The sequence below is a fragment of the Noviherbaspirillum sp. FW303-A3 genome (assembly GCF_058788695.1).
The window spans coordinates 3,907,682-3,962,842 of sequence record NZ_JBYTAZ010000001.1 but is presented as its reverse complement, the minus strand read 5'-3'; the positions used below and the strand labels follow the sequence as shown (position 1 = coordinate 3,962,842).

At 60.5% G+C, this 55,161-nt stretch carries 60 protein-coding genes (2 of these 60 only partly in view); 27 read left to right on the top strand and 33 right to left on the bottom strand.

From position 1 onward, the window contains the following. Both AC3WOY_RS19070 and msrA read right to left on the bottom strand, forming a co-directional pair. A protein-coding gene (locus AC3WOY_RS19070) for an HIT family protein (protein ID WP_492426590.1) crosses the window boundary here: on the bottom strand, nt 1-271 show its 5' portion. Its footprint begins 140 nt before the window's first position; the window shows 271 of its 411 coding nt (coding positions 1-271); its start codon is at nt 269-271; its stop codon lies off the left edge, out of view. Between the two features lie 2 nt (nt 272-273). Next, on the bottom strand, nt 274-810 hold the full coding sequence (gene msrA, locus AC3WOY_RS19065; protein ID WP_492426588.1) for a peptide-methionine (S)-S-oxide reductase MsrA: 537 nt from the start codon (nt 808-810) through the stop codon (nt 274-276). A gap of 180 nt (nt 811-990) precedes the next feature. On the opposite strand from msrA, the gene AC3WOY_RS19060 reads away from it, so the two are divergent. The 3 genes from AC3WOY_RS19060 to AC3WOY_RS19050 all read left to right on the top strand — a co-directional run bounded on the left by AC3WOY_RS19060 (nt 991) and on the right by AC3WOY_RS19050 (nt 3,546). Next, on the top strand, nt 991-1,758 hold the full coding sequence (locus tag AC3WOY_RS19060) for a helix-turn-helix domain-containing protein (RefSeq protein WP_492426586.1): 768 nt from the start codon (nt 991-993) through the stop codon (nt 1,756-1,758). Nucleotides 1,759-1,826: 68 nt separating this feature from the next. Further along, on the top strand, nt 1,827-2,339 hold the full coding sequence (locus tag AC3WOY_RS19055; RefSeq protein ID WP_492426584.1) for a flavin reductase family protein: 513 nt from the start codon (nt 1,827-1,829) through the stop codon (nt 2,337-2,339). A 22-nt stretch (nt 2,340-2,361) separates the two neighbouring features. Next, nucleotides 2,362-3,546, top strand: coding sequence for an acyl-CoA dehydrogenase (locus AC3WOY_RS19050; RefSeq protein ID WP_492426582.1), 1,185 nt, complete (start codon nt 2,362-2,364; stop codon nt 3,544-3,546). Between the two features lie 110 nt (nt 3,547-3,656). On the opposite strand, the gene AC3WOY_RS19045 is transcribed toward AC3WOY_RS19050, so the two are convergent. The 10 genes from AC3WOY_RS19045 to AC3WOY_RS19000 form a co-directional block, all read right to left on the bottom strand. Continuing rightward, nucleotides 3,657-4,694, bottom strand: a complete 1,038-nt coding sequence (locus AC3WOY_RS19045) for an SGNH/GDSL hydrolase family protein (RefSeq protein WP_492426580.1) — start codon at nt 4,692-4,694, stop codon at nt 3,657-3,659. A 138-nt stretch (nt 4,695-4,832) separates the two neighbouring features. Further along, nucleotides 4,833-5,858 carry an L-threonylcarbamoyladenylate synthase gene (locus tag AC3WOY_RS19040; protein ID WP_492426578.1) on the bottom strand — a complete coding sequence of 342 codons (1,026 nt, stop codon included), beginning with the start codon at nt 5,856-5,858 and terminating at the stop codon, nt 4,833-4,835. A 7-nt stretch (nt 5,859-5,865) separates the two neighbouring features. Beyond that, complete coding sequence (locus AC3WOY_RS19035; RefSeq protein ID WP_492426576.1) at nt 5,866-7,059, bottom strand: 5-(carboxyamino)imidazole ribonucleotide synthase; 1,194 nt, start codon at nt 7,057-7,059, stop codon at nt 5,866-5,868. Beyond that, nucleotides 7,056-7,556 (bottom strand): 5-(carboxyamino)imidazole ribonucleotide mutase, encoded by a 501-nt coding sequence (gene purE, locus AC3WOY_RS19030; RefSeq protein WP_492426574.1) that lies wholly within the window; start codon nt 7,554-7,556, stop codon nt 7,056-7,058. Before purE ends, AC3WOY_RS19035 begins: the two co-directional genes overlap by 4 nt. Before the next feature lies 1 nt (nt 7,557). Further along, nucleotides 7,558-8,454 (bottom strand): phosphoribosylaminoimidazolesuccinocarboxamide synthase, encoded by an 897-nt coding sequence (locus AC3WOY_RS19025; protein WP_492426572.1) that lies wholly within the window; start codon nt 8,452-8,454, stop codon nt 7,558-7,560. A 71-nt stretch (nt 8,455-8,525) separates the two neighbouring features. Continuing rightward, a complete protein-coding gene (gene fba / locus AC3WOY_RS19020) occupies nt 8,526-9,590 on the bottom strand; it encodes a class II fructose-bisphosphate aldolase (RefSeq protein ID WP_492426570.1) in 1,065 nt (354 codons plus the stop codon). 23 nt (nt 9,591-9,613) lie between these two features. Further along, nucleotides 9,614-11,047 (bottom strand): pyruvate kinase, encoded by a 1,434-nt coding sequence (gene pyk, locus AC3WOY_RS19015; RefSeq protein WP_492426568.1) that lies wholly within the window; start codon nt 11,045-11,047, stop codon nt 9,614-9,616. A 56-nt stretch (nt 11,048-11,103) separates the two neighbouring features. Next, entirely contained in the window at nt 11,104-12,294 is a 1,191-nt protein-coding gene (locus tag AC3WOY_RS19010; protein ID WP_492426566.1) for a phosphoglycerate kinase, read from the bottom strand. A 93-nt stretch (nt 12,295-12,387) separates the two neighbouring features. Continuing rightward, nucleotides 12,388-12,711, bottom strand: a complete 324-nt coding sequence (locus tag AC3WOY_RS19005; protein ID WP_492426564.1) for an AzlD domain-containing protein — start codon at nt 12,709-12,711, stop codon at nt 12,388-12,390. Continuing rightward, nucleotides 12,708-13,454 (bottom strand): AzlC family ABC transporter permease, encoded by a 747-nt coding sequence (locus AC3WOY_RS19000; protein ID WP_492426562.1) that lies wholly within the window; start codon nt 13,452-13,454, stop codon nt 12,708-12,710. The genes AC3WOY_RS19005 and AC3WOY_RS19000 overlap by 4 nt, the downstream gene beginning before the upstream one ends. A 190-nt stretch (nt 13,455-13,644) precedes the next feature. Here AC3WOY_RS19000 and AC3WOY_RS18995 point away from each other — a divergent pair, with 190 nt between their 5' ends. The 5 genes from AC3WOY_RS18995 (at nt 13,645) to AC3WOY_RS18975 (ending at nt 16,945) form a co-directional block, all read left to right on the top strand. Further along, nucleotides 13,645-14,565, top strand: coding sequence for a branched-chain amino acid transaminase (locus tag AC3WOY_RS18995; protein WP_492426560.1), 921 nt, complete (start codon nt 13,645-13,647; stop codon nt 14,563-14,565). Between the two features lie 17 nt (nt 14,566-14,582). Continuing rightward, the gene (locus tag AC3WOY_RS18990; protein WP_492426558.1) at nt 14,583-14,783 is read left to right on the top strand and encodes a zinc-finger domain-containing protein; all 201 of its coding nucleotides are present in this window, start codon (nt 14,583-14,585) and stop codon (nt 14,781-14,783) included. A 158-nt stretch (nt 14,784-14,941) separates the two neighbouring features. Continuing rightward, nucleotides 14,942-15,373 (top strand): YybH family protein, encoded by a 432-nt coding sequence (locus tag AC3WOY_RS18985; protein WP_492426556.1) that lies wholly within the window; start codon nt 14,942-14,944, stop codon nt 15,371-15,373. Nucleotides 15,374-15,379: 6 nt separating this feature from the next. Next, nucleotides 15,380-16,339, top strand: coding sequence for a YheT family hydrolase (locus AC3WOY_RS18980; protein WP_492426554.1), 960 nt, complete (start codon nt 15,380-15,382; stop codon nt 16,337-16,339). A 3-nt stretch (nt 16,340-16,342) separates the two neighbouring features. Next, nucleotides 16,343-16,945 (top strand): DUF2946 family protein, encoded by a 603-nt coding sequence (locus AC3WOY_RS18975; RefSeq protein WP_492426552.1) that lies wholly within the window; start codon nt 16,343-16,345, stop codon nt 16,943-16,945. A gap of 4 nt (nt 16,946-16,949) precedes the next feature. Here AC3WOY_RS18975 and AC3WOY_RS18970 read toward each other — a convergent pair whose 3' ends face one another. After that, entirely contained in the window at nt 16,950-18,437 is a 1,488-nt protein-coding gene (locus tag AC3WOY_RS18970; protein WP_492426550.1) for a beta-barrel assembly-enhancing protease, read from the bottom strand. A gap of 110 nt (nt 18,438-18,547) precedes the next feature. Here AC3WOY_RS18970 and moaC point away from each other — a divergent pair, with 110 nt between their 5' ends. Further along, the gene (gene moaC, locus AC3WOY_RS18965) at nt 18,548-19,057 is read left to right on the top strand and encodes a cyclic pyranopterin monophosphate synthase MoaC (RefSeq protein ID WP_492426548.1); all 510 of its coding nucleotides are present in this window, start codon (nt 18,548-18,550) and stop codon (nt 19,055-19,057) included. A 218-nt stretch (nt 19,058-19,275) separates the two neighbouring features. On the opposite strand, the gene AC3WOY_RS18960 is transcribed toward moaC, so the two are convergent. The 9 genes from AC3WOY_RS18960 to recA form a co-directional block, all read right to left on the bottom strand. Continuing rightward, nucleotides 19,276-19,716, bottom strand: coding sequence for a pilin (locus tag AC3WOY_RS18960; RefSeq protein WP_492426546.1), 441 nt, complete (start codon nt 19,714-19,716; stop codon nt 19,276-19,278). A gap of 225 nt (nt 19,717-19,941) precedes the next feature. Continuing rightward, on the bottom strand, nt 19,942-20,553 hold the full coding sequence (locus AC3WOY_RS18955; protein ID WP_492426544.1) for an FHA domain-containing protein: 612 nt from the start codon (nt 20,551-20,553) through the stop codon (nt 19,942-19,944). A gap of 30 nt (nt 20,554-20,583) precedes the next feature. Beyond that, nucleotides 20,584-21,408, bottom strand: coding sequence for a Stp1/IreP family PP2C-type Ser/Thr phosphatase (locus AC3WOY_RS18950; RefSeq protein ID WP_492426542.1), 825 nt, complete (start codon nt 21,406-21,408; stop codon nt 20,584-20,586). 68 nt (nt 21,409-21,476) lie between these two features. Continuing rightward, complete coding sequence (locus AC3WOY_RS18945) at nt 21,477-22,208, bottom strand: TerC family protein (RefSeq protein WP_492426540.1); 732 nt, start codon at nt 22,206-22,208, stop codon at nt 21,477-21,479. Nucleotides 22,209-22,292: 84 nt separating this feature from the next. Further along, on the bottom strand, nt 22,293-23,174 hold the full coding sequence (gene sucD / locus AC3WOY_RS18940; protein WP_492426538.1) for a succinate--CoA ligase subunit alpha: 882 nt from the start codon (nt 23,172-23,174) through the stop codon (nt 22,293-22,295). Nucleotides 23,175-23,191: 17 nt separating this feature from the next. Further along, nucleotides 23,192-24,355 carry an ADP-forming succinate--CoA ligase subunit beta gene (gene sucC / locus AC3WOY_RS18935; RefSeq protein WP_492426536.1) on the bottom strand — a complete coding sequence of 388 codons (1,164 nt, stop codon included), beginning with the start codon at nt 24,353-24,355 and terminating at the stop codon, nt 23,192-23,194. Nucleotides 24,356-24,402: 47 nt separating this feature from the next. Then, on the bottom strand, nt 24,403-24,984 hold the full coding sequence (locus AC3WOY_RS18930) for a DUF2889 domain-containing protein (RefSeq protein ID WP_492426534.1): 582 nt from the start codon (nt 24,982-24,984) through the stop codon (nt 24,403-24,405). A 249-nt stretch (nt 24,985-25,233) separates the two neighbouring features. Beyond that, nucleotides 25,234-25,689, bottom strand: a complete 456-nt coding sequence (recX, locus tag AC3WOY_RS18925) for a recombination regulator RecX (RefSeq protein WP_492426532.1) — start codon at nt 25,687-25,689, stop codon at nt 25,234-25,236. A 62-nt stretch (nt 25,690-25,751) separates the two neighbouring features. Beyond that, on the bottom strand, nt 25,752-26,795 hold the full coding sequence (gene recA, locus AC3WOY_RS18920) for a recombinase RecA (protein WP_492426530.1): 1,044 nt from the start codon (nt 26,793-26,795) through the stop codon (nt 25,752-25,754). A 245-nt stretch (nt 26,796-27,040) separates the two neighbouring features. Between recA and AC3WOY_RS18915 the strand changes: the two genes are divergently transcribed. The 8 genes from AC3WOY_RS18915 to AC3WOY_RS18880 all read left to right on the top strand — a co-directional run bounded on the left by AC3WOY_RS18915 (nt 27,041) and on the right by AC3WOY_RS18880 (nt 35,887). Further along, nucleotides 27,041-27,748, top strand: a complete 708-nt coding sequence (locus AC3WOY_RS18915; RefSeq protein WP_492426528.1) for a response regulator — start codon at nt 27,041-27,043, stop codon at nt 27,746-27,748. Nucleotides 27,749-27,757: 9 nt separating this feature from the next. Further along, nucleotides 27,758-29,314: a sensor histidine kinase gene (locus AC3WOY_RS18910; RefSeq protein WP_492426526.1), complete on the top strand. Its 1,557-nt coding sequence runs from the start codon at nt 27,758-27,760 to the stop codon at nt 29,312-29,314. Next, on the top strand, nt 29,314-29,586 hold the full coding sequence (locus AC3WOY_RS18905) for a DUF4212 domain-containing protein (RefSeq protein ID WP_492426524.1): 273 nt from the start codon (nt 29,314-29,316) through the stop codon (nt 29,584-29,586). Before AC3WOY_RS18910 ends, AC3WOY_RS18905 begins: the two co-directional genes overlap by 1 nt. After that, nucleotides 29,576-31,612 (top strand): sodium:solute symporter family protein, encoded by a 2,037-nt coding sequence (locus tag AC3WOY_RS18900; protein WP_492426522.1) that lies wholly within the window; start codon nt 29,576-29,578, stop codon nt 31,610-31,612. Before AC3WOY_RS18905 ends, AC3WOY_RS18900 begins: the two co-directional genes overlap by 11 nt. A gap of 100 nt (nt 31,613-31,712) precedes the next feature. Continuing rightward, entirely contained in the window at nt 31,713-33,125 is a 1,413-nt protein-coding gene (locus AC3WOY_RS18895; RefSeq protein ID WP_492426520.1) for a circularly permuted type 2 ATP-grasp protein, read from the top strand. Between the two features lies 1 nt (nt 33,126). Then, on the top strand, nt 33,127-34,089 hold the full coding sequence (locus AC3WOY_RS18890; RefSeq protein ID WP_492426518.1) for an alpha-E domain-containing protein: 963 nt from the start codon (nt 33,127-33,129) through the stop codon (nt 34,087-34,089). 2 nt (nt 34,090-34,091) lie between these two features. Then, the gene (locus tag AC3WOY_RS18885) at nt 34,092-34,898 is read left to right on the top strand and encodes a transglutaminase family protein (RefSeq protein WP_492426516.1); all 807 of its coding nucleotides are present in this window, start codon (nt 34,092-34,094) and stop codon (nt 34,896-34,898) included. Nucleotides 34,899-35,008: 110 nt separating this feature from the next. Further along, complete coding sequence (locus AC3WOY_RS18880) at nt 35,009-35,887, top strand: proteasome-type protease (protein WP_492426514.1); 879 nt, start codon at nt 35,009-35,011, stop codon at nt 35,885-35,887. Nucleotides 35,888-35,949: 62 nt separating this feature from the next. Here the strand turns inward: AC3WOY_RS18880 and purM are convergent, their stop codons facing one another. After that, a complete protein-coding gene (gene purM, locus AC3WOY_RS18875) occupies nt 35,950-36,993 on the bottom strand; it encodes a phosphoribosylformylglycinamidine cyclo-ligase (RefSeq protein ID WP_492426512.1) in 1,044 nt (347 codons plus the stop codon). A 122-nt stretch (nt 36,994-37,115) separates the two neighbouring features. Here purM and AC3WOY_RS18870 point away from each other — a divergent pair, with 122 nt between their 5' ends. Genes AC3WOY_RS18870 through panB form a run of 8 tightly spaced genes read left to right on the top strand, consistent with a single transcriptional unit; the run spans nt 37,116 to nt 43,222 of the window. Then, nucleotides 37,116-38,201, top strand: a complete 1,086-nt coding sequence (locus tag AC3WOY_RS18870; RefSeq protein ID WP_492426510.1) for an AI-2E family transporter — start codon at nt 37,116-37,118, stop codon at nt 38,199-38,201. Continuing rightward, nucleotides 38,198-38,884, top strand: coding sequence for a DnaA regulatory inactivator Hda (gene hda / locus AC3WOY_RS18865; protein ID WP_492426508.1), 687 nt, complete (start codon nt 38,198-38,200; stop codon nt 38,882-38,884). Before AC3WOY_RS18870 ends, hda begins: the two co-directional genes overlap by 4 nt. Beyond that, entirely contained in the window at nt 38,881-39,552 is a 672-nt protein-coding gene (locus tag AC3WOY_RS18860; RefSeq protein ID WP_492426506.1) for a histidinol-phosphatase, read from the top strand. The genes hda and AC3WOY_RS18860 overlap by 4 nt, the downstream gene beginning before the upstream one ends. After that, nucleotides 39,545-40,909: a polynucleotide adenylyltransferase PcnB gene (pcnB, locus tag AC3WOY_RS18855; protein WP_492426504.1), complete on the top strand. Its 1,365-nt coding sequence runs from the start codon at nt 39,545-39,547 to the stop codon at nt 40,907-40,909. Before AC3WOY_RS18860 ends, pcnB begins: the two co-directional genes overlap by 8 nt. Then, nucleotides 40,906-41,391 (top strand): 2-amino-4-hydroxy-6-hydroxymethyldihydropteridine diphosphokinase, encoded by a 486-nt coding sequence (gene folK / locus AC3WOY_RS18850; RefSeq protein WP_492426502.1) that lies wholly within the window; start codon nt 40,906-40,908, stop codon nt 41,389-41,391. The genes pcnB and folK overlap by 4 nt, the downstream gene beginning before the upstream one ends. Nucleotides 41,392-41,394: 3 nt before the next feature. After that, the gene (locus AC3WOY_RS18845) at nt 41,395-41,742 is read left to right on the top strand and encodes a DMT family protein (protein ID WP_492426500.1); all 348 of its coding nucleotides are present in this window, start codon (nt 41,395-41,397) and stop codon (nt 41,740-41,742) included. Beyond that, nucleotides 41,739-42,380, top strand: coding sequence for a deoxynucleoside kinase (locus tag AC3WOY_RS18840; RefSeq protein WP_492426498.1), 642 nt, complete (start codon nt 41,739-41,741; stop codon nt 42,378-42,380). The genes AC3WOY_RS18845 and AC3WOY_RS18840 overlap by 4 nt, the downstream gene beginning before the upstream one ends. A 2-nt stretch (nt 42,381-42,382) precedes the next feature. Next, nucleotides 42,383-43,222 carry a 3-methyl-2-oxobutanoate hydroxymethyltransferase gene (panB, locus tag AC3WOY_RS18835; protein ID WP_492426496.1) on the top strand — a complete coding sequence of 280 codons (840 nt, stop codon included), beginning with the start codon at nt 42,383-42,385 and terminating at the stop codon, nt 43,220-43,222. Here the strand turns inward: panB and can are convergent. The 8 genes from can to AC3WOY_RS18795 all read right to left on the bottom strand — a co-directional run bounded on the left by can (nt 43,219) and on the right by AC3WOY_RS18795 (nt 52,797). Further along, nucleotides 43,219-43,893 carry a carbonate dehydratase gene (can, locus tag AC3WOY_RS18830; protein ID WP_492426494.1) on the bottom strand — a complete coding sequence of 225 codons (675 nt, stop codon included), beginning with the start codon at nt 43,891-43,893 and terminating at the stop codon, nt 43,219-43,221. The two genes, panB and can, sit on opposite strands and share 4 nt — an antisense overlap. Before the next feature lie 197 nt (nt 43,894-44,090). Beyond that, on the bottom strand, nt 44,091-44,717 hold the full coding sequence (locus tag AC3WOY_RS18825; RefSeq protein WP_492426492.1) for a chalcone isomerase family protein: 627 nt from the start codon (nt 44,715-44,717) through the stop codon (nt 44,091-44,093). Between the two features lie 148 nt (nt 44,718-44,865). Further along, entirely contained in the window at nt 44,866-46,008 is a 1,143-nt protein-coding gene (dnaJ, locus tag AC3WOY_RS18820; protein WP_492426490.1) for a molecular chaperone DnaJ, read from the bottom strand. Nucleotides 46,009-46,119: 111 nt separating this feature from the next. Continuing rightward, nucleotides 46,120-48,069 carry a molecular chaperone DnaK gene (gene dnaK, locus AC3WOY_RS18815; RefSeq protein ID WP_492426488.1) on the bottom strand — a complete coding sequence of 650 codons (1,950 nt, stop codon included), beginning with the start codon at nt 48,067-48,069 and terminating at the stop codon, nt 46,120-46,122. Between the two features lie 94 nt (nt 48,070-48,163). Continuing rightward, nucleotides 48,164-48,712, bottom strand: coding sequence for a nucleotide exchange factor GrpE (gene grpE, locus AC3WOY_RS18810; RefSeq protein ID WP_492426486.1), 549 nt, complete (start codon nt 48,710-48,712; stop codon nt 48,164-48,166). 350 nt (nt 48,713-49,062) lie between these two features. Then, nucleotides 49,063-50,169, bottom strand: coding sequence for a ferrochelatase (gene hemH / locus AC3WOY_RS18805; RefSeq protein WP_492426484.1), 1,107 nt, complete (start codon nt 50,167-50,169; stop codon nt 49,063-49,065). Nucleotides 50,170-50,196: 27 nt separating this feature from the next. Next, nucleotides 50,197-51,846 carry a DNA repair protein RecN gene (recN, locus tag AC3WOY_RS18800; RefSeq protein ID WP_492426482.1) on the bottom strand — a complete coding sequence of 550 codons (1,650 nt, stop codon included), beginning with the start codon at nt 51,844-51,846 and terminating at the stop codon, nt 50,197-50,199. A gap of 33 nt (nt 51,847-51,879) precedes the next feature. Beyond that, a complete protein-coding gene (locus AC3WOY_RS18795; RefSeq protein WP_492426480.1) occupies nt 51,880-52,797 on the bottom strand; it encodes an NAD kinase in 918 nt (305 codons plus the stop codon). Nucleotides 52,798-52,862: 65 nt separating this feature from the next. Between AC3WOY_RS18795 and AC3WOY_RS18790 the strand changes: the two genes are divergently transcribed. Together AC3WOY_RS18790 and hrcA are read left to right on the top strand one after the other, a co-directional pair. Beyond that, nucleotides 52,863-53,561, top strand: coding sequence for an HAD family hydrolase (locus AC3WOY_RS18790; protein ID WP_492426478.1), 699 nt, complete (start codon nt 52,863-52,865; stop codon nt 53,559-53,561). A gap of 83 nt (nt 53,562-53,644) precedes the next feature. After that, entirely contained in the window at nt 53,645-54,667 is a 1,023-nt protein-coding gene (hrcA, locus tag AC3WOY_RS18785; protein ID WP_492426476.1) for a heat-inducible transcriptional repressor HrcA, read from the top strand. A 24-nt stretch (nt 54,668-54,691) separates the two neighbouring features. On the opposite strand, the gene AC3WOY_RS18780 is transcribed toward hrcA, so the two are convergent. Both AC3WOY_RS18780 and fur read right to left on the bottom strand, forming a co-directional pair. Next, nucleotides 54,692-55,021 carry a PilZ domain-containing protein gene (locus tag AC3WOY_RS18780; RefSeq protein ID WP_492426474.1) on the bottom strand — a complete coding sequence of 110 codons (330 nt, stop codon included), beginning with the start codon at nt 55,019-55,021 and terminating at the stop codon, nt 54,692-54,694. A gap of 108 nt (nt 55,022-55,129) precedes the next feature. After that, nucleotides 55,130-55,161 carry the 3' end of a ferric iron uptake transcriptional regulator gene (gene fur / locus AC3WOY_RS18775; protein ID WP_492429360.1) on the bottom strand. 400 nt of this gene lie beyond the right edge of the window, so 32 of the gene's 432 nt are visible here — the last part of the coding sequence; its start codon lies off the right edge, out of view; the stop codon is at nt 55,130-55,132.

Genomic DNA, 55,161 nt, shown 5'->3' with positions numbered 1-55,161 from the left:
ATCCCGCGGGTTTGTTTGCCTGCAGGATGGTGATGCCGTCCGGCTGGAAGGCCGCCTGCACTGCCCGGGCAATGCGACGCGCGGCGCGCATCATCGCGGCGGCCGATTCCTCGTCCGCGTCCATCAGGGTGACGAAGGGCTCGCGGGTCGCCACCAGCACATGGCCGGGATTGACCTGTCCGGCATCCATGAATGCAAAGACGTATTCGTCCTCATACACCTTGGCGCTCGGAATTTCGCCGCTGAGAATCTTTTCGAATACCGTGCTCATTGTCATGCCTCGGACTTGGCCCGGTCGGCAAACATTTTCCGGAACTTCGCGACCTTCGGCGCGACGACGAAGGCGCAATAGCCTTGCAGCGGATGCTGCCTGAAATAATCCTGGTGATAGTCTTCCGCCTTGTAGTAATCCGGCAAGGGAGCCAGTTCGGTCACGATCGGCGCATCCCATACGCTGGCCATGCAGGCGATCACCTGGCGCGCGATCTCGTGCTGCTCGGGCGAATGGTAGAAGATTACCGACCGGTACTGGGTGCCGACATCGTTACCCTGACGGTTGAGTGTGGTCGGATCGTGGATGGTGAAGAAGATTTCGAGGATCTCGCGATAGCTCACGATGGAAGGATCGAACGCGATGCGCACGACTTCCGCATGTCCGGTATTGCCGTCGCATACCTGCTCATAGCTCGGGTTGAGTACGTGTCCTCCTGCATAGCCGTTCTCCACATGCAGGATGCCCTTGAGTTCCTGATATACCGCCTCCAGACACCAGAAGCACCCTCCGCCCAGTGTTGCGATTTCCGACGCCATGATCCACTCCATGTGTGTATGTATTGACTTTAGCGCAAAGATGCGGGGATGCCTATGTTGCAGCGTTGAATGCGGTCAATATTTTTCTTGCCGCTCCGCAGCGAACCGGCCCCCCTGTTGATCGAGCGGCCATTGCAGCTGGTGTATCATTTTCGCCACCTGTTGCCATTCATGAAAACCATGCTGCAAGCAAGCTCACTCGTCGATTCCCTCAAGCGCGAACTCAAGGCACGCGGCATTACCTACGCCGACCTGGCGAACCGGATCGATATGTCCGAAGCAAGCGTCAAGCGGATGTTCTCGCAAAAGAATTTCACGCTGCAGCGCCTGGATGAAATCCTGCAGGCGGCGCAGATCGACTTCCGCGACATCGCGCTTGCGGAACACGACGAATCGCGCCTGATTTCCGAACTCACGTACGCCCAGGAGAAGGAGATCATCGGCGATACGAAGCTGTTCATTGTCGCCGTCTCCGTCCTGAACCAGCTGTCGCTCGCACAGATTGTCCAGGTATACCGGATGACAGAAGCGGAAGTGGTGAAGTGTCTCGTCCGCCTGGACAAGATCGGGATCATCGCGCTGCAGCCGAACAACCGCGTCAAGCTGCTGGTCTCGCGCACCTTCCGCTGGATTCCCGACGGGCCGATACAGGCACATTTCCGCGAACAGGCATACAGCGACTACCTCGATTCACAATTCAACGGCGACCATGAACTGCTGCGCCTCGTGAATGTCATGCTGTCGAAGAAATCGATTGCTGTCCTCCTCGAGCGGTTAAAGCAGGTGGCACGCGAATTTGCGCTGCAGCACCAGGAAGATGCCCGGCTGCCGTTTGAAGAAAAGTATGCAATCAGCATGCTGCTGGCAGCCCGTCCGTGGATGCCTAAAACCTTCCAGACCATGTTGCGCGAAAAACCGGCGGCATCACGTGTAGTGCGACGCAAATAAGGGGCGAGCACTTGTTTCTCGTCAAGGCAGGTTTTTCGGCATAATGGATGAAATACACCGGATTTCAGATGTCACATCAATCTTCCAGCGCGGGACCGCCCGAGTTCGACTCCCGCCATTTCCGCACTGCCCTGTCACAGTTCGCCACCGGCGTGACCATCATCACCACGCGCCTGCCGGACGGCACCTTTCTCGGCCTGACCGCCAGCTCGTTCAACTCCGTTTCGCTCGATCCGCCGCTGGTGCTGTGGAGCCTCGCGCAGACGGCCACCAGCCTTCCGGTCTTCACGGGCAATACGCATTACGTGATCAACATCCTGTCAGGGAACCAGACGGCGCTGGCGGAGCGGTTCGCCAAGCGCATCGATAACCGCTTCGAGGGCGTGGAATTCGAACTGTCGCATACCGGCCTGCCGATCCTGAAAGGTGTGGCAGCCTGGTTCGAATGCCACAACCGCAGCCGCTATCCCGAAGGCGACCATGTCATCTTTGTCGGCGAAGTCGAACGCTGCGACGTCACGCCGCAACCGGCGCTCGTCTTCCACAACGGCAAATTCTCGGCCACGACGCCAACCAAATAAATAACGAGAAGAGGGACTCAACATGACGAAATCGAAAGCACAGTTTCAGTGGGACGATCCATTGCTGCTCGACCAGCAGCTCACCGGCGAAGAGCGCATGGTGCGTGATGCCGCACAGGCGTATTGCCGCGACAAGCTGCAGCCGCGTGTGCTGGAAGCCTTCCGCCATGAGAAGACCGATCCCGCGATTTTCCGCGAGATGGGCGAACTCGGGCTGCTCGGCCCGACCATCCCGGAGCAGTATGGCGGCCCCGGTCTGAACTATGTCAGCTACGGCCTGATCGCGCGCGAAGTGGAGCGCGTCGATTCCGGCTACCGTTCGATGATGAGCGTGCAGTCCTCGCTGGTCATGGTGCCGATCTTCGAATTCGGCACCGAGGCGCAAAAGCAGAAATACCTGCCGAAACTGGCGAAGGGAGAATGGATCGGCTGCTTCGGCCTGACCGAACCGAACCACGGCTCCGATCCCGGTTCGATGGTCACGCGCGCGAAGAAAGTCCCCGGCGGCTACAGCATTTCCGGCGCCAAGATGTGGATTTCGAATTCGCCGATCGCCGATGTGTTCGTGGTGTGGGCCAAGGACGATGAAGGCGATATCCGCGGCTTCATCCTCGACAAGGGCATGAAGGGCCTGTCCGCACCGGCCATCCACGGCAAGTTCGGCCTGCGCGCATCGATCACCGGCGAGATCGTGATGGATGAAGTGTTCTGCCCGGAGGAAAACGCGTTCCCCGACGTGCGCGGCCTGAAGGGACCGTTCACCTGCCTGAACTCGGCACGCTACGGCATTGCATGGGGCGCGCTGGGCGCGGCAGAGGATTGCTGGCACCGTGCGCGCCAGTACGTGCTCGACCGCAAGCAGTTCGGCAAGCCACTCGCGGCGAACCAGCTGATCCAGAAAAAACTGGCCGACATGCAGACCGAAATCACGCTCGGCCTGCAAGGCTGCCTGCGCCTTGGCCGCATGAAGGATGAAGGCACGGCATCGCCCGAGATCACTTCGATCATGAAGCGCAATTCCTGCGGCAAGGCGCTCGACGTGGCCCGCATGGCGCGCGACATGCTGGGCGGGAACGGCATTTCGGACGAGTTCGGCGTGATCCGCCATATGGTGAACCTGGAAGTGGTCAACACCTATGAAGGCACGCATGACATCCATGCGCTGATTCTCGGCCGCGCGCAGACCGGCATCCAGGCATTCCAGTAAACTTCGCCTGAAGTAAAAAACCCGTCCGTTACGCGCAACGGACGGGTTTTTTGCGCTGTTTATCCTCGTGATGAAACTGCGTTTCGGATAAAGGCGCCAGGCAGGGTAATTTACAGCCAGCCGCGCTTGCCCATTTCCAGGGAGACGAGGTCAGACAGCAGCTTGTAACCGAAGGGCGTCGGATGCACGGTGTCCGCATACTGGAAGGTATCCGTTGCCCCTGCGATCAGATTGTTCCTGGTGCAAACGAGCGAGGAACCGAGCGGGTTCTTCGCGGGCGTCAGGTCGCAAGCCGGCGTCGTCACGTTGGTCAAGCCATACTTCGACGGGTTGGCGATCTGGTCGCGGCCGGTGGTGTAGGCGTCCACCAGCAAGACGTCCGCGCCCGTCAGGCCCTGCTGCAACTGCGCGTTGAAGGTTGTCACCATCGTATTGATCAGCCCCTGCGTTTCCGCGCTCTGTGCGCGCGCGAACGGCGTCTGGCTGACGTCCGGCAGGTTGACGACGACGACATACTTGGCGCCCTTGCCCAACACGAGGTTCTTCACGTAGCCGCCGAGTTCCGCTCCGGCAGTGCCCATTGCCGTCACCGCGGCAGTCGGGCTTCCGCCTGCACCGACTGTGGCCAGGTTGATGAAGACGTCATTGCCTCCCGCCATCACGAACACGATCTCGGTGCCCGTGAATGTGCCGCCGCGCGAGGTGAGGTGGCTCTGGATCTGTGTCGCAACCGGAACGGTAAGCTGGCCGAGGACCGCGTTGGCGCCTCCAAGCGCCTTGTTGCCCGGTCCGACCGGATTGGTCACGCGCGCGCCGCCCTGTGCGTAGGCGGTGCAGTTGGTGAAGTTCGTCACGGGAACCGCGAAGCCTTGCGCGGGATCGCCCTCGAGGCCGGTTTGCGCCGGACACGGCATGGTGACGTTCAGCTTCGCGGCCATCAGTTCGATCCAGTTCTTGCTGGCCGGATCGTTGACGGTGTACTTGCCGCCGCCGAGCGCCTTGACCGTGCCGACCGAATAGGTACCGATGTCGCTCAGGCTGTCGCCAAACGAAACAACGCTGCTGAACTGAGGGGTCTTGTCGCCGCCGCCGCAGCCCGCCAGGATGGCGGCCGAAAGCAGCGCCGCAGTGAAATGGAAGTGACGCATCTGGTCTCCTGTTATGGGTGTTGTATTTGGGAAAGAAAAGCGAACGAGTGTGCCTTTCCGCGGCTAGTATGTCACCGATGCATGACCTTGCCTAGACGACCAGAATTGAATCCCGGCAGCAACTTTAGAGAGGATGCTCTAGCCCAAGAGGCGAGAAAGAATGCCTTGCGAATCGTGGGCTGCACGACGCAGGCGGTCATTGATGCCCTGCCATTCGTCTTCGGCTGGCAAGGACTCCACGAGAATGACGTCGGCTCCCGCAGCGTCCATTGCACGCAGAGCAGCGTACAGATCGTGCGCGTAGCCGACGGAGGACAAGGGCATCGCTGTCTGCGCCACTGCTGCCGCAGCAGGTTGTGTACGCCGAATAGCCGCAAACCGGCGTCCGGCGCTGGAAAGCCGTTCCATGGTGTCGGCAAGCTGCGCCGGCTGCACCAGGGCGACCGGCGTGCTCGGCGCATAATGCGCTTCCAGCGTTCCCGAAGCGCGAGGCGCAGCAGCATCCGGCATGCGGGGATGCGTTCCGATTACCTGCGCGATCTGTGTTGCGCTGATGTGCCCCGGACGAAGCAAGACCGGGCCATGCGTGGCCATGCGGCTCAGGTCGAGGATGGTGGACTCGATTCCCACCTCGCTCTGTCCGCCCTCAAGAATGCAGGCAAGGGGACTTTCCGAACCGGTACCGAACTCGTCGCGCACATGCTGTGCGGTGGTGGGACTGACATGGCCGAACTTGTTGGCGGAAGGCGCGGCAACGCCGCCCTTGCCCGACTTGAACTCACGCAGCAGCGCCTGTGCGACTGGATGCGAAGGACAGCGCAGCCCGACCGAGTCCTGTCCGCCCGACACTGCGTCGGGAATATGCGGTGCGCGCTTCAGGATGAGTGTCAACGGCCCCGGCCAGAAGGCATCGATCAGCTTGCGTGCCTCGGCGGGAATATCGACCGCCCAATAGCCGACATCGGCCTCGGGCGCGAGATGGACGATGACTGGATGATTGGCGGGACGTCCCTTCGCCGCATAGATTTTCGCCACTGCCTCGGGATTTTCGGCATCTGCGCCAAGACCGTAGACGGTTTCAGTGGGAAGAGCGACGAGTTCGCCCTCTTCCAGCTTACGTGCTGCCGCTCGAATCGCGGGCATGTCCAGAGTCTGTTCCGACATGTCCTGCTCAGCAAGGAATGCCCAGGATGCCGCAGGCCGCGCGCAGGTTTTGCTGCGCCAGTTCCAGTGTCGGATCGACGAAGGTCACATGTCCCATCTTCCGTCCGCGGCGTGGATCGTCCTTGCCGTAGAGATGCAGGTTCGCTCCGGGCAGGGCGAGAATCTTGTCCCATGCCGGTTCGCGCGGCGTGTCGCTGTCGCCTTCAAACCAGACGTCACCGAGGATATTGAGCATGACTGCCGGAGAATGCTGGCGCACGTCACCCAAAGGCAGATGCGCCATGGCGCGTGCCTGTTGCGCAAACTGGCTGGTGACGCAGGCATCGATCGTGTAGTGGCCGCTGTTATGCGGGCGCGGCGCCATTTCGTTGACGACGAGCGAACCGTCCTGCAGCACGAAGAATTCGATGCACAGCACGCCGACATAGCCGAGCTGGGCAATGATGGACAATGCTGCTGCCTGCGCCTTGGCGGCAGTTTCCTGACAGACATTGGGGCCGGGAACCGTGGTGGTGAAAAGGATGCCGTCGCGATGCACGTTCTCCGCGATCGGATACACCACCGATTCCCCGTCCGCGCCGCGCGCGGTCAGCACGGAAACCTCGTAGGCCAGCGGCAGCATCTTCTCCAGCACGCAAGCGACGCCGCCCATGCCGGCGAAGGCATTGCGCACGCCCTCTTTCGATTTCACGCGCACCTGCCCCTTGCCGTCGTAACCCATGCGCACCGTTTTCAGGATGCCGGGGAAAAGCGTCTCGGGAATGGCGTCGATATCGCCGTTGTTGAGGATGGCCTTGTACGGTGCGGGCAGCACACCGGAGCTTGGCGCGCATCCGGTAAAGAAGCGTTTTTCCTCGATGCGGTCCTGCGCCACGGAGACGCAGGCTGCGCCCGGCGCGACAAAGGTACGCTCGGCAAGGAATGCCAGGCTCTGCGCCGGTACATTTTCGAACTCGGTCGTCACGGCCGAACACTGCAAGGCGAGTTCCGCGAGCGCGGCCTCGTCATCGTATTTCGCGCAGATCAGGTGATCGGACGCGTGGCCCGCCGGGCAGTCTCGTGCAGGTTCGAGCACCGCAACCTTGAAGCCCATCATCTGCGCGGCGTGCACGAACATGCGGCCGAGCTGGCCGCCGCCCATCACGCCCAGCCAGGTCGGCGGCGTTGCGGAGGGTACAAAGGCTTGGAACTTGTCACTCATGCCGGAAGCGTCATTGCAAAGGCTGCCTGCGTCTGCTTGGCGCGGAATTCCTGCAGCCGGGCGGCCAGTTTGTCATCGGTCGTGGCGAGAATGGCGATCGCGGTCAGTGCAGCATTGGCTGCCCCCGCCTCGCCGATAGCGAAAGTCGAGACCGGAATGCCTTTCGGCATCTGCACGATCGACAGCAGCGAGTCCTCGCCGCGCAGGTACTTGGACGGAACAGGCACGCCAAGCACCGGCACGATGGTCTTTGCCGCGACCATGCCCGGCAGATGCGCGGCGCCGCCAGCGCCGGCGATGATCGCGCGCAAGCCGCGTTCACGCGCCGTCTCCGCGTATTCGAACATCTGGTCCGGCATGCGATGCGCAGACACCACTTTCGCTTCGTACGGAATGCCGAAATCCTTCAGCATCGCAACGGCATGCTGCATCACGTCCCAGTCGGACGAGGAACCCATGATGACGCCGACGATCGGCTTCTCGGTTTGTGCGCTCATGTCAGTCCTTCAGCTTTTCGCCGGTCAGGCGCTCGAGCGCCTCGCGGTATTTCGCGCCGGTCTTTTCGATCACGTCGGCGGGCAATGCCGGTGCCGGCGGGGTCTTCTTCCAGTCCTTCAGCGTTTCCAGGTAATCGCGCACGAACTGCTTGTCGAAGGACGGCGGCGACATGTCGGGCGCATACGAATCCGCCGGCCAGAAGCGGGAAGAATCGGCCGTCAGCACTTCGTCCATCAGATGCATCGTGCCGTTTTCGTCGAGGCCGAATTCAAACTTGGTGTCGGCGATGATGATGCCGCGCGTCGCTGCATAGTCGGCAGCGGCCTGGTACAGCCTGATGCTGACGTCGCGCATCTTCGCGGCCAGTTCCTTGCCGATGCGGTTTTCCATTTCGGCAAAGCTGATGTTCTCGTCGTGCTCGCCCAGGTCGGCCTTGGCTGCCGGCGTGAAGATCGGCGTCGCCAGCTTGTCCGCCTGGCGCAGGCCCTTCGGCAATTCGATGCCGCAGATCGACCCGTTCGCCTGGTAATCCTTCCAGCCCGAACCGATGATGTAGCCGCGCACCACAGCCTCGACCAGGATCGGCTTGAGACGCTTGGCAACCACTGCACGCCCCCGAACCTGTTCAACCTCGTCCGCAGCGACCACCGATTCCGGAGCAACGCCGGTCAGGTGGTTCGGAACGATGTCGCCCAGCTTCGTGAACCAGAAATCGGACATCTGGTTCAGCACCTTGCCCTTGCCGGGGATCGGTTCATTCATCACGACGTCGAACGCGGACAGGCGGTCGGTAGTCACGATGAGGATCTTGTCGTCGCCGACGGCGTAGTTGTCGCGCACTTTGCCGCGGCCGAGCAGCGGAAGGGACTTGATGGTGGACTGGTAGAGGCTGTTCATGGGGGTTTCCAAAAAAGCTAAACCGGCGGGTGCCGAACACGCCGCCGGTTGTTTGTTTCCGAAGCTGAATTTTACTGCACGATCTGGGCGAGTTCGCCTTTCTTGTACTTTTCTGCAATCTTCTCGAGGGTCAGCGGCTTGATCTTGCCGGCCTGGCCTTCGCAACCGAATGCGAGGAAGCGTGCCTTGCAGATCAGCTTGGCGGCTTCGCGCGCCGGCTTCAGGTATTCGCGCGGGTCGAACTTGGTCGGATTCTCGACGAAGAAGCGGCGGATCGCTGCGGTCATCGCCAGGCGGATGTCGGTGTCGATGTTGATCTTGCGGACGCCGTGCTTGATGCCTTCCTGGATTTCCTCGACCGGCACGCCGTAGGTTTCCTTCATGTCGCCGCCGAATTCGCGGATCTCGGCCAGCAGTTCCTGCGGCACGGAGGAGGAGCCGTGCATCACCAGGTGGGTGTTGGGGATGCGGGCGTGGATTTCCTTGATGCGCTGGATGGCGAGGATGTCGCCGGTGGGCTTGCGGGAGAACTTGTAGGCGCCGTGGGAGGTGCCGATGGCGATGGCCAGCGCGTCGCACTGGGTCTGCTTGACGAAGTCGGCAGCCTGGTTGACGTCGGTCAGCAGCTGTTCGCGGGTCATGGTGCCTTCCGCGCCGTGGCCGTCTTCCTTGTCGCCCTTCATGGTTTCGAGCGAACCGAGCACACCCAGTTCGGCTTCGACGGTGACGCCGATCGAGTGCGAGAACTCGACGACCTTGCGCGACACTTCGACGTTGTATTCGTAGCTGGCGACGGACTTGCCGTCTTCCATCAGCGAGCCGTCCATCATGACGGAGGTGAAACCGGACTTGATCGCGGCCATGCACACTGCCGGCGACTGGCCGTGGTCCTGGTGCATGACGACCGGAATGTGCGGATAGGCTTCGACGGCGGCTTCGATCAGGTGGCGCAGGAAGGCTTCGCCGGCGTACTTGCGCGCGCCTGCGGAGGCTTGCATGATGACCGGCGAATTCACTTCGTCGGCGGCCTGCATGATCGCGGTGACCTGTTCCAGGTTGTTGACGTTGAACGCCGGCAGGCCGTAACCGTTTTCAGCAGCATGGTCGAGCAGTTGACGCATGGATACGAGAGGCATGGTAATTCTCCAAAACAATAAAATTAGTATTCGCCGATCTTCATGATCTTCAGGGCGTTCGTGCCGCCAACCTGGCCCATCGGTTCGCCCCAGGTGACGACAATCATGTCACCTTTCTGCACCACTCCTTTGGCGAGGAGCAAATCCTGCGCCTCTTTCAGCACAGCTTCACGATCGCTGGAATGCGCCAGCTCAAAGGTCGTGACGTTCCGGTACAGCGCCGCCTTGCGTTGGGTGCCAAGGACGGGAGTGAGCGCAAAGATCGGAATGTCGATGTTGTGACGGCTCATCCACAGTGCCGTGGAACCCGACTCGGTCAGGGCCGCGATGGCTTTCACACGCAGGTGATACGCGGTGAACAGTGCGCCGTAGGCAATCGACTGATCGATGCGGGTGAACGTGGCGTTGAGGAAGTCGGCATCCAGCTTGATGACGTCGGACTTTTCAGCTTCGAGACAGATTGCTGCCATCGTCTCGACTGTCTCGACCGGATATTTGCCGGAAGCGGTTTCAGCGGACGTCATCACCGCATCGGTGCCGTCCAGCACCGCATTCGCGACGTCGCTCACTTCTGCACGCGTCGGCACCGCATTGACAATCATCGACTCCATCATCTGCGTGGCCGTGATCGCCAGCTTGTTGGAGGCGCGCGCCATCTTGATCATGCGCTTCTGCAACGCAGGCACGGCAGCATTGCCCACTTCGACGGCGAGGTCGCCGCGCGCCACCATGATGCCGTCGGAAGCGTCGAGGATTTCCTGCAATGCTGGAATGGCTTCCGCACGCTCGATCTTGGCGATCATCTGCGGCTTGTGGCGTTTCGCCTCGCCCGCGATGTTCGCCAGCTGGCGCGCCATGATCATATCGGTCGCGCTCTTCGGGAAGGAGACGGCGACATAATCTGCCTGGAAGCTCATCGCGGTCTTGATGTCTTCCATGTCCTTGGCCGTCAGTGCGGGCGCGGACAGGCCGCCGCCAAGGCGATTGATGCCCTTGTTGTTCGACAGTTCGCCCCCGATCTTGACGGTCGTGTGAATGGCGCTGCCGACCACCTTGTCGACGACCAGGACGATCAGGCCGTCGTTGAGCAACAAGACATCCTGCGGCTTGATATCGCGCGGCAGTTCCTTGTAATCGAGGCCGACCTGCGCCTGGTTGCCCAGCTCGCAATCGGCATCGAGCACGAACTTGCTGCCGTTTTCGAGGAAGATCTTGCCGTTCTCGAACTTGCCGATCCGGATTTTCGGTCCCTGCAGATCGGCCATGATGGCGACTTCGCGCCCGCATTCCGCTGCCGCCTTGCGCACCAGTTCCGCGCGGTCGATGTGGTCCTGCGCCTTGCCGTGGGAAAAATTCAACCGCACCACGTTGACACCGGCCTTGATCATCCGGGTCAGGGTGTCCGGATCGCTCGATGCGGGGCCGATGGTGGCAACGATTTTTGTGGCTCTGATCATATGAAAACCTTTGCAGTCTGCGGACGGTTTGCGGCGTCATTTTGCGCCGCCCGGTATTACTTCGCGCGCTGCAACAGAATGTCGACTGCGGGCAGGGTCTTGCCTTCGAGGAATTCCAGGAACGCGCCGCCGCCGGTTGAAATATAGCCAACCTTGTCGGAAATGTTGTACTTCGCGATCGCTGCGAGGGTGTCGCCACCACCTGCAATCGAGAAGGCCTTGGAATTCGCGATCGCCATGGCCAGCGTCTTCGTGCCTTCGCCGAACTGGTCGAACTCGAACACGCCGACCGGGCCGTTCCAGACGACCGTGCCCGCCTGGGCGATTTGCTGCGCCAGCTGGGCAGCGGTCTTCGGGCCGATGTCGAGGATCATGTCGTCGTCTGCTACGTCCTTCACATCCTTGACGGTCGCAGCGGCAGTCGCAGAAAACTCCTTCGCGCAGACGACGTCCACCGGGATGGGCACGGATGCGCCGCGTTTGGCCATCATATCGATGATGGCTTTCGCCTCGCTGACGAGGTCGGCTTCCGCCAGCGACTTGCCGATCTTGAGGCCGGCAGCGAGCATGAAGGTATTGGCGATGCCCCCGCCGACGATCAGGTTGTCGACCTTGTCGGCCAGCGTCTTCAGGATGGTCAGCTTGGTCGAGACCTTGGAGCCGGCAACGATGGCCGCCAACGGGCGCGCCGGCTGGCCGAGCGCCTTGCCGAGCGCATCGAGTTCAGCCGCCAGCAGCGGGCCGGCGCAGGCGACCGGGGCAAACTTTGCGATGCCATGCGTGGTCGCTTCCGCTCGGTGCGCAGTGCCGAACGCATCGTTCACATACACGTCGCACAGCTTCGCCATCTTCTGCGCGAGTTCGTCACTGTTCTTCTTCTCGCCCTTGTTGACGCGGCAATTTTCGAGCAGGACCACCTGGCCCGGAGCGACTTCGACGCCATCGACCCAGTTCTGCTTCAGTTCCACCGGCTTGCCGAGCAGCTCGGACAGGCGCTTGGCGATCGGTGCCAGCGAATCTTCCGGCTTGAATTCGCCTTCCGTCGGACGGCCGAGGTGCGAGGTCACCATGACGGCAGCACCCGCCTCCAGCGCCTGCTGGATGGCCGGCACGGAGGCGCGGATACGGGTGTCTTCGGTGATGTTGCCTGCGTCGTCCTGCGGAACATTGAGATCGGCACGGATGAATACGCGTTTGCCCTGGAGTTGGTTGCGTGCGATGAGGTCGCTCAGACGGTTGAATTGCATGGCTGCAGACGGGAATGAGGAATTGAAAAAGTGGAAAGATTGGGAAAGCCGCTATTTTACCGCACCGCACTCCGCCAAAAAACCGTTTTTGGCCTACAACATGACTCGCAGCAAACTATACAGAGCCATGCCGACAATGATGGTGCCGAGAAGGTGGCGCGTGGTCAGGAAAAACGCGGCGGCGCCGATCCCGGCAAGCAGCTTGGGATTGGCCCAGGTAAGTTGCAGCGCACCATTTGCCATGACGAGGTCGGGTGCAACGATCGCCGCCAAGGCGGCTGCCGGCGCATAGCGCAGTGCATGCTGCACTTTTGGCGGCAATTTGACCGCATGTCCCAGCAAGAAGAACGAACTTCTCGTCACAATCGTCGCGACGGTCAACAGGATGATTGTCAACCAGGTATCAATGGCGCTCATGCCTTTTCCTTCTTGTCCAGGTAAGTATCGGCCACCATCGCCGCAATCATGCCGACGATCACGGCAAGCAGCAGCCCGAGCCGGTATGGAAGGGAGGCCGCTGCAACCGCCACAACGCTGGCAACGATGACGCCGACCAGCGCAGCTGAATTGACGGTGAGGGGGATCGTAATTGCCAGCAAGGCAAGCGTGCCGGCGAAGCCGATGCCCCAGCTCTCCGGAATCTGGCTGGCGAGCAGGATGCCGATGACCGAGCCGCCCTGCCATGCCATCCAGTTGGAATAGCAGATGCCATTGAAGAAGCCGACCTTCCCTTCATGCTGGCTCACCGTCTCGGCAGGAAAACGGCGCGGGAACAGGGCCATGGTGATATCGGCGTTGAAATAGCCGTGCCAGAGGCGCTTGTACCAGGGCAGATGCGCGAAATGCGGTGCGATGGCGGCGGCGAAAATGACGAAACGCAGATTGACGACCAGCGCCGTGAGGAAGACCACCCAGACAGGCGCATTCGCCGCGATCAACGGCAGCGACGCAAGCTGCGCGGAACCGGCGAACACCAGGAAGGTCATCCCCAACGCCTGCCAGAGGGTCAGCCCGGTTTTCACCATGGCCATCCCGGTCACCATGCCCCAGGCGCCGATGCCCAGCATGGTCGGTGCGCAGGCCTTCATGCCCTCGCGATAGGCGCGCTTTTCGAGATCGACCGAGGTCTCGGGCGCTGTGCTTGCTTGTGTATTGCTCATAGTTCCGGAAACGGGAACCGTGCAGTGCTCGTGGCACTGTCGTGTTCAATTGATAACAGCCGCGCGTATGGTGGCGCGCCGGTTGTCGTGACAGCGGCAGGAATGCCGATGTCACATTCTACAGATGAATTTTCACCCTCGTTGGAGTGCGCTAAAATCGACGTTTTGCAACGATTTTGGAGAGCACGATATGTCCATGGCCGACCGCGACGGAAAGATCTGGAAAGATGGCGAACTGATTGACTGGCGCGACGCGACCGTCCATGTGCTGACCCATACCCTCCACTACGGCATGGGCGTGTTCGAAGGGGTGCGCGCCTACAAGACGGACAAGGGCACCGCGATCTTCCGCCTGAAGGAACACACGCAGCGCCTGTTCAATTCGGCCAAGATTTTCCAGATGAAGATCCCGTTCGACCTGGAGACGCTGATGGAAGCGCAGCGCACCGTGGTCCGCGAGAACAAGCTGGAATCCTGCTACCTGCGTCCGCTGGTCTGGATCGGCTCCGAGAAGCTGGGCATCTCCGCCAAGGGCAATACCATCCACGTCGCCGTCGCCGCGTGGCCGTGGGGCGCCTACCTGGGTGAAGACGGCCTCGCCAAGGGCATCCGCGTCAAGACCTCGTCCTTTACGCGCCATCATGTGAATGTCTCGCTCGTGCGCGCTAAGGCATGCGGCTATTACATCAACTCCATCCTGGCCAACCAGGAAGCACTGGCGGACGGCTATGACGAGGCGCTGCTGCTCGACACCGAAGGCTATGTGTCCGAAGGCTCCGGCGAGAACGTCTTCGTCATCAAGAACGGCAAGATCTATACGCCCGACCTCGCCTCCTGCCTGGACGGCATCACCCGCGACGCGGTGCTGACAATGGCGCGCGACCTCGGCATCCCGGTCATTGAAAAGCGCATCACGCGCGATGAAGTCTACTGCTGCGACGAAGCCTTCTTCACCGGCACGGCGGCAGAGATCACGCCGATCCGCGAACTCGACAACCGCCAGATCGGCGAAGGCAAGCGCGGCCCGATCACCGAAAAACTGCAGACGCTGTTCTTCGACGTGGTCGCCGGCAAGGCGCCGCAGTACCAGCACTGGCTCACCCTGGTTTAATCACTCTGGAAAACGTCATGACCCAATCCACGCAAGTCACGAGTTACGTCGAACTCGACGGCAAGGACCTGCCGGCATACTGCCCCAATCCGCAGATGCCGATCTGGTCTTCGCACCCGCGCGTCTTCATCCCCGTCGACCATCACGGCGAAGGCATGTGCCCGTACTGTGGCACGGTGTACAAGCTCAAGCCGGGAACGGTCGTCAAGGGTCACTAAGCCCCGGCACGGTTCCAGGCGACGGCCCGGTTTCAGCAATGAACCGGGCCGTCGGCTTTTCGGGGATGGACATTGTTCTATACTGTCTTGTCCAGTTACGCCGACGATAATACGCAGCGCAGGACAATGTTCTGCATGGAAAGGAGCGCCGGCATACCATGCCCAAATTAAACAGGATTTTCGAAACACCCGAAGAAACGGAAGCCGCGTTCTACGAGGCAATCAGCAACGCCGATGTCGAGGCGGTCATGTCGCTCTGGGCCGATGAAGAGGACGTCGTCTGCATCCATCCCGGCGCACCGCGCCTCATCGGACATGCATCGATCCGCGCATCCTGGGAACAGATTTTCGAACAGGGCGGCGTGCAGATCCGCCCGGTACAGTTGCACGTCACGCAAAACATGATGACTTCAGTACACAACATCATCGAGGAAGTGCATCGCACGGCATCGCGGCAACCGGACATCCACATCCTCGCAACGAATGTCTTCATGAAAACGCCGCGCGGCTGGCGCATTGCCACCCACCATGCCTCGGTTGTGCCCGGCGAAGCGCCGGCGGCCACCTCGGTCACGGCACTCCTGCATTAATGCGACATGAAATACGCTGCTCCCCCCTGGTTGCCCGGCGGGCACCTTCAGACGATTTTTCCGGCGAAGTGCATCGTCAAGCCAAAGGTGAACTATCGGCGTGAGCGCTGGCGAGCGCCCGACGACGACTTTGTCGACATCGATTTCGTGGATGGCCAGCCCGGCCGTCCGTTCATCGTCATGTTCCACGGGCTGGAGGGATCTTCCGACAGCCACTATGCGCGCGCGCTGATGGCGTACGCCGCCTCGCTCGGCTGGTCGGGAGCGGTACCGCACTTTCGCGGATGCTCGGGCGAACTCAATCACGCGCCACGCTTCTACCACTCCGGTGATGCACAGGAAGTCGACTGGATCGTGCGCCGGCTAACGGCGGACTGGAGGAAACGCGAGCCGTCCGCAAAATTCTATGCATCGGGCGTATCGCTGGGTGGAAATGCCCTGCTCCGCTGGCTGGGAGAATCACAACACCAGGCGAAAATCGTCGATGCGGCCTGCGCCGTCTCTGCGCCGCTTGACCTGGCCGGCGGTGGCGCCGCACTGTCGCGTGGATTCAACATGGTGTACACGCGCTCGTTCCTGCAGACGCTCAAGCCGAAATGCCTGCGCAAGCTCGATCAGTTCCCCGGCCTGTTCGACCGCGACCGCATGCTCGGTGCACGCGACCTGTACGAGTTCGACAACGTCATCACTGCGCCCTTGCATGGCTACCGCGACACGGACGATTACTGGCATCGCGCCAGCGCCAAGCACGTGCTGCCGGATATTGCCGTGCCGACCCTGGTACTGAACGCGAAAAACGATCCCTTCCTGCCCGCGCACCACCTGCCGACAATCGCCTCGCGCCATGTCACGCTGGATTATCCGGAGCACGGCGGCCACGTCGGATTTGCCATCGGCGGACTCCCCGGCCGCATCGATTGGCTGCCGAGGCGTATCATTGGTTTTCTTGAAGGCGCAACAGGTTAAACCATGGATGAAATCGTCAAACAGGCAATGGCAAAGTGGCCGAACGTGCCGCACTGTTACGGCTGGCTGGCGCTCGACGCGCGCGGAAACTGGCGCATGCGCGACGAACGCGCCCAGGCGCTGAAACTCGCTGGCGACCGTATCGGCAATCCTGCGCTGCTCGGCTTCATCAACCGCAATTACCTCTGTGATGCGCAGGGCCGCTGGTACTTCCAGAACGGTCCGCAACGGGTCTACGTCCATCTCGAGGCAACGCCATTCATCGCGCGTACCGATCCCGCGCACGGTTTTATCCTGCATACCGGCGATGCCGTGGCCTCGATCGAGGCGGCGTGGATCACGGAAAGCGGGCTGCTGCTCCTGCAGAACGGCGAGCGGATTGCTCAAGTGGATGACCGGGACATGGCGCAGTGCCTGATGCGACTGTACATCAACGGCGCGCCCGCAGGCGATGACCGCCTTCTAGCCTGGCTGGAGGAACCGTCGGATGATGCGGCGGTGACGCTTGAATTTGCAGGTAAACATCACGCTGTGGCACGCATCGGACAGGACGACATCTCGCAAAAGTTTGGCTTCACGCGACATCCTCAGCCGGATACGGCCTGATCCGTCAACGTTCCCGCTGCCCTTCCTTCAGCTCTTCCATCCAGCGCGCCTTGAATTCACGCTCCCGCGCGTCGATCATCGCCTGGTCGTAGAACGAGGCATCGGGCGCACGGCGCGCGATGCCGAGTTGTTCGATGGCTGTCGGAACGCTGCCCTGCAGCGCGTACGACTCCGCCAATGCCAGGTGCTGGAGCGCCTGCTTGCCTTGCGCGGCGTATGCCTTCGCCAGCTGCTCGTACAGCTTGGGTTCCTGCCTGTATAGCTGGGCCTGGTCCCGCAAATAAGCCACTGCCTCATCCAGTCGCCCGGAAGCAATCATCGCTTCGGCGTACTGACGCGCAATGCCGCGCGAAAGCGGGAATTTCTGGCGTGCGGCATCGGCCTCCTTCAGGGCTTCCGCTGCCTGGTTCCCGGCAAGCTTGATATCGATCGAAAGGCTGGTGAGCACGGCGCTTTGCACCGGCGCTGTCGGCCCCTGCGCCGCAGCGATCGCTTCCTGCAGCAATGATTGCGCCCGTGCATAGCCCCCCTGCCGGAGCGCGGCAAACGCCTTGCCGTAGAGCGCCGACACGATCTGCAGTCGTGTCTTCTGCTGCGACTGCGTATCAAAGGCCACGGTCGCATCGCGCAATCCCTGCGCAGACGTATCCTGCAGCACGCGCAGGCGTGCGCGAACGAGATGGAAGTCAAGGCTGTCGGCACGCTGGCGGTAACGCTGGTCGCGGGTCCGCGCCTGGATATCGGCGATACGCTCCGTCGTCAGCGGGTGGGAACGCAGGTAAGCCGGCGCCGCATCGGTATAACCGCGGGTCGCAGTCTGCATCCGGCCGAAGAAGGCAATCATGCCGCTCGTATCGAAGCCTGCTTCGCGCAGGATTTGCAACCCGATGCGATCCGCCTCGCGCTCTGCGTCGCGGCTAAAATTCAGTTGCCGCTGCAAGGCCATGCCCTGCCCGCCCATGAGCAGCGCCGCCGAGGTATCCGGGCTGCCGCGCGCGGCCAGCGCAGCAAGAACCGCCGCCGCAAGCGGAATCAGCGAATCCTGCCGCTGCTGTCCGATCATGCGCGCAATGTGCCGCTGCGCGACGTGGCCGATTTCATGCGCGAGTACTGATGCGAGTTCCGATTCATTCTGTGCCGCGAGCATAAGCGCCGAATGCACACCGATGAACCCGCCTGGCAACGCAAAGGCATTCAGCATCGGATCGCGAACAGCGAAGAAAAAGTAATCGTAGCTGGTCTCGCCGCGCGCCTCCGGCCTGACTGCAAGCAGGCTGTTGCCGAAATTGTTCAGGTACTCGGTGGTGGGAGCGTCGTCCAGATAGTCCCGGTCGCGCCGAATGTCGCGCATGATCTGCTCGCCCAGCTTGCGTTCGACGAGGGGGGAAAGCTCGGCGCGTTCGGTGTCGCCGAGGTTGGGGAGGGTTTGGGCAATTGCTGGTGCCGGAAGTACCCCGCTGGCCACAATCAGTAGCGGGACGACCGCAGCCACACTAGCGAGGCGGCTTATAGGTTTTGATAACGAGAGGGAAAATTTGGATTTCACGGTGCTATGATACTCGCACCCATTGATCAATCAAGAATCATCCTTTTTCATTTCCCATGAGCAGTCAACACGACAACAGGACATCGTCGACCGAAAACCACGGACTGACGCATTTCGATGCTGATGGTCAAGCCCACATGGTCGATGTTGGCGCAAAATCCGAGACACACCGAATTGCAGTAGCAAGTGGCAAGATCTGCATGAAGCCGGAAACACTTGCGATCATCCAGTCTGGAACTGCAAAGAAGGGCGACGTGATCGGTATTGCACGTGTCGCGGCCATCATGGGGGCCAAACGAACCAGTGACTTGATTCCACTGTGTCACCCACTTGCCATCACCCGCGTTGCTGTCGATTTTGCAATAAACACTGCGGAGTCAAGCATTAGATGCACTGCGCAGGTTGAAACATTCGGAAAAACCGGCGTGGAAATGGAAGCACTGACGGCCGTTCAGATTGGCCTGCTTACAATTTACGATATGTGCAAGGCAGTAGATCGAGGGATGGTGATGACAGATATTCGAGTACGAGAGAAACGCGGCGGAAAATCGGACTGGGCGGTCTAATATTGCCGTAGATCGTCGAGAACTTTGAAACATCGCCAAATCGATAACAATTCACAGCCAGGCGGCGCTAGTCCCACTTTTCATTGCCATGGTTAACGCTTCGTAACGCATTTGCTATCGAGACTACGTGCGTTATCTCTGATTTTTGCATCAGTAAATTTGCGCGCAAAAAGTAAAACACCCCACGAATGGGGTGTTTTAATCTTAAATCCTACGTATTAGGTGCGGCATTCTGCAGGAACATACTTGGCATCTGCAGCAGGCGAGGTGCACGTCCACTTTACTGTGCCATCAGCATTTACTGTCGGCGTAAAGGTGAGGACAACACCTTTAGCTTTTGCAGTACCGGTAACCGCAATTACACCGGTAGCATCAGTACATGTGCTGGATGCAGTATTGTCCGTCGCTGTTGCAAGGTTGGTAACGCCTTTGCACATACCAGCTGCAATAGCGCCAGAATTGTTCGCGATATTTTCAGTAACAGTGGCTTTCATGGATGAACCCAGAATAGCCAATTCAGACACGCGTCCACGAACCGTATAGTCTTGGTACGCTGGCAACGCCACTGCGGCGAGAATACCGATAATCGCCACGACGATCATCAATTCAATCAGGGTAAAGCCAGCTTGTGCACGTTGCACGATCTTCATGGATTTCATTTGTTTCTCCCTCTGGAAATTGGCAGCCCACCTGCCATGACTTTCCATGTTGCAATCAGCGTGCCAAGATGAAATCTGACAAAATCTGTCTCTTTTAACCTCTTATATAGACAAAGAAGCAGATTCTATTGACCAATATTGTCAGGTTGTAGCGTATTAAGGCCAATTCTGGAAATGCAGCGACAAAATTTGTCACTTACCTTAATTGTCATACGATAGAGCAAACTATCCCAGCAAGAATTGCACATGGTCTCCTGCGAGCTCGATTACGTCTTTGTCGTTCAGCTTTTGAGGAGTTACCCCGATCGGCACACCGTTCAAGGAAGGACAGGTATTTCCCTCGATATGTGCAAGGTAGTAGCCATCCGGACGCAGCAGGATGACGGCTGCATGCACGTCTTGCCGGCCGATAGTCGTTATCGTCTTTGACAGTACATTTTCACTGCCGGCCCTGCTCCCATTCAACACTCGCACCTTGGCTGCCAGCGCATGGTCAGCGGCAAAGGTATGCAAAGGAGCTGTCCGTGCGGAATCTGCAGGCACAATGGCAGGATCGGCATGATAATGCATCCGATACTGCGCCAGCTCGATGCAGTCTTCGTCCTGCAAATAATGTTTTCTCACTGGCTGGCCGTTCACCTTGGTGCCGTTCGTACTGTTTAGATCCTCAAGGTACGAGTCGTGATTCAACGTCACAATCACCGCATGCTCACCGCTGATTGCAATATCATCAAGAACAATATCGTTATGCGGCCTGCGTCCGATCGTCATCCGTTCCTTTGCGAGCGTGACATCCCGCAGGAACTTGCCTCCTAACGAGAGCGTGATTTTCGCCATTGCACTCCTCGAATCCGTTCCCTCTGCATTTCAGCTTACCCAGTTGAGGATGCGCTCCAACAAGCCGGTTGTCCCGGCACCTGGGACCAGCACCTTCACAAGAATGACCGAGATGTTATCGAAGCCGCCGTTATCGTTTGCCTGTTTGACCAGTGTTCGGCAAGCCACCTCGAGCGCACCCTGCGCTTTCTCCAATATTCGGGAAATTTCATCATCGGACAACATGTCCGAAAGCCCGTCTGAACAGAGCAGATAGAGGTCACCTGCATGGAGCGGATGGTCGTGAATCTCCACCTCCATGTCCGTACCTACGCCTACAGCACGGGTCACGAGATTCTTGACTTGAGAAAAGCGCGCCATGGCAGCATCGATCAGTCCGGCATCGATCTGCTCCTGAAGCAAGGAATGATCGCGTGTCAGACGGCTCAATTCACCATGGCGATAGCGATATGCCCTTGAATCGCCAACGTGAGCAATCGTCACCTTGTCACTGTGGAAGACGGCCGTGACAATTGTCGTTCCCATCCCATGATATTGGGGCTCAGCCCCCGCTGCATCCAGAACGGCGAGGTTGGCCTTTTGAATGGCCTCAACAACACCTTGATGAAGTGGGCGACCTGACGAGAGCGGCTCCTTCTCGCTGTCCGTCGAAAGCGCCAGAGTTTGTTCAAGCGCATCCTTGGTAACCGTTGCAGCAATACTGCTCGCCACCTCGCCGGCATTGTAACCGCCCATGCCGTCGGCCAGCACGGCAAAACCATGGGACGTACTGATGAAGATCGCATCCTCATTTTGCGAACGCACCAGCCCAGGATCGGTCATCCCGGAGAATTCTAGTCCGACGTTATTTGCCATGAAGGCAATTATACGTGGAGCAGCAGGATAAAGACGGATGCGAATGAAGGGAGTTATGCAGCATGACGCTATCGGGCATTGGTGTGTTTGCGCCGCTTCATCAATGCCTTGCCGATAAATACTACCGCCACGGCTGAGACCGTTGCGACTATGTTGAAGTGCACGGCGGTTCCCGGGATGGTCAGATCGAGCATTGGCAAATATGCGCCTAGCCATGGACCCAAAGCGGTGTCGGAGACAGCCATGCTTCCAGCGATATAGCCAAGCAGCGCTGCGCCAAGAGTCACGATGAACGGAAACCGCTCCATGAGCTTCAGCACGATGGTGCTGCCCCAGATGATGATCGGAATGCTGACCAGAATACCGAACACCACGAGGAGCATGCGATGCTCGCCCCCGGCATGCTCCGCCGCGCCGGCGACGGCAATCACGTTGTCGACGCTCATGACCAGATCCGCGACGATGATGGTCTTGACTGCCGATAAGAGCCTGTCGCTTGCCGGAATCTCGCCATGTCCGTCTTCATCGTCCAGCATGAGCTTGATGCCGATCCAGAACAGCAGTGCTCCGCCGACCAGCTTCAAGTAAGGCACCTGGAGCAGCGTGACAGCGAACGCAATCAGGGCAACACGGATGGCAATGGCGCCGAAGGTGCCGAGCAGGATGCCGCGCTTTCGAAGTTTCGGCGGGAGGTTTCTGCACGCAAGTGCAATGACGATCGCATTGTCCCCGCCGAGCAGGATGTCGATCAGGATGATCTGACCGACGGCGACCCAGTTGATGCTCAGCAGGAGATCCATATTGGTTGCTCGATAGGCTGAAAATGATACGGGGAGCCGAAGCTCCCCGTATCTTACGCCTGCATTACTTCAGCAACACTTGATTTACAGCATCGCTTTCAGCAGACGCGCCATTTCGGACGGGTTCTTGGTGACCTTGATGCCGCAGGCTTCCATGATTTCCAGCTTGGCTTGTGCCGTGTCGGCACCGCCGGAAATCAGCGCGCCGGCGTGGCCCATGCGCTTGCCCGGAGGAGCGGTGACACCAGCGATGAAGCCGACGACCGGCTTCTTCATGTTGTCCTTGATCCAGTAAGCGGCGTTCGCTTCGTCCGGACCGCCGATTTCGCCGATCATGATGACAGCGTCGGTGTCGGGATCGTCGTTGAATGCCTTCATCACGTCGATGTGCTTCAGGCCGTTGATCGGGTCGCCGCCGATACCGACTGCGGAAGACTGGCCGAGGCCGAGCGCGGTCAGCTGCGCAACGGCTTCATAGGTCAGCGTGCCGGAACGCGACACGACGCCGATGCGGCCCTTGCGGTGGATGTGGCCCGGCATGATGCCGATCTTGATTTCGTCCGGCGTGATCAGGCCCGGGCAGTTCGGTCCGAGCAGCAGGGTCTTGCTGCCGGCCTTCTTCATCTTGTCCTTCACTTCCAGCATGTCACGGACGGGAATGCCTTCGGTGATGCAGATGGCCAGGTCGAGTTCGGCTTCCACGGCTTCCCAGATCGCAGCAGCTGCGCCTGCGGGCGGCACGTAGATGACGGACACGGTCGCGCCGGTCTGTTCCTTGGCTTCCTTGACGTTGGCGAAAATCGGAATGCCTTCGAAGTCTTCGCCGGCCTTCTTCGGGTTCACGCCTGCGACGAAGCAGTTCTTGCCGTTGGCGTAATCGCGGCAACCGCGCGTGTGGAACTGGCCGGTCTTGCCGGTGATGCCTTGCGTGATGACTTTGGTGTCTTTATTGATCAGAATCGACATTTGTATTCCCTTAGCGATTATTTACCGGCTGCAGCGACGACCTTCTGCGCTGCTTCTTCCATCGTGTCAGCCGCGATGATCGGCAGGCCGGATTCGGCCAGCATCTTCTTGCCGAGGTCTTCGTTGGTGCCCTTCATGCGCACGACCAGCGGCACGGACAGCGACACTGCCTTGGAAGCGGCGATCACGCCTTCAGCAATCACATCGCAACGCATGATGCCGCCGAAGATGTTGACCAGAATGGCCTTGAGGCCAGGGTTCTTCAGCATGAGCTTGAAGGCTTCGGTCACTTTCTCGGTGGTGGCACCGCCGCCAACGTCGAGGAAGTTGGCCGGTTCGCCGCCGAACAGCTTGATGGTGTCCATGGTGGCCATTGCCAGGCCGGCGCCGTTCACCAGGCAGCCGATGTTGCCGTCGAGGGAGATGTAGGCGAGATCAAACTTGGATGCTTCGATTTCTGCCGGATCTTCTTCGTCCAGGTCGCGCATCGCGACGATTTCCGGATGACGGAACAGGGCGTTGGAGTCGAAGTTGAACTTGGCGTCCAGTGCGATGACCTTGCCGTCGCCGGTCAGGATCAGCGGGTTGATTTCGGCCAGGGAAGCGTCGGTTTCCCAGTAAGCCTTGTACAGGCCTTGCAGTTGCTTGCGTGCGTCGGCGATGGAGCCGGCCGGCACGCCGATCTTGGCAGCGATCGAGTCCGCATCGGAGTCGGTCAGGCCGGTTGCCGGGTCGATTTCAACCTTGTGGATCAGTTCGGGATGCTTTTCAGCGACTTCTTCGATGTCCATGCCGCCTTCGCTGGATGCCATCAGCACCACGCGCTGGCTCAGGCGGTCGGTGACCATCGAGACATACAGTTCCTTCTTGATGTCGGCGCCTTCTTCGATCAGCAGGCGGTTGACCTTCTGGCCTTCCGGACTGGTCTGGTGCGTGACCAGTTGCATGCCCATGATGGCGTGCGAGTATTCCTTGACCTGGTCGAGCGACTTGGCAACCTTCACACCGCCACCCTTGCCTCGACCACCGGCGTGGATCTGAGCCTTGACGACCCAGACCGGGCCTCCAAGAGTCTCGGCCGCCTTGACCGCTTCATCAACGGAAAAGCACGGGATACCGCGCGGAACCGTCACTCCGAACTTGCGGAGGATTTCTTTGCCCTGATACTCATGGATTTTCATGCGAGCTTCCCTTCAGACGCTTATTAAACAAAACAAACTGGTTGAAATTAACTGGATTCGGATGTTGCCAACGGCGTGACCGCCCAGCGCGGATAAAACTTCGCGACCGCTTCCCCGTCGGAGCGCAAGGCGTGGCAGCGGTCGAGTTGAAAAGGCTTGTGGCTTTGCTCGTCTGTGCTCGCGCCATCGCGCGTGTCCAGCACTTCGCCGGCAAATGCCTGGATGGTCGCGGTCGGAAGGACGGCGGCCAGTTCGGTAATGTGGGTGCAGCCGTTGATACCGGAAAGACGCTGCCTGACGCCATCGCGGAATCCCTTGAGAAGATTCAGGCCGACCAGCTTCTTGTAATCGGGGCCGATGGTATCGCAGTGATTCGGGTAGGGAACAGCGTCGGAAACTGCTTCTGCATCGACGATATTCAGCGCAGTGTCTACGGTAATGCGGAGCCAGAGATCGTGAACCGGTTGACCTGCAGGCCTGATGCCTGATGCGAGGCTGGTATCACGGGTCTTTATATCTGTTATACGCGCGTCAATGTCCCACAAGCCGTCGTCGCGTGCGAACGCTTCGATCTGGATTGCGCGCGTGTGCTTTAACGCACGGCGTGTTGACGGCGGAGATAAGGGCATAACGACCAATGCCAGTGAAGCGGCCAAAAAAGAGATGCCGCATTTGCGTGTCGTTGTCGCAGTTTCTACGACAACAGCCGCTCATGCGGCGCTGCAAAAAACCTGGAAAGTTTAGCACAGGCACAAACCTAAAACCATGATGACGTTTTTGCCACTGGAAGGCGGAAACCCGCTCCGGCATTCGCACGGTCGTGCGTGTGCACGCCCCCGCCGGTACTTTCGGAAAGGATTTATTGCTGGGAATGGAATTCAGGCTTCGCCTTCCTCGACCGGACGCATTGCAGCCCGGATTGCCGAAGGAGAGAAACCACGCTGTTGCAAAAATCGCATCTGCTTCGCACGATCTGCGGCATCCACCGGCGGGCTGCCGAATTTTTTGCGCCAGACCTCCCGCGCCCGAGCAGCCTCATCCTCCAGGAGCCCACCCTTGATGTCCTGGATGGCATCGCCATCGATACCGTGCGACTGCAGTTCGGAGAGAATACGGCTGTTCCCGAAACGGGCGGCGCGGCGATTGACCAGCGATTCGGAAAAGCGGGACTGGGACAGGAATTTCGCCGCCTCCAGTGAATCGAGCAAGGCCTCGATATCGTCGCCTTCCTGGGCATAGCGTGCCAGCTTGCGTCCCAGTTCAAGCCGGCTGTGTTCGCGAGCGGATAAATACTTCAGAGCCCGCGCCTTTAGACTCATTTGCAGTTTTGCCATGGTGTTCCAGCAGCGCGGGCTCCCTCACGTGAAGTATTCAGGATGAAAGGAGCTGTTCCCTCTTATTCAGCTTCTGCCACGAGGGGCGGCAGTTCCGGTACGCCCAGGGCTGCGCGGACCTTGTTTTCGATCTCGCGAGCCAGATCCGGATGTTCCTTCAGGTAGTTGCGTGCGTTGTCCTTGCCCTGGCCGATACGCTCGCCGTTGTAGCTGTACCATGCACCGGACTTTTCAACGATCTTGGCTTCGGAACCCAGGTCGAGGATTTCGCCTTCGCGCGAGGTGCCCTCCCCGTACAGGATATCGAAATGCGCTTCTTTGAAAGGCGGTGCCACCTTGTTCTTCACGACCTTGACCTTGGTTTCATTGCCGATCACCTCATCGCCGGACTTGATGGAACCGGTGCGGCGAATGTCCAAGCGGACGGATGCGTAGAACTTCAGTGCATTGCCGCCCGTCGTCGTTTCCGGGTTGCCGAACATGACGCCGATCTTCATGCGGATCTGGTTGATGAAGATGACCAGGGTGTTGGTGCGGTTGATGCTGCCGGTCAATTTGCGCAGTGCCTGCGACATGAGACGGGCCTGGAGGCCGGGGAGCGAATCACCCATGTCGCCTTCGATTTCAGCCTTCGGAGTCAGTGCTGCAACCGAGTCGACCACGACCAGGTCGACGCTGCCGGAGCGTACGAGCGCATCGCAGATTTCGAGCGCCTGCTCGCCGGTGTCAGGTTGCGAAATCAGCAATTCCTGCAGGTTGACACCCAACTTCTGCGCATACACGACGTCGAGCGCATGTTCCGCGTCGATGAAGGCGCAGGTACCACCCAGTTTTTGCATTTCTGCAATAGCTTGCAGGGTCAGCGTGGTCTTGCCGGACGATTCCGGACCGTAAATTTCCACAACGCGGCCGCGCGGCAGTCCGCCAACGCCCAATGCGATATCCAGGCCGAGCGAGCCGGTCGAGACAACCTGCACCTCTTCCGCCACGGCGCCGTCCGCCATGCGCATCACGGAACCCTTGCCGAACTGCTTCTCGATTTGCGCCAACGCGGCAGCCAGTGCCTTTGCCTTTTCCGGGTTTTGCGCAGCTTTCTTGTCGTCCATAACTGTATTCTTTCGACGGTTGGGTATTAACTAGTTCGCCACCCTTTGGCTGGCGAGCCACGATTAACGTCACAGGCCATACTGTATAAAAAAACAGTGGCGTGCGCAAGCGGGAATTTTAAATATCGGGAAAACTTGATTAGGATGAGGGGAGAAGCGGGTTTTTGAAGTCGGTACTTGCTTTGCCTTGCCGCTATTAATGAAAAGCAATAGACTACTTTCCATCTGATTGCAGAGTGCCAACCATGCGTATTTTGCTCGCTGAAGACGACAGTGTACTAGCCGATGGACTGACGCGCTCGCTGCGCCAGTCCGGGTATGCCACGGACTGCGTCAAGAACGGCCTGGAGGCGGACTCCGCACTGTCGACGCAGGATTTCGACCTGCTGATCCTCGACCTCGGCCTGCCGAAAATGCCCGGCCTGGAAGTGCTGCGCCGCCTGCGTGCGCGCAATTCGCGCCTGCCGGTGCTGATCCTGACCGCCGGCGACTCCATCGAACAACGGGTCAAGGGGCTGGACCTGGGCGCCGACGACTTCATGGCCAAGCCGTTTGCGCTGTCCGAGCTGGAAGCGCGCGTGCGCGCCCTGACCCGGCGCGGCGCCGGCGGCGGACCGACCGTCATCAAGCACGGCCCGCTGTCCTACGACCAGGTGGGGCGTATCGCCTACATGAACGACCAGATGCTCGATCTTTCGGCGCGCGAGCTGGGCTTGCTGGAAGTCCTCCTGCAGCGGACCGGACGCCTGGTATCGAAGGAGCAGCTGGTTGACCACTTGTGCGAATGGGGCGAGGAAGTCAGCAACAACGCCATCGAGGTGTATGTCCACCGCCTGCGCAAGAAGATCGAGGTGGGCGGCGTGCGCATCGCCACCGTGCGCGGCCTGGGTTACTGTCTCGAAAAATTCTCCGAGCCCGCCCCGGGCACACAGAGCACACAGACTGCCGGCTGACATTCCTCCATGAGCGACGCCCACCGTCCGGATGCGGGCGTTTCCGCCTCGACCGACGCATCCCAACGCGGGAAGGCCAGCGATTTTGTCGCCGTCCAGCCGGAAGAGCGCATCCAGCGTTCGCTGTTCGGCGAAATCCTCGACTGGATGCTGGTGCCCCTGCTGCTGCTCTGGCCGATGAGCATCGCGATCACCTACCTGGTCGCGAAGTCGATTGCCAACCATCCCTTTGACCGGGCACTGGACGACCACGTGATCGTGTTGTCCCAGCAGGTGAGGGAAGCCAATGGCAAGGTCACTGCCCAGCTCTCCAGTTCGGCACGCGATATCCTGCGCGCCGACGATGTCGACAACGTCTATTTCCAGGTTCTCGGCCCGACCGGCGAATTCATCGATGGCGACGCGGATCTGCCGCTGCCGCCGTCGGACGAGGAAACGCAGCCTTCGGGCTCGGTGCGTTTCAGGAACGACACGATGCGCGGCACCGAAGTGCGCGTGGCCTATGTGTACGCCGAACTTCGTCCGCGCCGCGGTGCGCGTGAAGCCGAACGCGGCACGACCGCCCTGGTGCAGGTTGCGGAGACCCTGGACAAACGCGCCCAGCTCGCCAACGAAATCATCAAGGGCGTGATCCTGCCGCAGTTCATCATCCTCCCCGTCGCCCTGGCACTGGTCTGGTTTGCCTTGTCGCGCGGCCTGTCGCCTCTGGCCGAGCTGCAGCAGCGCATCCGTGCGCGCCGGCCCGACGACCTCAGCCCGATCGAATCCGGCCAGGTGCCGGAGGAAATCTCGCCCCTGGTGCGTTCATTCAACGACATGCTCGGCCGCCTGTCGCAAAGCATCGAAATGCAGAAGCGCTTCATCGCGGATGCGGCCCACCAGATGAAGACGCCGCTTGCCGGCATGCGCATGCAGTCCGAACTGGCGCTGCGCGAGACCAACCTGGATGAAATGCACCGCTCGCTCGAGCAATTGTCGAAGAGCTCGGAATCCGCAACGCGGCTCGTCAACCAGCTGCTTGCGCTTGCACGTGCGGAGAACCAGACGCCCGCAACCAAGCCGCTCGTGCCGCTCGAGCTATCCGAACTGGCGCGTAATGTCGTGCAGGATTGGGTGCAGCCTTCGTTCACGCACCGCATCGACCTCGGCTTCGAGCAGCCGGGCCATCCGATCATGGTGCAGGGCAATCCGGTCATGCTGCGCGAACTGCTGAGCAACCTGATCGATAACGCGCTGCGCTATACGCCGGAGGGCGGCAGCGTGACCGTGCGGGTGCGTGCCAACGCCGTGGAGGAACAGGCGATCCTGGAGGTTGAGGATACAGGCCCGGGTATTCCGCCGTCGGAACGCTCGCATGTCTTCGAACGCTTTTACCGTATCCTTGGAAGCAACGCCGAAGGCAGCGGGCTGGGACTGTCGATCGTGCGCGAGATCGCGCAGCAGCATGGCGCGACGGTAGATATCTTCAACAATCCGCACAGTCACGATCCGAGGTTTCCGGGCTGCCTGTTCCGTGTCACCATGCGCATGGAGCAGCGTCCCGAGTTCATCGAGGATATCGGGTGATGGACGACAAAAACACACACAACCGCATTCTCTACTGGAGCAAGGTCCGGCAGTTCACCTTCGTGCTGATCGCGCTCTGGTTCAGTTCGACCTTCGGCATCATCTTCTTTGCGCGCGAGTTGAGCACATTTACCGTATTCGGCTGGCCGTTCTCGTTCTACATGGCGGCACAAGGACTGATCCTGCTTTACCTGGCGATCCTGGCCGTGTATGTCATCCATATGCGCAAGCTGGACAAGTTGTTGAAGAGCGAGACCGCAGATGGCCAATGATGCCTTTTTCCGGCGGCTCGTCCGCTACTACGGCTGGTACACGGTCGGATTCATCATTTTCCTGCTCGCACTGGCGATCCTGGAAAAGGAAGGCTTTCCGCGCGCCTGGATTGGTTATATCTTCATCTTCTCCACCATTGTCGTGTACGCAGGGATCGGCGTCATCAGCCGCACTTCCGACGTTTCGGAGTATTACGTCGCCGGACGCCGCGTGCCTGCCATGTTCAACGGCATGGCGACCGCAGCCGACTGGATGTCCGCCGCCAGCTTCATCAGCCTGGCAGGCGGCTTGTACGTCCTCGGATTCGACGGCCTTGCCTACATTCTCGGCTGGACCGGGGGCTACTGCCTCGTTGCGCTGTTGGTGGCGCCCTACATCAACAAGTTCGGGCACTACACCATTCCCGACTTCCTGGCCGCGCGTTTCTCCGGCCCCTGGGGCAGCACCCCGGTGCGGATCATCGCGGTTTCGTTTACCGTCCTCGTATCGTTCACCTACGTAGTGGCGCAGATCTATGGCGTGGGTCTGATCACATCCCGCTTTACAGGCGTCGAGTTTTCGGTCGGCATTTTCCTCGGCCTGGCAAGCATCCTGGTGTGCTCCTTCCTCGGCGGCATGCGCGCCATTACGTGGACCCAGGTCGCCCAGTACATCATCATGCTGATCGCCTACATGATTCCCGTCGTGTGGCTCTCGGTGAAGCATACGAGCGTGCCAGTCCCGCAAGTGGCCTACGGCTCGGCGCTCTCGAAACTGAGCGAACGCGAGAAGCAGATCAATGAAGACCCGATGGAACAACAGGTCCGTGCAATCTTCAAGGAACGCGCCAATGAATACGCATTCAAGATTGCCGCCCTGCCCGCTTCGTGGGAAAACGGACTGGTCGAGATGCAGCGCCATGTGGAGGACCTCAAGCGCACCAACGCCTCGCTGATCGAAATCAAGGCTGCGAGCCGAACCTTGGCCGCCTATCCGAAGGATGCCGATGAAGCGCGCCGCAAATGGAGCGAAGCGCGCGCCTTCAACCTTGCACGCGCGGAGCCGGTAGTCCCGCACACCGAGCCCTTTCCCGGCAAGACACCGGAAGTGTCAGACACGAAGCGCAACAATTTCATGGCGCTCGTATTGTGCCTGATGATGGGCACTGCAGCCCTGCCACACATCCTCGTCCGCTTCTACACCACGCCCTCGGTGGCGGAAGCGCGGCGATCGGTATTATGGACGCTGCTGTTCATCATGCTGCTCTATACGACGGTTCCGGCGCTGGCAGTCCTCGTCAAGTACGATATCTATACATCGCTGCTGGGAACCGATTTTTCGAAGATACCGTCCTGGGTGTCGTATTGGGCCAGCGTTGACAAGATCAATCCGCTGGTGTCGATCACGGACATGAACAAGGACAACGTGGTCCAGCTGGCTGAAATCGTGATGGACGGCGACATCGTGGTGCTGGCGACGCCGGAGATTGCCGGGCTTCCCTACGTCATCTCGGGGCTGATCGCCGCCGGCGGCCTGGCAGCGGCACTCTCGACCGCCGATGGACTGCTGCTGACGATTTCGAATGCACTCTCGCACGACGTGTACTACAAGACTGTCGATCCCAAGGCATCGACCCAGAAGCGCGTGACGATTTCCAAGCTGCTGCTGCTCGTCGTGACACTGGTTGCCGCCTATGTAGCCTCTCTCAAACCGGGCGATATTCTATCCATGGTTGGCGCTGCATTCTCGCTGGCGTCATCGGCCCTGTTTGCTGCCCTCGTTTTGGGCGTCTTCTGGAAACGGGCGAACCAACAGGGTGCAATCGCGGGCATGGTAGTCGGTCTTGGCGTCTGCATGTACTACATGTTGCGCACCTATCCAGTGCTCGGCGGGTCTGCCGCCAATCAGTGGTTCAACATCGCGCCTATCTCGGCCGGCGTGTTCGGCGTGCCCGCAGGGTTCCTAACGATCTTTGTTGTCAGCCTGCTGACCCGGAAACCGGAACCCCGCTCCAACGCACTGGTGGACCACATCCGCATTCCTTGAGAGGTTCGTGCCCACTGGCACGTTTCTTGTTACTCTTGGTCTAATCATTCAGCAGGCGAGAGCCCGTGTTACTGCCTAACGACCGCCGAGACAGGACGCCATGCCACACTTTTTCAACGAAATGTATTCAGACGAACCCGCGGTGCGCGCGCACTACCGGAAGTTCGACAACTGGCTGCAAGGACAACCGCCGGACGTCATTGCGAGAAAGCGCGCCGAGGCCGACCTGATCTTCCGCAGGGTAGGTATTACATTCGCCGTGTACGGCAATGACGCGGGGACGGAACGGCTGATCCCGTTCGACATCATTCCGCGCATCATTCCCGCGGCGGAGTGGACGCAACTTGAAGCTGGCCTGGTGCAGCGCGTGAAGACGCTGAACATGTTCATCCACGATATCTACCACGACCAGAATATCGTGAAGGCGGGCGTTATCCCGGCCGAGCAGATCTTCAGGAATGCGCAGTACCGTCCGGAAATGCAGGGCATCTCGGTCGCCTCCGACATCTACGCGCATATCGCCGGTGTCGATATCGTGCGTGCCGGCCAGGGCGAGTTCTATGTACTGGAGGACAACCTGCGTGTGCCGTCGGGTGTGTCCTACATGCTGGAAGACCGCAAGATGATGATGCGGCTCTTCCCGGATCTGTTCTCGCAACACAAGATTGCCCCTGTCGCGCACTACCCGGACATGCTGCTCGACAACCTCCGTTCCGTGGCGCCGGTTGGCGTCACCGATCCGACCGTCGTCGTCATGACGCCGGGCATGTACAACTCGGCTTATTTCGAGCATGCCTTCCTGGCGCAGCAGATGGGCGTGGAACTGGTCGAGGGACAGGATCTCTTCGTCAACGACAATGCGGTCTACATGCGCACCACGCGCGGGCCGAAGCGCGTGGATGTGATCTACCGGCGCATCGACGATGACTTCCTCGATCCGCTGGCATTCCGCGCCGATTCCTCGCTCGGCGTGCCGGGTCTGCTTTCGGTCTACCGTGCCGGGCGGGTCACGCTGGCCAATGCAATCGGCACCGGCGTCGCCGACGACAAGTCGATTTACCCGTTCGTGCCCGACATGGTCCGCTTCTACCTGTCGGAAGAACCGATCCTCAACAACGTGCCCACCTACCAGTGCCGGAAGAAGGAAGACCTGGAATACACGCTGGTCAACCTGCCCCGGCTGGTGGTCAAGGAAGTGCACGGCGCCGGCGGTTACGGCATGCTGGTCGGCCCGGCCTCGACGCGCGACGAGATCGAGGCATTCCGCCAGCGCGTGATCGCCAAGCCGGATGGCTACATCGCCCAGCCCACGCTGGCGCTGTCCGCCTGCCCGACCTTTGTCGAATCCGGCATCGCGCCGCGCCACATCGATCTGCGCCCCTTCGTGCTGTCGGGCAAGACGGTGTCCATGGTCAAGGGTGGCCTGACGCGCGTCGCACTGAAGGAAGGCTCGCTGGTCGTCAACTCGTCGCAAGGCGGCGGAACCAAAGATACCTGGGTACTGGAGAAATAAGATGCTCAGCCGCACCGCAGACCACCTCTTCTGGATGGCGCGCTACACCGAGCGCGCCGAAAACACCGCCCGTATGCTGGATGTCAACGTCCAGACCGCCCTGCTGCCGCAGTCCATGCATGCGGCGGAACAAGGATGGAGGGCCATGCTCGGGATCTCCGAACTGCTCGATGCCTTCGACGACAAGTACGGGCTGATGACGGCCAGGGACGTCCTCGACTTCATGGTGCGCGATCCGGACAATCCGTCGTCGATCGCCTCCTGCCTTCGCCACGCGCGCGAAAATGCCCGCGCGGTGCGGGGTGCGCTGACCACCGAGGTCTGGGAAACGCACAATGCCACATGGCTCGAACTGCAGAACAAGCTCCGCAGCAGGATCCTCGAGGAAGACCCGAGCCAGTTCTTCGAATGGGTGAAATACCGCTCGCACCTGTCGCGCGGCGTGACCATCGGGACGATGCTCAAGGACGAGGCCTTCCACTTCATCCGCCTCGGCACCTTCCTCGAACGCGCCGACAACACCGCGCGCATCCTGGACGTGAAGTTCCATGGCACCGACAAGAGCGTGTTCGCAGATCACGCTGCGGACGACGAAGCACAACACGACTTCTACTACTGGGCGGCCATCCTGCGCTCCGTGTCCGGCTTCGAGATCTATCGCAAGGTCTACCGCGATGTCATCACGCCGGAACGCGTGGCCGAACTTCTGATGCTGCGCTCCGACATGCCGCGCTCCCTGCTGGCCTGCATGGATGAAGTGACGACCAACCTGGCACAAGTGCGCAATGACGCGTCCGATGATACCGAGCGCTTCGTCGGCAAGCTGCACGCGGAACTCAAGTACAGCAAGATCGACGAAATCCTCGACTCCGGATTGCACGAGTACCTGACGCAGTTCCTTGAGCGCATCTATGAAATCGGCGATCGCATCAGCCGCGATTTCCTGGTGCCGTTGACCGCGTAATCATGCTGCTGTCGATCCGCCACGAGACCGTTTATCACTACACGGCTGCCCTGACCTACACGATCCAGCAGCTTCGCCTCTCGCCGCGCCCGGACCCGCATCAGCAGGTCCGGACCTGGGATGTGCACACGGCGGGCCGGCGCAACGAATTCATCGATGCCTTCGGCAATATCGGACACATGCTCACCATCACCGGATTGCATGACGAAGTCCGGATTCTCGCCAGCGGCACGGTTTCCGTGGAGCCGCTCGATCGCGGGCGGCTACCGGGCAGCAATGTCCTGTCGCCGCTGGTGTTTACCGTGCCGACGCGCCTGACAGAGCCGGATGACGATATCGTCGCGTTCGCGATGCGCCACTTGCCGGCCGGTGCACGCAGCACCACCCTGCTCGCGCTTGCGGAGGCGATCCGCGCGTCGGTCGATTACCGGACAGGAGCGACCGAAGTCACCACGCCGGCCGCCGATGCCCTGCGCCTCGGCCAAGGCGTCTGCCAGGACCATGCGCACCTGTTTCTTTCCTGCTGCCACGTGCACGGCATCCCGGCGCGCTACGTTTCCGGCTACATCGATCCGGGCGATACCGAGCACGCCGCCAGCCATGCCTGGGTCGACGTCTGGGTGGAGGAAGTGGATTTCTCGGGCTGGGTCAGCATCGATGTCACCCATGCGTGCTTCGCCGGAGATGCCCATTGCCGGCTGGCCATCGGACGCGACTACGATTCTGCGGCGCCGGTGCGGGGTGTTCGGCATGGCGGCGGGTTCGAATCGCTGGGCGTCCGCGTTGACGTTTCGCCAATTTTTTCCTGAGCCCGCCGCACTTTCCGTGCTGTCTTTTGACGACACCGCCGGCCGCAAAACGGGCCGCTCGTCCGGCTTCGTCCTGTAGAATTCCCTTTTTGCACCCTGCTTTTGCGATCATGACTTATTGCGTCGCCATGCGCCTCGATTCGGGGCTGGTTTTCCTGTCCGATTCCCGCACCAATGCCGGCGTCGACCAGGTCGGTACGTTCAGGAAGATGACGGTATTCGAGAACCCGGGCGATCGCATGATGGTCCTGATGACGGCCGGGAACCTGTCGATATCGCAGTCGATCCGCCAGATCATCGCGGAACGCACGACCAGCAGCGGCAAGACGATCTGGACGGCCACCTCCATGTACGAAGCGGCGCAGATCGTGGGCGAAGCGGTGCGCACCGTGTACGAACGCGACGCGCACACCCTGCGCGAGTTCGGCATCGACTTCAACGTCAGCATCATCTTCGGCGGACAGATCCAGGGCGAGCGCTGCCGCCTGTTCCAGGTTTACGCCGCCGGCAATTTCATCGAAGCACACAATGAGAACACCTATTTCCAGATCGGCGAGGCCAAGTACGGCAAGCCGATCATCGATCGCGTGATCACGCCATCCACACCGCTGAATGAAGCGGCCAAGTGCGCCCTGATCTCGATGGACTCGACCCTGCGCTCGAACATTTCGGTTGGCCTGCCGCTCGACCTGCTGATCTATGAACACGATGCGCTGGCAGTCACCCGCTTTGTCACAATCGATGAAAAGAACCAGTACTTCCAAATGATCCGCAGCACCTGGGGGCAGCAACTCAAGAGTGTGTTCGAGGGCATTTCCGATCCGGTGTGGAATGCATCGCCGGACGAGGGCGCGATGGCGCTGTCGACCACCAACACACACAGCCAGCCAGTACGCGTACAGCCGCCGCACAGCCTGGCGAACGCCAATCCGCATCCTGCGCCCTTGCAGACGCTTGCGGAACAGGATGGCGGAAACAAGCAGCACTGACCTGCTGCACAAACAAAAACGGCTGCAGGATCTGCAGCCGTTTTTTATTCCGGGGTCGCTTTTTACAGCACGATCGTCTGTGCCTCTTCGCCCTGGCGCTCGCGGATTTCACCGATGCGCGTGACGCTCTCGCCGGCAGCCTTGAGCTGTGCGATGGCAGCGTCGGCGTTTTCCTTCGACACGATCACCACCATGCCGATGCCGCAGTTGAACACGCGGTGCATCTCGGCGTCGGCGACACCGCCATGCTGCTGCAGCCAGGTGAACAGCGGCGGCATGGTCCAGGCATCGCGATGCAGGACGGCCGTCAGGTTCTCGCGCAGCACGCGCGGCACGTTTTCCACCAGTCCGCCGCCGGTGATGTGTGCCATGCCCTTGACCTCCAGCTTTTCCATCAGGGACAGCAGCGGCTTCACGTAGATGTGCGTCGGTTCCATGATCACGTCCGCAAGGCGGCGACCGTGGAAATCGGCGTTCAGGTCAGGCTTGGCAACCTCGATGATCTTGCGCACCAGCGAATAGCCGTTGGAGTGCGCGCCGGACGAAGCCAGGCCCAGCACCACGTCGCCCGGAACGATCTTGCTGCCGTCGATGATCTTCGACTTCTCGACCGCGCCGACAGCGAAGCCGGCCAGGTCGTATTCGCCGTCCGGATACATGCTCGGCATTTCGGCGGTTTCGCCGCCGATCAGCGCGCAGCCGGCCAGTTCGCAGCCCTTGGCGATACCCTTGATGACGTCAGTCGCGGACGGCACGTCCAGCTTGCCGCAGGCGAAATAGTCGAGGAAGAACAGCGGCTCGGCACCCTGCACCAGGATGTCGTTCACGCTCATCGCCACCAGGTCGATGCCGACCGTGTCGTGCTTCTTGAGGTGGAAGGCCAGCTTCAGCTTGGTGCCCACGCCGTCGGTGCCGGACACCAGGACCGGCTCCTTGTACTTCTTGCTGATCTCGAACAGGGCGCCGAAGCCGCCGATACCGCCCAGCACGCCTTCGCGCATCGTACGTTTGGCAAAAGGCTTGATCGCTTCGACCAGGGCGTCGCCTGCATCGATGTCGACACCGGCGTCGCGGTAGGAAAGGGATACGTTGGAAGTGGAACTCATGTCTGGAATAAGTGCAGAGGCGGTAAAATAGGCGGTTTGGGCTTTGCAGAAACATCCAAGCCCTGACCAAAACGCTATTTTATCAAACCCGACCCGTTCAACCTGCCCCAACCTGCCGAAACATGCCATTTTCTTTCAATCCGGAGCAGAAGCAGACTTTCTTGTGGCTGGCGGTCGGGCTGGTGCTGGTGGCTTTGCTGGCCTACCTTGGCCCGGTCCTGGCCCCGTTTATCGCCGCCGGCGTCCTGGCGTATGCCCTCAACCCGGCTGTTGACTGGTTGTCATCAAAGCAGATCGGCAAACTGTCCATTCCCCGCAGCATGGCAGTCATCGTTGTCATGCTGCTCTTGCTGGCCGCCATTCTGGCGCTGATCCTGGTCGTTTTGCCGATCATGCAGAAGCAGATTCCGCTGCTGCAGGAAAAAATCCCCGGCGCCCTGACCCGCCTGAATGCTTTCCTGTCGCCGAAACTGCAAGACATCGGCATCCGCGTGCGCCTGGACGAAGTCGGCATCAAGCGGCTGGTATCCCAGTACTTCGCCACCAGCAGCGATGAAATCTGGAGTTCCGTGCTCGCCTCCGCCAAGGTCGGCAGTGCCGCGGTCCTGGGCTGGATCGCCACCCTGACCCTGATCCCGATCGCCTTGTTCTACCTGCTGCTCGACTGGCATGCCGTGCTGGCGCGCGTCCAGGCCGTCATTCCCCGTCGCTGGGTGGGCCAGGTCGTGAGCTTCGGCCAGGAAGTCGACGGCCTGCTGGCGCAGTACCTGCGCGGCCAGCTTGCGGTGATGCTCGTGCTGTCGATTTACTATGCCGGCGCGCTGGCAATGTTCGATTTCGACGTCGCCGTGCCGGTGGGCGTGCTGACCGGCCTGCTCGTGTTCATCCCCTACCTCGGTTTCGGACTCGGGCTGGTGCTCGCGTTGATCGCCGCCGTCCTCCAGTTCGAGGGGCTCCACGGCGTGGTCGTGGTTGCGGGCATTTACGGCGCCGGCCAGGTGATTGAAAGCTTTTTCCTGACGCCGCGGCTGGTGGGCGAACGCATCGGCCTGCATCCGCTGACCGTGATCTTCGCCCTGATGGCCTTCGGCCACCTGTTCGGCTTCGTCGGCGTGCTGCTGGCCCTGCCGGCGTCGGCCATCCTCGCAGTGGCGCTTGCCCACCTGCGCACCCAATACATCAATAGCAGTTTCTATCGTCAGTCATGAGGCAAATGCTGCTCGACCTGGGCGCGGAAAAACCGCAGACCCTGGATACCTTCGTCGTTGGACAAAATGCGGAACTGTCGCAGTTGCTGAGGCAGTTCGCCCAGTATGCGACGGCCATGCCCAGGGAACGCTTCGTCTACCTATGGGGGGAGGCCGGCGCCGGCAAGTCGCACCTGCTGCAGGCGCTGGCCGCCGTTCCCGGCGCGCGCTACATTCCGGCGGGCGCCGGCGACAACGACTACCTGTTCGATGACAGTGCACGGCTGTACCTCATGGACGACTGCCAGCTGCTGTCGCCGGAGGCGCAGATCTCGGCTTTCGCCCTGTTCAACCAGGTGCGCGAGAACGGCGCCCTGCTGGTCAGCGCCGGCGACAAGCCCCCTGCAGGCCTCGAATTGCGCGAAGACCTGCGCACCCGCCTCGGCTGGGGCCTGATCTATCAGGTGCACGGCCTCACCGATGAAGAAAAAATCGCCGCCTTGACACAGGCGGCACAGGCGCGCGGCATAACATTGTCGCCGGGCGTGTTACCCTATCTGATCACCCATTTCCGCCGGGATATGCGGTCCCTGTCCTCCATGCTGGACGCGCTCGATCAGTATTCGCTGGAGACCCAGCGGCCGATCACGCTTCCGCTGTTGCGCAGCCTGCTGCAGCTCGAAGGAGAATCCAAGCCACAATGAATCTCGCCTTATTCGACCTAGACCACACCCTGATACCGCTCGATTCGGATTACGAATGGGGCCAGTTCCTTGTCCGCATCGGCGCCGTGGATGCGGATGAATTCGCCAAACGCAATGCGGCGTTTTACGCGCAATATGAAGCCGGCACGCTCGATCCGGTGGAATACCTGGAATTTGCGCTCGGCACGCTGGCGCAGTTTCCGCGCAAGCAGCTCGACGAATGGCACCGGCAATTCATGGACGAAGTCATCCTGCCCGGCATCCGCCCGGCGGCGACTGACCTCGTGAAAGAGCACCTGAGGGCCGGCGACCAGGTTGCCATCATCACCGCGACCAACCGGTTCGTCACCGAGCCGATCGCCAAGGTATTCGGCGTCGACACCCTGATTGCCGCGCAACCGGAAACCACCGCTGAAGGCGAAATCACCGGCAAGCTGGTTGGCATCCCGACGTCCGGCAAGGGCAAGGTGACCCACATGAACGAATGGCTCGCCGCCCAGGGCAAATCGCTGGCCAGCTTCCCGCGCAGCTATTTCTACAGCGATTCCCAGAACGACATTCCCCTGCTGTCGGCCGTCACCCATCCGGTCGCCACCAACCCGAACGCCTTGCTCAAAGCCCATGCAGAAGCGCAAGGCTGGCCTATCCTGACACTGTTCGATGATTAAAAAGTTTATCAAGCGCATTCTCGGCGGCAAAAAGAAGGCAGAAAACCCGCACCAGCCCGTCGTGCTCGGACCGCAGGAACATGGAATCAATCCCCAGTTGCTGTCCTCGCACGCGGTGCGGGTAACGCAGACGCTGCAGGAAAACGGCTTCAAGGCATTCGTCGTCGGCGGCGCGGTGCGTGACCTGCTGCTCGGCGTGAAGCCGAAGGATTTCGATGTCGCGACCAACGCCACGCCGGAACAGGTCAAGCGCCTGTTCCGGCGCGCCTTCATCATCGGCAAGCGATTCCAGATCGTGCATGTGATGTTTGGCCAGGAAATCATCGAGGTCACGACCTTCCGCGGCGCCTCCGCGGACAGCGCCCCCAAGGATGAACATGGCCGCGTGCTGCGCGACAACACCTTCGGCGAACAGCACGAAGACGCTGCACGCCGCGATTTCACGATCAACGCGATGTACTACGATCCCGCCGCGCAGACGGTGCTCGATTACCACAACGGCATCGCCGACATCCGCAACAAGACCCTGCGCATCATCGGCGTGCCTGAAGCACGGTTCCGCGAAGACCCCGTACGCCTGCTGCGCGTAGTGCGCTTCGCCGCAAAGCTCGGCTTCACCATCGATTCCGCCACGCGCGAGCCGATCCAGGTGATGGCGCCGCTGATCAACAACGTTCCCGCAGCCCGCGTGTTCGACGAGATGCTCAAGCTGCTGATGAGCGGCCACGCCCTCGCCTGCCTGCAGCAATTGCGCAAGGAAGGCCTGCACCACGGCCTGCTGCCGCTGCTCGACGTCGTGCTGGAGCAGCCTCTCGGCGAAAAATTCGTCACGCTCGCGCTGGAAAACACGGACGAACGCGTCCGCCAGGGCAAGGGCGTATCGCCCGGCTTCCTGTTCGCTTCGCTGCTGTGGCACCAGGTCCTGGAAAAATGGAACGCCTACAAGGCCGCCGGCGAGTATCCGATCCCCGCACTGCACCTCGCTGCCGACGACGTGCTCAACACCCAGACCGAAAAGCTGGCGCTGCAGCGCCGTATCGCCACCGACATGCGCGACATCTGGGCAATGCAGCCGCGCTTCGAACGCCGCACCGGAAAGTCGCCCTACAAGCTGCTCGAACACCAGCGCATGCGCGCAGGCTACGACTTCCTGCTGCTGCGCTGCGAATCGGGTGAGCTCGATGCGGAAGTCGGCCAGTGGTGGACCGACTTCATGGCTGCAGACGGTCCCGGCCGTGAAGAACTGCTTGCCAGGAAGCCGCGCACGGAAGGCGACGCTTCCGCTCCCAAGAAGCGCCGACGCCGTGGCGGACGCAGCAAGAACAAGGCCTCGCCCGTGGAAGGCAGCGCTACATGAGCGTAGCGCAGACGCCATGCTATATCGGCATCGGCGCCAACCTTGGTGATGCCCGCGACACCGTCACCCAGGCCATCGCATTGATCGGCAAGCTGCCGCACACGCAACTTGCCGCGAAATCCAGCCTGTTCAGCACAGCGCCGGTCGATGCCGGCGGCGATGACTACGTCAACGCCGTCGTGAAGATCAACACCCGCCTCCAGCCCATGGAGCTGCTGCAGGCGCTGCAGGCGCTGGAACAGGATTTCGGCCGCCAGCGCCCCTATCGCAATGCTCCGCGCACCCTGGATCTCGACATCCTGCTGTATGGCGACCAGGTCATCTCCATCGACACGCTGGAGGTGCCGCATCCGCGCATGACGCAGCGCGCGTTCGTACTGATTCCGTTGCTCGAGATCGATCCCTTCATTACCATTCCGAAACAAGGCCCGGCGCACAGCTTCGTCACTGCCGTCGCCGCCCAGGCCATCCGGAAAATCTGAGCCATGCAAATTCCTGTTGTTGTGCAAACCGTCGGTTTGCTCGTCCTTTCGAACGTCTTCATGACGATCGCGTGGTACGGCCACCTCAAGAACCTGGCAAGCAAGCCGTGGTGGATCGCCGCTGTCATCAGCTGGGTCATCGCCCTGTTCGAATACCTGCTGCAGGTGCCGGCCAACCGCATCGGCTACACCGAACTTAGCCTCGCGCAGCTCAAGATCATGCAGGAAGCGATTACCCTCAGCGTGTTCGTTCCTTTCGCGATGATCTACATGAACCAGCCGTTCAAGCTCGATTACGTCTGGGCCGGCCTGTGCCTCGTCGGCGCCGTCTACTTCATCTTCCGCACATGAGCCTGGACCGCTACAAGTACATCGTCGTCGAAGGCCCGATCGGCGTCGGCAAGACGTCATTGACGCGCAAACTCGCCGAAGCCGCCGGCGCGCAGACACTGCTCGAACTGCCGCAGGACAATCCCTTCCTCGACAAGTTCTACCGCGACCCTTCGCGCTACGCGCTGCCGACGCAGATGTTCTTCCTGTTCCAGCGCATGAACCAGCTGCGCGACATGGCGCAGACTGACCTGTTCGACGCGCGCGTCGTGTCCGACTTCCTGCTCGACAAGGACCCGATCTTCGCGCGCCTGACGCTCGGCGACGACGAGCTGAACCTGTACCAGCAGTTGTACTCGCACCTGCGCCCGCAGGCTGCCGTGCCGGATCTCGTCATTTACCTGCAGGCCCAGCCCGAGACGCTGGTCGAGCGCGTGAAGAAACGCGGCATTGCGATCGAGGCCGGCATTTCCGAGATGTACCTCTACCGTCTTTGTGAAAGTTACAGCCGTTTCTTTTATCATTACGACGCCGCTCCGCTGCTGATCGTGAATACAGAGAACCTGAATCCGATCGAACGCGAAGACGACTTCAACCTGCTGGTACGACGCATCGGAGAAATGCGCGGCAAGCGGGAATTTTTCAACCTTGGGGAATAACTATGTCGGGATATCTGCAAGAAGGCGCACCGGCCGCATCGTTGACTCGCAGCAAGGCCGTCACTGTGCCATCGCTGCTGGCGATGAAAAATGCGGGTGAAAAGATTGCAATGCTGACTTGCTACGATGCCAGCTTTGCCGCATTGATGGATCGCTGCGGCGTGGACGTATTGCTGGTCGGCGACTCCCTCGGCAATGTCTGCCAGGGACACAACTCTACGCTGCCCGTCACGATAAGCGATATCGCCTATCACACGGCATCGGTTGCACGCGGCAACCAGACTGCCCTGCTGATCGCTGACATGCCGTTTGGCACCTACGCGACACCCGAATCCGCGTTCGACAATGTGGTAAAACTGATGCAGGCCGGCGCGCAGATGGTCAAACTGGAAGGGGGGGCATGGCTGGTTGACACAGTGAAATTCCTCACCGATCGCGCCATACCGGTATGTGCGCATCTTGGACTGACGCCGCAATCGGTGCATCAACTCGGCGGATTCAAGGTGCAGGGAAAAACTGCGGAAGGTGCGGAAAAACTGAAGGCGGATGCACTCGCCCTGCAGGAAGCCGGCGCATCGATCCTCGTGCTGGAAGCGATTCCGACGGCGCTCGGCAAGGAAGTCACCGACTTGCTCGCCATGCCGACCATCGGCATCGGCGCCGGTCCCGATTGCTCGGGCCAGGTACTGGTCATGCACGACATGCTGGGTGTATTCCCCGGTAAGAAGGCCCGCTTCGTGAAGAACTTCATGGACGGCCAGACCAGCATCGAAGCGGCCATCCGCGCCTACATCGCCGCGGTCAAGGACAAGTCCTTCCCGGCGGCGGAGCACTGCTTCTAATCGTTGTTCTCGTAACGCGCGAGGCTCTTCGGCATCTTCTCGGCCAGGTCCTCGGCGTTACTCACGGTCAGCCCGAGATCGCGCAGCAAACCGTCCTTGAGGCCGTAGATCCAGCTATGGATCGTGAGTTGCTGGCCCCGCTCCCAGGCATCCTGGACGATCGTCGTCTGGCACACGTTGACCACCTGCTCCAGCACATTCAGTTCGCACAGGCGATCCTGCCGCACACCTTGCGGCAGGACTTCGCCGAGATAGCGTTCATGCTTCTGGTGCACGTCCTGGACGTGGCGCAGCCAGTTGTCCGCCAGCCCCACACGACGGCGTGCGAGTGCGGCATGCACACCGGAGCAGCCGTAATGGCCGCATACGATCACATGCTTCACACCCAGTACGTCGATCGCGAACTGCAGGACGGACAGGCAGTTGAGATCGGTGTGTACCACGACGTTGGCGACATTTCGATGCACGAACAGCTCGCCCGGCAACAGGTTGACGATTTCATTGGCAGGTACGCGACTGTCGGCGCAACCGATCCAGAGATATTCAGGCGATTGCTGGCCGGCGAGTTTCTTGAAGAAGGTAGCGTCCTGGGCAACCATCGCCGAGGCCCAGTCGCGGTTGTTCTGGAACAGGTGTTCCAGCATGACGGAATTGGTATCGTTCTGAGTCATCTTGCATCAGTCGTAAACAGGAAGAGGAAAACCGACCGGACGCAACAAAGCGCGAAGAAGCGCGAAATTAGGCGAAGTTGGCACAGAAATTTTGCTGTGCGAGTGCGGCGCGCGGGCGGCATGACGTCCGGCACAACCGGACGCACCGCGCATTATACAGAGGACAAATCTGTCGCCCCTGAAACCCCTACACGTATTCAGGAGTTATTGCCGCGTGCGCTGGCTTCAGGCTTCTCGCCGAGCATCAGCGGCTTGAGTTGTGCGTCGACCGGCTTGTCGCCAAGCCAGATCTTCAGCAAGGCGTTATAGAACGCGACATCGGGCAGGACGTCGGACACCTTCTTGCCATTGACGTGCACCACTGTGCCCGATCCGGGAATCCAATCGGTAGTAAGCACATCTCCCTTCTTCAGCTCGGGAATGGACGCGAAAATCTCGCCAAATTTCTGCAACTGCATGATCAGCTTGGCTTTTTCGTTCTTGTCGCTGTTCTGCTGGATACCGCTCATGAAGCCGCGGCCAAGCTCTTCATTGCTCACGTCGCGCAGCATGACGATGGTGACGCGCTTGGGCCCGGGTGCGGCAAGGACGTCCTGCACAGCGGATTTTTTCTCTGGAAGGTACAGGCCGGCGACATAAACCTTGAAGATCGCCTTGTAGCGGATGCCGGCACCGTTGAGCTTGAGTTCCTGGTTCGCCAGACGCACGGTATCGTCCAGCTTGACGCCACCCACGTCGGCCGCAGATCCGTGGATGGGAAGTGACAGTACTGCTGCGGCACCAATGAGGCCGAGCGCACGGGTTACGCGAATGCCAAGCTTCATGTTGTCTCCAAAATAATATTTATGCACGGCAATAGTACGAGCGTTTCATTATCCTGAGAAAGGCTAGAGGGACAACTCTAAATCTCATATAAAAAAAAGCCGCGGGTCGCAGGGAGCCGCGGCTTTCCGAGATACAGGAATTCGAGGGTTACTCGAAGAATTCCTTGACCTTGTCCTTCCACGACTTGCTTTGCGGGCTGTGCTTCGAGCCTCCAGCCGTGGTCAGCTTTTCAAACTCTTGCAGCAATTCCTTCTGCCGATCAGTGAGCTTGACCGGCGTTTCCACCACAACATGGCAGAACAGGTCGCCGGCATAACCCGAGCGCACGCCCTTGATGCCCTTGCCGCGCAGACGGAAAGTCTTGCCGGACTGCGTGCCTTCCGGCAGCGTGAAGGATGCCTTGCCATTGAGCGTCGGCACTTCGACTTCCCCGCCCAGTGCCGCCTTGGCAAACGATACGGGAATCTCGCAGTGCAGGTCATCGCCGTCACGCTGGAATACCGTGTGCGGCTTGATGCGGATCTCCACATAGAGGTCGCCAGGTGGCCCGCCGTTCATGCCCGGCTCGCCGTTGCCCGACGAGCGGATGCGCATGCCGTCGTCGATGCCGGCCGGAATCTTCACTTCCAGTGTCTTGTTGCGCTTGATGCGACCCGCGCCGCTGCACGTCGGGCAGGGATTGGGAATCATCTTGCCGGTGCCATGGCACTTCGGGCAGGTCTGCTGGATGCTGAAGAAGCCCTGCTGCATGCGCACCTGCCCCTGTCCGCCGCAGGTGGTACAGGTCGTGGGCGAGGTGCCCGGTTTTGCACCGGATCCGTGGCAGGTGTCGCATTCATCCCAGGACGGCACGCGGATGGTGGTGTCGTAACCGTGCGCCGCCTGCTCGAGCGTAATCTCCAGGTTGTAGCGCAGGTCGGCGCCACGGTAGACCTGCGGGCCGGCACCGCGGCCGCCGCGCGCACTCTGGCCGAAGATATCGCCGAAAATGTCGCCGAACGCGTCGGAAAATCCGCCGCCGAAACCGGCGCCACCCGCACCAAAACCACCGCCGCCCATGTTCGGATCGACACCGGCATGGCCGTAACGGTCATAGGCTTCACGCTTGCCGGCGTCGGAAAGCATCTCGTAGGCTTCTTTCGCCTCCTTGAACTTCTCTTCCGCGCCCTTGCTGTCCGGATTGCGGTCCGGGTGGTACTTCATCGCGAGCTTGCGATACGCCTTCTTGATTTCTTCCTCGGAAGCGTTCTTCGCTACACCCAGAATCTCGTAAAAATCTCGCTTTGACATCTTGTAGGCGTCCTGTTTCTAAACGCAAAACGCCGAGTCGAGGATCTGGAGGATCGCATCGGCTCGGCGGGCCATCGCGGCGCTAAGTTGCCTTAGCCGCGATGAGGGTCATTACTTGTCTTTGACTTCCTTGAAGTCGGCGTCGACGACGTCTTCTTCCTTGGCCTTGGCTTCCGATGCGCCTGCGCCCGTACCGCCGGCAGCACCTGCGGCACCGGCCGCGCCTGCCTGCTGCGCCTGCGCGTCAGCGTACATCTTCTCGCCCAGCTTCTGCGCAGCGGTCGACAGCGCGGCGACCTTGGCGTCGATGTCGGCCTTGTCGTTGCCCTTCAGGACGCCTTCCAGGTCCTTGATCGCTGCTTCGATCTTTTCCTTCTCGCCGCCGTCCAGCTTGTCGCCGTACTCGGTCAGTGCCTTGCGGGTCGAGTGTACCAGCGCGTCGCCCTGGTTGCGTGCATCCGCCAGTTCCTTGAGCTTCTTGTCCTCGTCGGCGTACAGTTCGGCGTCCTTCACCATCTTCTGGATTTCGTCCTCGGACAAGCCGGAGTTCGCCTTGATGGTGATCTTGTTTTCCTTGCCGGAAGCCTTGTCCTTCGCGCCGACGTGCAGGATGCCGTTGGCGTCGATGTCGAAGGTCACTTCAACTTGCGGAATGCCGCGCGGTGCCGGCGGGATGCCTTCGAGGTTGAACTCGCCCAGCAGCTTGTTGCCGGTCGCCATTTCGCGCTCGCCCTGGTAGACCTTGATGGTCACGGCCGGCTGGTTGTCGTCGGCAGTGGAGAACACCTGGCTGAACTTGGTCGGGATCGTGGTGTTCTTCTGGATCATCTTGGTCATCACGCCGCCCAGGGTCTCGATACCCAGCGACAGCGGCGTCACGTCCAGCAGCAGCAGGTCCTTGCGGTCGCCCGACAGCACGGAACCCTGGATCGCGGCGCCGACAGCAACGGCTTCATCCGGGTTGACGTCCTTGCGCGGTTCCTTGCCGAAGAACTCCTTCACCTTTTCCTGCACCTTCGGCATGCGGGTCATGCCGCCGACCAGGATCACGTCCTGGATGTCGGAGACCTTCACGCCTGCATCCTTGATCGCGATGCGGCACGGCTCGATGGTGCGCTCGACCAGTTCCTCGACCAGCGATTCCAGCTTGGCGCGGGTGATCTTCATGTTCAGGTGGACCGGCGCGCCGTTGACCATGGCGATGTACGGCTCGTTGATTTCTGTCTGCTGCGAGGAGGACAGCTCGATCTTCGCGCGCTCGGCGGAAGCCTTGATGCGCTGCAGGGCGATCGGGTCCTTCGACAGGTCGAGGCCGTTGATCTTCTTGAACTCTTCGATGACGTAATCGATCATGCGCTGGTCGAAGTCTTCGCCGCCGAGGAAGGTGTCGCCGTTGGTGGACAGCACTTCGAACTGCATTTCGCCGTCGACGTCCGCGATCTCGATGATGGAAATGTCGAAGGTACCGCCGCCGAGGTCATACACGGCGATCTTGCGGTCGCCCTTGCCGCTCTTGTCGAGGCCGAATGCCAGCGCAGCCGCGGTCGGCTCGTTGATGATGCGCTTCACATCCAGGCCGGCAATGCGGCCGGCGTCCTTGGTTGCCTGGCGCTGTGCGTCATTGAAGTAAGCCGGCACGGTGATCACGGCTTCGGTCACTTCCTCGCCGAGGTAGTCTTCGGCGGTCTTCTTCATCTTGCGCAGCACTTCCGCGGACACCTGCGGCGGCGCGAGCTTCTTGTCGCGTGCCTGCACCCATGCGTCGCCGTTGTCGGCCTTGACGATTTCATAGGGCATCAGGTTGATGTCCTTCTGGACTTCGTTTTCCTGGAATTTGCGGCCGATCAGACGCTTGACCGCGTAGAGGGTGTTCTTCGGGTTGGTGACGGCCTGGCGCTTCGCCGGGGCGCCGACGAGGATTTCGCCGTCGTCCTGATAGGCGATCACGGAAGGCGTCGTGCGGGAGCCTTCGGAGTTTTCGATAACCTTCGGCTGACCGCCTTCCATGATAGCGACGCAGGAGTTGGTCGTACCCAAGTCAATGCCAATGATCTTGCCCATGATGCGTTCCTTTAAAACGAGAGTTTTCTAATGTGTTGTATATGTGGAACAAAGTGCCGGTTTCAAGCGCCTTTGTCGCCCTTCTCCGAATTTTTTATTGCGCCACCGTGACCAGCGCAGGCCGCAGCAGGCGGTCGGCGATCATGTAGCCCTTCTGCAGGACGGTAACGATGGTGTTGGCCTCCTGGTCGGCCGGCACCATGGAGATGGCCTGGTGTTTCATCGGGTCGAGCTTTTCGCCCGGCATAGGGTTGATTTCCTGCAGGCGGTTGCGCTCAAAGGCGGAGGCAAGTTGCTTGAGGGTCATTTCGACGCCTTCCTTCAGCGACTCGACCGACGGCGTATCCAGCTTGAGGGCCATTTCGAGGCTGTCCTTCACCGGCACGAGTGCCTCGGCAAAACCTTCGATGGCGAACTTGTGCGCCTTGGCGACGTCTTCCTGTGCACGGCGGCGGATGTTTTCCGTATCCGCCTTGGCGCGCAGGAATGCGTCTTGCATCTCTGTCGCTCGCGCTTCCGCTGCCGCAAGCCGCTCTTCCAGGCTCGGGCCGGTTTGTGCCTGTGCCGGTTGTTCGACAGTCTCGCTGTCTTGCGGCGGAGTTGCCTGTTCCACTTGGTCCTGCATCTTTTCTTGATCTTGCATCACAAAAAGTCTCCAGAAAATCAATGACTTAGTTTCAATTGCAACACTAAATGGGGGTATCCCTTACTTTTTCAAGGGGAATGAAATGCTTTATTTGAGAAAAATGCGCCGGCCGCAGGACGTAAAGACTTGTTACACACTTTACTGCGCACGGGGCTTCAATTCAGGGACAGGCGTACTAGGATGAGCTTAACCAAGTTGCAACTGGATTTCGCTGGTTGCAAAGGAGTAAGGACCATGAAACTGCCATTGATCTCGGCATCGGTCGTCGCCTACACACTGCTCGGCGCGGCCTGGATTTGCCAAGCTGACCTGCTGTTCTGAATATCCCCCGGCAAGGCCGGTGCGGACTAGTTTTTCGCCCCCATCTGCATGGCCCGTTGACGCGCCACCCCGGCGTCCTTGCGCGCATCCTCCCGCATCTGCGGCGTCATCATCGTGGGCCAGCCGACCATGTGCTGTTCGGCAATCTCGGCCAGCGCGCTGATCCAGGCCGGGTCTTCATTGAGACAGGGGATGTAATGGAATTCCTTGCCGCCGGAGGTGAGGAAGTCCTGCTTGACCTCCATGGCGATCTCTTCCAGGGTTTCAAGGCAATCGCTGGAAAAACCGGGACAGAGCACATCGATACGGCGCACGCCTTCCTTGCCCATCTTCTGCACGGTCGGTGCGGTATAAGGCTGCAACCACTCCGCCTTGCCGAAACGTGACTGGAAGGTAACGATATACTGCTCCGGCGACAGGCGCAGCGCATTGGCCAGCAGGCGCGCGGTCTTGTGGCATTCGCAATGGTAGGGATCGCCGAGGAGCAGCGTGCGCTTGGGCACGCCATGGAAGCTCATGACCAGCTTGTCCGGCCTGCCATGCACGTCCCAGTGCGCAAGCACGGATTTCTTCAGCGCGTCGATGTAACCCTCGTTGTCGTGATAGTGCTTGACGAAGCGCAGCTCGGGCACATTGCGCACCTTTGCGTAGTGGGTGAATACCGCATCGTAGATGGACGCCGTCGTCGTCGCCGAATATTGCGGATAAGCCGGCAGGATCAGGATGCGGTCGCAACCGTCGGCCTTGAGCTTGTCGACGACCTCGGGCACGGAAGGACTGCCGTAGCGCATCGCGTAGGCCACCTGTACGTCATGGCCGCGTTCGCCGAGGTAACCACGCAACAGTGCCGCCTGCTTCTTCGTATGGACCAGCAACGGCGAGCCTTCCTGGGTCCAGATCGACGCGTACTTGGCCGCCGACTTGGACGAGCGGAATGGCAGGATCACGCCGTTGAGGATGAGCCACCAGACCGCCCTGGGAATTTCCACCATGCGCGGGTCCGACAGGAATTGCTTGAGATAGCGACGCACGGCGGGTGTGGTCGGTTCCTCGGGTGTGCCGAGGTTGACCAGGACAAGGCCGGTCTTTGACAGCGTGCCGTGCGAATACGGCGGTTCCGGGTTGGGGCGCATCGTGTGCGGGTTTCCTGTTGTTCAGTGTTAGGACGCGAGCAGTTCGCGCGCGTGCTTGCGCGTCGTGGCGGTGATTTCGAGGCCGCCGAGCATGCGGGCGATTTCCTCGATGCGGGCTTTCGAATCGAGCGCGTCGATATTGGACAAGGTGCGCCCTTCCATGCTGCTCTTGCTGACCTGGAAATGCTGGTTGGCCTGGCTGGCGACCTGCGGAAGGTGCGTCACGCACAGCACCTGGCGATCCTGGCCGAGCCGCTTGAGCAGGCGCCCCACCACTTCCGCCACACCGCCGCCGATGCCGCTGTCGACTTCGTCGAAAATCAGCGTCGGCGTCACCGTTGCAGTCGAGGTAATGACCGAGATGGCCAGTGAAATCCGGGCCAGTTCGCCGCCGGACGCGACCTTGGCGAGCGGGCGCGGCGATGTTCCAGCATGGGCGGCAACAAGGAATTCCACCTGCTCCAATCCATAGGCGGCAGGTTCGCACTCGTTCAATGCAATGACGAAACGGCCGCCCGACATGCTCAGGTCTTGCATGGCGGCGGTCACCGCTTCACTCAATGCACTGGCTGCCTTGGCGCGCGCCTTCGACAGTTTCCCGGCGGCAGACATGTACTCTGCCTTGCGCTTTTCCTCCTGGGCGCGCAGGGCTTCGACATCGCTGGCATCCGCGAGTTGTTTCAATTGCGCGGAAAGCGTTTCATATTCCTGCGGCAGTTCCTCCGGCGCGACACGGAATTTGCGCGCGGTGGAATGGATCGCATCCAGGCGCGCCTCCACTTCCTGCAGGCGGCCGGGATCGAGCTCGACGCGGCCAAGGTAATCGTTCAGCGCATACACCGCTTCCTGCAACTGAATGCGGGCGGGCTCCAGCGCGTCGACGACCGGTTTCAGCGCGGCATCGACATCGGACAGCTTGCCCAGCTTCAGCGTCAGCGCGGACAACTGGGACAGGATCGGGCTGGTGTCGGATTCGGAAATGACGGTCAAGGCTTCCTGCGCGCCTTCGAGCAGGCTGGCAGCGTGGGCGAGCCTGCTGTGCTCGTTGCTGATCTCGGCCCACTCACCCGGCTTGACCGCGAGCTTTTCCAGTTCACCGACCTGCCATTCGAGGCGCTCGCGCTCCAGCAAGACATTCCTGGCGTTGGTTTCGAATTCTTCGCGTTGTCGTGCCAGCGCACGCCATGCCTTGTGGGCAGCGGCCACGGCTTTGGCGTCGTCGAGCAAGCCGGCCTGAGTGTCGAGCAGGACGCGTTGCGCATCCACCTTCAACAGCGACTGGTGCGCATGCTGGCCATGGATATCGACCAGCATTTCGCCCAGCTCGCGCAACTGCGCGGCCGTTGCGGTGATGCCATTGATGAAAGCCTTCGAGCGGCCGGCATTGTCGATCACGCGCCGCAGGAGCACGCTGCCTTCGTCATTGCTGAATTCCTGCTCCGCCAGCCATGACTCCACTTCGTCGTGCGTGCTGAATTCGGCGGTGATATCGGCTTTCGCCGCGCCTTCGCGCACGACGCTGGCGTCGCCGCGGCCGCCGAGCGCGAGCGCCAGCGCGTCGATCAGGATCGACTTGCCGGCACCGGTTTCGCCGGTGAAGACAGTGAATCCTGGAGCAAACTCGAGTTCGATCGAATCAACGATCACGAAATCGCGGATGGAAAGTGTGCGAAGCATGTCGGAAATGGCTTTTCGGGCAAAAACAGCCTGTTATTTTAACTTCCCCGCCACGGAGGGATACTCGTGCCAGTGCAGCTTTTCCCGCAGGGTATCGTAGTAGCTCCAGCCTTGCGGATGCAGGAAGGTAATGGTGTGTGCGGAACGGCGGATGAAAATGCGGTCGTGGTGTTGCAAACTGGCCAGCGATTGCATGTCGAAATTGACGCTGATGTCGCGCCCGCCCATGATTTCCACGACGACGGTGCAGGAATCGGGGATTACGATGGGCCGGTTGGAAAGCGCATGCGGTGCGATCGGCACGAGCACCATGCCCGACAGGCTCGGATGCAGCAGCGGGCCGCCCGCGGACAAGGCATAAGCGGTGGACCCGGTCGGCGTGGAAATGATCAGGCCGTCGGAGCGCTGGTTGTACATGAAGTGGCCATCGACCTCGACCTTCAGTTCGGCCATGCCAGTGGTCGAGCCGCGCGCCACCACCACGTCATTGAATGCCAGCGCGTGAAAGATCGGCTGGCCGTCGCGGATGACCGATCCTTCCAGCAAGGTACGCTGCTCGGATTCCAGTTTTCCGGAAAGCATGTCGGCCAGTACCTGGATCATGCCTTCCTGCGAAATGTCGGTCATGAAACCAAGGCGCCCCTGGTTGATGCCGATCAGAGGAACGTTGTATGGCGCGAGCTGGCGCGCAATGCCGAGCATCGTACCGTCACCGCCGACGACAATGGCGACGTCGGCATGGGTGCCGATTTCGGCGGGTGTCATGGTCGGCACGCCGGGAAGCGACACGTTCTGCGCCGTCTCGGCTTCGAGCACGACCTTGTGCCCGGATTGAGCGAGAAATCCGGCAATATCAGACAATGACTGCTCAATACCGGCGGCCATGTATTTGCCGACGATGGCAACTGTCTGGAAGGCGACCGCGCGGTCGAATGGCTTGAAAGGCAACATGCAGCAGATTAGACCATAATTTGACGGTCTGTTACAGGCATTGAAACGCAGGAACCCGATCCCATATGTCAAGCATAAGAGCCGTATTGTTCGACCTGGACGACACGTTGTGGCCGATCGTGCCGGTTATCAAGCGCGCGGAAAAGCTGCTCTACGAGTGGCTGAAGCTGCACGCTCCGCCGGTCGCGCAGCGCGTCACCATCGAGAGCATGCGCGAACGGCGCCAGCAATTGATGGCGACCGATCCGGTATACCAGCTGGACCTGCGCCTGTTGCGCCGGGCCGTGCTGTTCGAGGCGTTTGCCGAGACCGGGCTGGACGTGCGGCTGGTGGATGAGGCAATGGATGTGTTTTCGACAGCGCGAAACGAAGTGACACCCTTCGACGACGTCCGGCCGGCTCTGGAGAGGCTGCAGGGGCGCATCATCCTCGGGTCCGTTTCGAATGGCGTGGCCGATCTGCGCGCCATCGGGATGGCTCACTTTTTCCAGGTCTCGGTGGCTGCTCACCATATCGGGTTTGCAAAACCGGACGCAGCGATTTTCCATGCAGCATGCACGGCGCTTGGCGTCACTCCGGACGAAGCACTGTATGTCGGCGACGACCCGCTGCTGGATGTGGAAGGGGCGCAGAAAGCAGGTCTGCGCGCCGCCTGGATCAACCGGCTGGAACTCGGGCCGGACCGGTTGCTGCCCGAACAGGTCCGCCCGGATGCCGTGTTTGGCAACCTGTATGAACTGGAGAGATGGCTGGATGTGCAATAAACCCTTGATAACAGCCGATATCAGGTGACGCCTTCGGGCAACATATTCTGGCACCCACTGTCATGGCTCGGTAGAATAATCGTATGCAACTCGATTCCCGCGCACAAACATTACTCAAGGCCCTGGTCGAACGTTATATCGCCGACGGCCAGCCCGTAGGTTCGCGCGCCCTTTCCAGGATCTCCGGCCTCGACCTGTCTCCGGCGACCATCCGCAACATCATGGCCGACCTGGAAGAGCTCGGCTATGTGTGCAGCCCGCACACCTCGGCAGGCCGGATACCGACGCCGCGCGGCTACCGGATGTTTGTCGACACCCTGCTGACCGTGCAACCGATCGACGAAACGACCGTGGAATCGAAACTGCAGCCCCGCCTGCAGACCGCCTCGCCGCAAAAGATCATTTCCAACGCGGCCCAGATGCTGTCCTCCCTGTCGCAGTTTGCCGGCGTGGTCATGACGCCACGCCATGAATCGGTCTTCCAGCAGATCGAGTTCATGCGGCTGTCCGAGAAACGCATCCTGCTCGTGATCGTCACCCCGAATGGCGACGTGCAGAACCGCCTGCTGCTGACCGATGTCGACTACACGCCATCGCAACTCGTGCAGGCAGCGAACTACATCAACCAGCACTATGCGGGGCTGGGCTTCGACGAGGTGCGCACCCGCCTGCAGAATGAATTGCGCCAGTTGCGCGACGACATGACGCGCCTGATGCAGGCCGCCGTCGAGGCCGGCAGCGATGCGATGGCCGAAAGCGAGGAAGACGTCGTCATTTCCGGCGAGCGCAATCTCCTCAGCGTCACCGACCTGGCGTCGAACATGAATTCATTGCGCAAGCTGTTCGACCTGTTCGAGCACAAGACCAGCCTGATGCAGCTGCTCGACGTATCGAGCAAGGCAACGGGCGTGCAGATCTTCATCGGCGGCGAATCCCAGCTCGTGCCGATGGAAGAAATGAGCATCGTCACCGCCCCCTATGAAGTCAATGGCAAGATCGTGGGGACGCTGGGAGTCATTGGCCCGACGCGCATGGCCTACGAACGCGTCATCCCGATCGTCGACATCACCGCCAAGCTGCTGTCCAACGCGCTCAGTCATAACTGACGCCCGCAGCCGGCTCGATCCGCGCTAAATCATTACTTCGGCCAGCAGCTTATTGTTGGCCGCATCCAGTTCGGTAAATTGCAGTCCAGTACGAAATCCATCCGTTCCGGCCAGGATGCTGTAGACCACCTTGGCGACTGCAAAGACGCGGACCATCTGCCCGTTCAAAGGCGCTTCGAATCCGACGTTGCAAATCTTCCCCGGCGGAAGTTGCTCGGGCACGATAAGGCACAGGCCGCCAAGGGACACGTCGACGGTCTTGGCCCGCAAGGCCGGCATGCCGAAAAGGGCAACGCGTGCCTGGGCACGCAAGACCTTGCGAGGATAGGTTCTGGTTTCGGAATTCGCAGTCATCAGGGGGGAAAAGCCGGCCTGCCGCAGTCGGTGGATTGTCCCACTGGTGGACATGCAACCGATGGCGCAGGCGGGAAATGCAAGTATTTCAGGAAAGCTGCCAGCTGATTATCGGGACCGATGGGGACAATCGGACTTGG

Coding starts and splice junctions, on each gene's coding strand:
- pcnB (WP_492426504.1), top strand. CDS start 39,545: ATGATTAAAAAGTTTATCAAGCGCATTCTCGGCGGCAAAAAGAAGGCA.
- AC3WOY_RS18895 (WP_492426520.1), top strand. CDS start 31,713: ATGCCACACTTTTTCAACGAAATGTATTCAGACGAACCCGCGGTGCGC.
- AC3WOY_RS18975 (WP_492426552.1), top strand. CDS start 16,343: ATGGATGAAATCGTCAAACAGGCAATGGCAAAGTGGCCGAACGTGCCG.
- dnaK (WP_492426488.1), bottom strand. CDS start 48,069: ATGGGCAAGATCATTGGCATTGACTTGGGTACGACCAACTCCTGCGTC.
- hda (WP_492426508.1), top strand. CDS start 38,198: ATGAGGCAAATGCTGCTCGACCTGGGCGCGGAAAAACCGCAGACCCTG.
- AC3WOY_RS18910 (WP_492426526.1), top strand. CDS start 27,758: ATGAGCGACGCCCACCGTCCGGATGCGGGCGTTTCCGCCTCGACCGAC.
- AC3WOY_RS18950 (WP_492426542.1), bottom strand. CDS start 21,408: ATGGCAAATAACGTCGGACTAGAATTCTCCGGGATGACCGATCCTGGG.
- can (WP_492426494.1), bottom strand. CDS start 43,893: ATGACTCAGAACGATACCAATTCCGTCATGCTGGAACACCTGTTCCAG.
- recA (WP_492426530.1), bottom strand. CDS start 26,795: ATGGACGACAAGAAAGCTGCGCAAAACCCGGAAAAGGCAAAGGCACTG.
- AC3WOY_RS19040 (WP_492426578.1), bottom strand. CDS start 5,858: ATGTCGGAACAGACTCTGGACATGCCCGCGATTCGAGCGGCAGCACGT.
- AC3WOY_RS19025 (WP_492426572.1), bottom strand. CDS start 8,454: ATGAACAGCCTCTACCAGTCCACCATCAAGTCCCTTCCGCTGCTCGGC.
- AC3WOY_RS19045 (WP_492426580.1), bottom strand. CDS start 4,694: ATGCGTCACTTCCATTTCACTGCGGCGCTGCTTTCGGCCGCCATCCTG.
- dnaJ (WP_492426490.1), bottom strand. CDS start 46,008: ATGTCAAAGCGAGATTTTTACGAGATTCTGGGTGTAGCGAAGAACGCT.
- hemH (WP_492426484.1), bottom strand. CDS start 50,169: ATGCGCCCCAACCCGGAACCGCCGTATTCGCACGGCACGCTGTCAAAG.
- AC3WOY_RS19000 (WP_492426562.1), bottom strand. CDS start 13,454: ATGAGCAATACACAAGCAAGCACAGCGCCCGAGACCTCGGTCGATCTC.
- AC3WOY_RS18825 (WP_492426492.1), bottom strand. CDS start 44,717: ATGAAGCTTGGCATTCGCGTAACCCGTGCGCTCGGCCTCATTGGTGCC.
- AC3WOY_RS19050 (WP_492426582.1), top strand. CDS start 2,362: ATGACGAAATCGAAAGCACAGTTTCAGTGGGACGATCCATTGCTGCTC.
- AC3WOY_RS18905 (WP_492426524.1), top strand. CDS start 29,314: ATGGACGACAAAAACACACACAACCGCATTCTCTACTGGAGCAAGGTC.
- hrcA (WP_492426476.1), top strand. CDS start 53,645: ATGCAACTCGATTCCCGCGCACAAACATTACTCAAGGCCCTGGTCGAA.
- AC3WOY_RS18980 (WP_492426554.1), top strand. CDS start 15,380: ATGAAATACGCTGCTCCCCCCTGGTTGCCCGGCGGGCACCTTCAGACG.
- AC3WOY_RS18985 (WP_492426556.1), top strand. CDS start 14,942: ATGCCCAAATTAAACAGGATTTTCGAAACACCCGAAGAAACGGAAGCC.
- AC3WOY_RS18880 (WP_492426514.1), top strand. CDS start 35,009: ATGACTTATTGCGTCGCCATGCGCCTCGATTCGGGGCTGGTTTTCCTG.
- AC3WOY_RS18915 (WP_492426528.1), top strand. CDS start 27,041: ATGCGTATTTTGCTCGCTGAAGACGACAGTGTACTAGCCGATGGACTG.
- AC3WOY_RS18870 (WP_492426510.1), top strand. CDS start 37,116: ATGCCATTTTCTTTCAATCCGGAGCAGAAGCAGACTTTCTTGTGGCTG.
- AC3WOY_RS18960 (WP_492426546.1), bottom strand. CDS start 19,716: ATGAAATCCATGAAGATCGTGCAACGTGCACAAGCTGGCTTTACCCTG.
- purM (WP_492426512.1), bottom strand. CDS start 36,993: ATGAGTTCCACTTCCAACGTATCCCTTTCCTACCGCGACGCCGGTGTC.
- recN (WP_492426482.1), bottom strand. CDS start 51,846: ATGCTTCGCACACTTTCCATCCGCGATTTCGTGATCGTTGATTCGATC.
- AC3WOY_RS19055 (WP_492426584.1), top strand. CDS start 1,827: ATGTCACATCAATCTTCCAGCGCGGGACCGCCCGAGTTCGACTCCCGC.
- AC3WOY_RS18990 (WP_492426558.1), top strand. CDS start 14,583: ATGACCCAATCCACGCAAGTCACGAGTTACGTCGAACTCGACGGCAAG.
- AC3WOY_RS18845 (WP_492426500.1), top strand. CDS start 41,395: ATGCAAATTCCTGTTGTTGTGCAAACCGTCGGTTTGCTCGTCCTTTCG.
- AC3WOY_RS18930 (WP_492426534.1), bottom strand. CDS start 24,984: ATGCCCTTATCTCCGCCGTCAACACGCCGTGCGTTAAAGCACACGCGC.
- recX (WP_492426532.1), bottom strand. CDS start 25,689: ATGGCAAAACTGCAAATGAGTCTAAAGGCGCGGGCTCTGAAGTATTTA.
- AC3WOY_RS19010 (WP_492426566.1), bottom strand. CDS start 12,294: ATGCAATTCAACCGTCTGAGCGACCTCATCGCACGCAACCAACTCCAG.
- sucC (WP_492426536.1), bottom strand. CDS start 24,355: ATGAAAATCCATGAGTATCAGGGCAAAGAAATCCTCCGCAAGTTCGGA.
- moaC (WP_492426548.1), top strand. CDS start 18,548: ATGAGCAGTCAACACGACAACAGGACATCGTCGACCGAAAACCACGGA.
- folK (WP_492426502.1), top strand. CDS start 40,906: ATGAGCGTAGCGCAGACGCCATGCTATATCGGCATCGGCGCCAACCTT.
- AC3WOY_RS18840 (WP_492426498.1), top strand. CDS start 41,739: ATGAGCCTGGACCGCTACAAGTACATCGTCGTCGAAGGCCCGATCGGC.
- msrA (WP_492426588.1), bottom strand. CDS start 810: ATGGCGTCGGAAATCGCAACACTGGGCGGAGGGTGCTTCTGGTGTCTG.
- fba (WP_492426570.1), bottom strand. CDS start 9,590: ATGCCTCTCGTATCCATGCGTCAACTGCTCGACCATGCTGCTGAAAAC.
- AC3WOY_RS18945 (WP_492426540.1), bottom strand. CDS start 22,208: ATGGATCTCCTGCTGAGCATCAACTGGGTCGCCGTCGGTCAGATCATC.
- grpE (WP_492426486.1), bottom strand. CDS start 48,712: ATGCAAGATCAAGAAAAGATGCAGGACCAAGTGGAACAGGCAACTCCG.
- sucD (WP_492426538.1), bottom strand. CDS start 23,174: ATGTCGATTCTGATCAATAAAGACACCAAAGTCATCACGCAAGGCATC.
- AC3WOY_RS18780 (WP_492426474.1), bottom strand. CDS start 55,021: ATGACTGCGAATTCCGAAACCAGAACCTATCCTCGCAAGGTCTTGCGT.
- pyk (WP_492426568.1), bottom strand. CDS start 11,047: ATGATCAGAGCCACAAAAATCGTTGCCACCATCGGCCCCGCATCGAGC.
- panB (WP_492426496.1), top strand. CDS start 42,383: ATGTCGGGATATCTGCAAGAAGGCGCACCGGCCGCATCGTTGACTCGC.
- AC3WOY_RS18890 (WP_492426518.1), top strand. CDS start 33,127: ATGCTCAGCCGCACCGCAGACCACCTCTTCTGGATGGCGCGCTACACC.
- AC3WOY_RS19060 (WP_492426586.1), top strand. CDS start 991: ATGCTGCAAGCAAGCTCACTCGTCGATTCCCTCAAGCGCGAACTCAAG.
- AC3WOY_RS18955 (WP_492426544.1), bottom strand. CDS start 20,553: ATGGCGAAAATCACGCTCTCGTTAGGAGGCAAGTTCCTGCGGGATGTC.
- AC3WOY_RS18795 (WP_492426480.1), bottom strand. CDS start 52,797: ATGTTGCCTTTCAAGCCATTCGACCGCGCGGTCGCCTTCCAGACAGTT.
- AC3WOY_RS18790 (WP_492426478.1), top strand. CDS start 52,863: ATGTCAAGCATAAGAGCCGTATTGTTCGACCTGGACGACACGTTGTGG.
- AC3WOY_RS18995 (WP_492426560.1), top strand. CDS start 13,645: ATGTCCATGGCCGACCGCGACGGAAAGATCTGGAAAGATGGCGAACTG.
- purE (WP_492426574.1), bottom strand. CDS start 7,556: ATGAGCGCACAAACCGAGAAGCCGATCGTCGGCGTCATCATGGGTTCC.
- AC3WOY_RS18900 (WP_492426522.1), top strand. CDS start 29,576: ATGGCCAATGATGCCTTTTTCCGGCGGCTCGTCCGCTACTACGGCTGG.
- AC3WOY_RS19005 (WP_492426564.1), bottom strand. CDS start 12,711: ATGAGCGCCATTGATACCTGGTTGACAATCATCCTGTTGACCGTCGCG.
- AC3WOY_RS19035 (WP_492426576.1), bottom strand. CDS start 7,059: ATGAGTGACAAGTTCCAAGCCTTTGTACCCTCCGCAACGCCGCCGACC.
- AC3WOY_RS18860 (WP_492426506.1), top strand. CDS start 38,881: ATGAATCTCGCCTTATTCGACCTAGACCACACCCTGATACCGCTCGAT.
- AC3WOY_RS18885 (WP_492426516.1), top strand. CDS start 34,092: ATGCTGCTGTCGATCCGCCACGAGACCGTTTATCACTACACGGCTGCC.